General features: G+C 71.7%; 48 protein-coding genes (1 of these 48 running past the window's edge). 33 read left to right on the forward strand and 15 right to left on the reverse strand.

Annotated features, from left to right (window positions below):
* The first annotated feature begins 349 nt into the window (after positions 1–349).
* The 6 genes from DLJ58_RS13665 (at position 350) to ispG (ending at position 8,596) form a co-directional block, all read left to right on the forward strand.
* Positions 350–4,036: a CARDB domain-containing protein gene (locus tag DLJ58_RS13665; RefSeq protein ID WP_124856416.1), complete on the forward strand. Its 3,687-nt coding sequence runs from the start codon at positions 350–352 to the stop codon at positions 4,034–4,036.
* A gap of 14 nt (positions 4,037–4,050) precedes the next feature.
* Entirely contained in the window at positions 4,051–4,209 is a 159-nt protein-coding gene (locus tag DLJ58_RS34565; protein WP_279635871.1) for a DUF397 domain-containing protein, read from the forward strand.
* 38 nt (positions 4,210–4,247) lie between these two features.
* Complete coding sequence (locus DLJ58_RS13675; protein WP_124856420.1) at positions 4,248–4,706, forward strand: hypothetical protein; 459 nt, start codon at positions 4,248–4,250, stop codon at positions 4,704–4,706.
* Positions 4,707–4,952: 246 nt separating this feature from the next.
* Positions 4,953–6,164 (forward strand): 1-deoxy-D-xylulose-5-phosphate reductoisomerase, encoded by a 1,212-nt coding sequence (dxr, locus tag DLJ58_RS13680; RefSeq protein WP_124856422.1) that lies wholly within the window; start codon positions 4,953–4,955, stop codon positions 6,162–6,164.
* Positions 6,164–7,414, forward strand: coding sequence for a M50 family metallopeptidase (locus tag DLJ58_RS13685; protein WP_124856424.1), 1,251 nt, complete (start codon positions 6,164–6,166; stop codon positions 7,412–7,414). Before dxr ends, DLJ58_RS13685 begins: the two co-directional genes overlap by 1 nt.
* A gap of 9 nt (positions 7,415–7,423) precedes the next feature.
* Positions 7,424–8,596 (forward strand): flavodoxin-dependent (E)-4-hydroxy-3-methylbut-2-enyl-diphosphate synthase, encoded by a 1,173-nt coding sequence (gene ispG, locus DLJ58_RS13690; RefSeq protein ID WP_112588507.1) that lies wholly within the window; start codon positions 7,424–7,426, stop codon positions 8,594–8,596.
* A gap of 158 nt (positions 8,597–8,754) precedes the next feature.
* On the opposite strand, the gene DLJ58_RS13695 is transcribed toward ispG, so the two are convergent.
* Positions 8,755–9,342 carry a PadR family transcriptional regulator gene (locus tag DLJ58_RS13695; protein ID WP_091400331.1) on the reverse strand — a complete coding sequence of 196 codons (588 nt, stop codon included), beginning with the start codon at positions 9,340–9,342 and terminating at the stop codon, positions 8,755–8,757.
* Positions 9,343–9,454: 112 nt separating this feature from the next.
* Here DLJ58_RS13695 and DLJ58_RS13700 point away from each other — a divergent pair, with 112 nt between their 5' ends.
* Both DLJ58_RS13700 and DLJ58_RS13705 read left to right on the forward strand, forming a co-directional pair.
* Complete coding sequence (locus DLJ58_RS13700) at positions 9,455–10,708, forward strand: MFS transporter (protein WP_124856426.1); 1,254 nt, start codon at positions 9,455–9,457, stop codon at positions 10,706–10,708.
* Between the two features lie 5 nt (positions 10,709–10,713).
* On the forward strand, positions 10,714–11,553 hold the full coding sequence (locus DLJ58_RS13705) for a GNAT family N-acetyltransferase (protein WP_124856428.1): 840 nt from the start codon (positions 10,714–10,716) through the stop codon (positions 11,551–11,553).
* A gap of 203 nt (positions 11,554–11,756) precedes the next feature.
* On the opposite strand, the gene DLJ58_RS13710 is transcribed toward DLJ58_RS13705, so the two are convergent.
* Positions 11,757–12,323 (reverse strand): hypothetical protein, encoded by a 567-nt coding sequence (locus tag DLJ58_RS13710; RefSeq protein WP_124856430.1) that lies wholly within the window; start codon positions 12,321–12,323, stop codon positions 11,757–11,759.
* A 902-nt stretch (positions 12,324–13,225) separates the two neighbouring features.
* Between DLJ58_RS13710 and DLJ58_RS13715 the strand changes: the two genes are divergently transcribed.
* The gene (locus DLJ58_RS13715; RefSeq protein WP_124856432.1) at positions 13,226–16,768 is read left to right on the forward strand and encodes an ATP-binding cassette domain-containing protein; all 3,543 of its coding nucleotides are present in this window, start codon (positions 13,226–13,228) and stop codon (positions 16,766–16,768) included.
* A gap of 48 nt (positions 16,769–16,816) precedes the next feature.
* On the opposite strand, the gene DLJ58_RS13720 is transcribed toward DLJ58_RS13715, so the two are convergent.
* The 4 genes from DLJ58_RS13720 to DLJ58_RS13735 all read right to left on the reverse strand — a co-directional run bounded on the left by DLJ58_RS13720 (position 16,817) and on the right by DLJ58_RS13735 (position 21,056).
* On the reverse strand, positions 16,817–17,884 hold the full coding sequence (locus DLJ58_RS13720; protein ID WP_124856434.1) for an NADH:flavin oxidoreductase/NADH oxidase: 1,068 nt from the start codon (positions 17,882–17,884) through the stop codon (positions 16,817–16,819).
* Positions 17,885–17,953: 69 nt separating this feature from the next.
* Positions 17,954–19,246: a dicarboxylate/amino acid:cation symporter gene (locus DLJ58_RS13725; protein WP_208741079.1), complete on the reverse strand. Its 1,293-nt coding sequence runs from the start codon at positions 19,244–19,246 to the stop codon at positions 17,954–17,956.
* A gap of 168 nt (positions 19,247–19,414) precedes the next feature.
* Positions 19,415–20,098 (reverse strand): DUF998 domain-containing protein, encoded by a 684-nt coding sequence (locus DLJ58_RS13730; RefSeq protein ID WP_124856438.1) that lies wholly within the window; start codon positions 20,096–20,098, stop codon positions 19,415–19,417.
* Positions 20,091–21,056: a glutathione S-transferase family protein gene (locus DLJ58_RS13735; protein WP_124856440.1), complete on the reverse strand. Its 966-nt coding sequence runs from the start codon at positions 21,054–21,056 to the stop codon at positions 20,091–20,093. The genes DLJ58_RS13730 and DLJ58_RS13735 overlap by 8 nt, the downstream gene beginning before the upstream one ends.
* 106 nt (positions 21,057–21,162) lie before the next feature.
* On the opposite strand from DLJ58_RS13735, the gene pcaF reads away from it, so the two are divergent.
* The 11 genes from pcaF to DLJ58_RS13790 all read left to right on the forward strand — a co-directional run bounded on the left by pcaF (position 21,163) and on the right by DLJ58_RS13790 (position 36,905).
* Entirely contained in the window at positions 21,163–22,368 is a 1,206-nt protein-coding gene (gene pcaF / locus DLJ58_RS13740) for a 3-oxoadipyl-CoA thiolase (RefSeq protein WP_124856442.1), read from the forward strand.
* 110 nt (positions 22,369–22,478) lie between these two features.
* Positions 22,479–23,291: an SAM-dependent methyltransferase gene (locus DLJ58_RS13745; RefSeq protein WP_124856444.1), complete on the forward strand. Its 813-nt coding sequence runs from the start codon at positions 22,479–22,481 to the stop codon at positions 23,289–23,291.
* A gap of 4 nt (positions 23,292–23,295) precedes the next feature.
* Positions 23,296–25,485, forward strand: coding sequence for a putative bifunctional diguanylate cyclase/phosphodiesterase (locus DLJ58_RS13750; protein WP_124856446.1), 2,190 nt, complete (start codon positions 23,296–23,298; stop codon positions 25,483–25,485).
* 46 nt (positions 25,486–25,531) lie between these two features.
* Positions 25,532–26,032: a DUF456 domain-containing protein gene (locus tag DLJ58_RS13755; protein ID WP_124856448.1), complete on the forward strand. Its 501-nt coding sequence runs from the start codon at positions 25,532–25,534 to the stop codon at positions 26,030–26,032.
* Between the two features lie 353 nt (positions 26,033–26,385).
* Positions 26,386–27,972 (forward strand): amino acid permease, encoded by a 1,587-nt coding sequence (locus DLJ58_RS13760; RefSeq protein WP_124856450.1) that lies wholly within the window; start codon positions 26,386–26,388, stop codon positions 27,970–27,972.
* Between the two features lie 126 nt (positions 27,973–28,098).
* A complete protein-coding gene (locus tag DLJ58_RS13765) occupies positions 28,099–29,463 on the forward strand; it encodes a glutamine synthetase family protein (RefSeq protein ID WP_124856452.1) in 1,365 nt (454 codons plus the stop codon).
* 121 nt (positions 29,464–29,584) lie between these two features.
* Positions 29,585–30,931, forward strand: a complete 1,347-nt coding sequence (locus DLJ58_RS13770; RefSeq protein WP_386997767.1) for an aldehyde dehydrogenase family protein — start codon at positions 29,585–29,587, stop codon at positions 30,929–30,931.
* A 5-nt stretch (positions 30,932–30,936) separates the two neighbouring features.
* Positions 30,937–31,704: a 3-oxoacyl-ACP reductase gene (locus DLJ58_RS13775; RefSeq protein WP_030489498.1), complete on the forward strand. Its 768-nt coding sequence runs from the start codon at positions 30,937–30,939 to the stop codon at positions 31,702–31,704.
* A 20-nt stretch (positions 31,705–31,724) separates the two neighbouring features.
* Positions 31,725–32,456: a gamma-glutamyl-gamma-aminobutyrate hydrolase family protein gene (locus DLJ58_RS13780; protein WP_124856456.1), complete on the forward strand. Its 732-nt coding sequence runs from the start codon at positions 31,725–31,727 to the stop codon at positions 32,454–32,456.
* Positions 32,457–32,503: 47 nt separating this feature from the next.
* Entirely contained in the window at positions 32,504–33,055 is a 552-nt protein-coding gene (locus DLJ58_RS13785; RefSeq protein WP_124856458.1) for a pyridoxamine 5'-phosphate oxidase family protein, read from the forward strand.
* A 193-nt stretch (positions 33,056–33,248) separates the two neighbouring features.
* Positions 33,249–36,905, forward strand: a complete 3,657-nt coding sequence (locus DLJ58_RS13790) for a SpoIIE family protein phosphatase (RefSeq protein ID WP_124856460.1) — start codon at positions 33,249–33,251, stop codon at positions 36,903–36,905.
* 26 nt (positions 36,906–36,931) lie between these two features.
* Here the strand turns inward: DLJ58_RS13790 and DLJ58_RS13795 are convergent, their stop codons facing one another.
* Positions 36,932–37,246 carry an STAS domain-containing protein gene (locus DLJ58_RS13795; protein WP_208741077.1) on the reverse strand — a complete coding sequence of 105 codons (315 nt, stop codon included), beginning with the start codon at positions 37,244–37,246 and terminating at the stop codon, positions 36,932–36,934.
* Positions 37,247–37,341: 95 nt separating this feature from the next.
* Here DLJ58_RS13795 and map point away from each other — a divergent pair, with 95 nt between their 5' ends.
* Complete coding sequence (gene map / locus DLJ58_RS13800; RefSeq protein WP_112586528.1) at positions 37,342–38,199, forward strand: type I methionyl aminopeptidase; 858 nt, start codon at positions 37,342–37,344, stop codon at positions 38,197–38,199.
* 55 nt (positions 38,200–38,254) lie between these two features.
* On the forward strand, positions 38,255–38,968 hold the full coding sequence (locus tag DLJ58_RS13805) for a VIT1/CCC1 transporter family protein (RefSeq protein ID WP_091400358.1): 714 nt from the start codon (positions 38,255–38,257) through the stop codon (positions 38,966–38,968).
* A 6-nt stretch (positions 38,969–38,974) separates the two neighbouring features.
* On the opposite strand, the gene DLJ58_RS13810 is transcribed toward DLJ58_RS13805, so the two are convergent.
* The 7 genes from DLJ58_RS13810 to DLJ58_RS13840 form a co-directional block, all read right to left on the reverse strand.
* Positions 38,975–39,703: a nucleotidyltransferase domain-containing protein gene (locus DLJ58_RS13810; RefSeq protein WP_112601981.1), complete on the reverse strand. Its 729-nt coding sequence runs from the start codon at positions 39,701–39,703 to the stop codon at positions 38,975–38,977.
* A 151-nt stretch (positions 39,704–39,854) separates the two neighbouring features.
* Complete coding sequence (locus tag DLJ58_RS13815) at positions 39,855–40,355, reverse strand: nitroreductase/quinone reductase family protein (RefSeq protein ID WP_124856462.1); 501 nt, start codon at positions 40,353–40,355, stop codon at positions 39,855–39,857.
* Between the two features lie 74 nt (positions 40,356–40,429).
* Entirely contained in the window at positions 40,430–43,201 is a 2,772-nt protein-coding gene (locus DLJ58_RS13820; protein ID WP_244218929.1) for an FtsX-like permease family protein, read from the reverse strand.
* Positions 43,198–43,932: an ABC transporter ATP-binding protein gene (locus DLJ58_RS13825; RefSeq protein WP_225855205.1), complete on the reverse strand. Its 735-nt coding sequence runs from the start codon at positions 43,930–43,932 to the stop codon at positions 43,198–43,200. Before DLJ58_RS13825 ends, DLJ58_RS13820 begins: the two co-directional genes overlap by 4 nt.
* The gene (locus tag DLJ58_RS13830; protein WP_124856466.1) at positions 43,929–44,531 is read right to left on the reverse strand and encodes a PadR family transcriptional regulator; all 603 of its coding nucleotides are present in this window, start codon (positions 44,529–44,531) and stop codon (positions 43,929–43,931) included. The genes DLJ58_RS13825 and DLJ58_RS13830 overlap by 4 nt, the downstream gene beginning before the upstream one ends.
* Before the next feature lie 53 nt (positions 44,532–44,584).
* Entirely contained in the window at positions 44,585–45,022 is a 438-nt protein-coding gene (locus tag DLJ58_RS13835; RefSeq protein ID WP_124856468.1) for a ferritin-like domain-containing protein, read from the reverse strand.
* Complete coding sequence (locus DLJ58_RS13840; protein WP_244218930.1) at positions 45,019–45,546, reverse strand: hypothetical protein; 528 nt, start codon at positions 45,544–45,546, stop codon at positions 45,019–45,021. Before DLJ58_RS13840 ends, DLJ58_RS13835 begins: the two co-directional genes overlap by 4 nt.
* Positions 45,547–45,701: 155 nt before the next feature.
* Here DLJ58_RS13840 and rimP point away from each other — a divergent pair, with 155 nt between their 5' ends.
* The 10 genes from rimP to DLJ58_RS13890 all read left to right on the forward strand — a co-directional run bounded on the left by rimP (position 45,702) and on the right by DLJ58_RS13890 (position 55,689).
* Entirely contained in the window at positions 45,702–46,391 is a 690-nt protein-coding gene (gene rimP / locus DLJ58_RS13845) for a ribosome maturation factor RimP (protein WP_124856472.1), read from the forward strand.
* On the forward strand, positions 46,388–47,431 hold the full coding sequence (gene nusA, locus DLJ58_RS13850) for a transcription termination factor NusA (RefSeq protein ID WP_124856474.1): 1,044 nt from the start codon (positions 46,388–46,390) through the stop codon (positions 47,429–47,431). The genes rimP and nusA overlap by 4 nt, the downstream gene beginning before the upstream one ends.
* 16 nt (positions 47,432–47,447) lie before the next feature.
* Positions 47,448–47,780 (forward strand): YlxR family protein, encoded by a 333-nt coding sequence (locus DLJ58_RS13855; RefSeq protein ID WP_112624296.1) that lies wholly within the window; start codon positions 47,448–47,450, stop codon positions 47,778–47,780.
* A 93-nt stretch (positions 47,781–47,873) separates the two neighbouring features.
* Entirely contained in the window at positions 47,874–50,894 is a 3,021-nt protein-coding gene (gene infB, locus DLJ58_RS13860) for a translation initiation factor IF-2 (protein ID WP_124856476.1), read from the forward strand.
* Positions 50,895–50,985: 91 nt separating this feature from the next.
* A complete protein-coding gene (locus tag DLJ58_RS13865; RefSeq protein ID WP_091400377.1) occupies positions 50,986–51,282 on the forward strand; it encodes a DUF503 domain-containing protein in 297 nt (98 codons plus the stop codon).
* A 126-nt stretch (positions 51,283–51,408) separates the two neighbouring features.
* Positions 51,409–51,909: a 30S ribosome-binding factor RbfA gene (gene rbfA / locus DLJ58_RS13870; protein WP_112624086.1), complete on the forward strand. Its 501-nt coding sequence runs from the start codon at positions 51,409–51,411 to the stop codon at positions 51,907–51,909.
* Complete coding sequence (locus tag DLJ58_RS13875) at positions 51,906–52,955, forward strand: DHH family phosphoesterase (protein ID WP_124856478.1); 1,050 nt, start codon at positions 51,906–51,908, stop codon at positions 52,953–52,955. The genes rbfA and DLJ58_RS13875 overlap by 4 nt, the downstream gene beginning before the upstream one ends.
* A gap of 102 nt (positions 52,956–53,057) precedes the next feature.
* Positions 53,058–53,465 (forward strand): hypothetical protein, encoded by a 408-nt coding sequence (locus tag DLJ58_RS13880; RefSeq protein ID WP_124856480.1) that lies wholly within the window; start codon positions 53,058–53,060, stop codon positions 53,463–53,465.
* Positions 53,465–53,674, forward strand: coding sequence for a DUF6186 family protein (locus tag DLJ58_RS13885; protein ID WP_208741081.1), 210 nt, complete (start codon positions 53,465–53,467; stop codon positions 53,672–53,674). The genes DLJ58_RS13880 and DLJ58_RS13885 overlap by 1 nt, the downstream gene beginning before the upstream one ends.
* 692 nt (positions 53,675–54,366) lie before the next feature.
* Positions 54,367–55,689 (forward strand): MATE family efflux transporter, encoded by a 1,323-nt coding sequence (locus tag DLJ58_RS13890; RefSeq protein ID WP_124856484.1) that lies wholly within the window; start codon positions 54,367–54,369, stop codon positions 55,687–55,689.
* A 21-nt stretch (positions 55,690–55,710) separates the two neighbouring features.
* Here DLJ58_RS13890 and DLJ58_RS13895 read toward each other — a convergent pair whose 3' ends face one another.
* The gene (locus tag DLJ58_RS13895) at positions 55,711–56,721 is read right to left on the reverse strand and encodes a hypothetical protein (protein WP_124856486.1); all 1,011 of its coding nucleotides are present in this window, start codon (positions 56,719–56,721) and stop codon (positions 55,711–55,713) included.
* 108 nt (positions 56,722–56,829) lie between these two features.
* On the opposite strand from DLJ58_RS13895, the gene truB reads away from it, so the two are divergent.
* Positions 56,830–57,671: the 5' portion of a tRNA pseudouridine(55) synthase TruB gene (gene truB, locus DLJ58_RS13900; RefSeq protein ID WP_124856488.1), read on the forward strand. Its footprint extends 43 nt past the window's final position; the window shows 842 of its 885 coding nt (coding positions 1–842); the start codon lies at positions 56,830–56,832; its stop codon lies beyond the right edge, outside the window.

Raw genomic sequence — 57,671 nt, forward strand, 5'->3', positions numbered from 1 at the left:
GGCGGGGCAGTGACCCTCAAGGCAGGCAAGTCCGTCAATAGTCACGGCGGTCGAAGTGTTGACGCTCCCGTAGCACATCAGTAATCTTTGGACCAAAGTAACGCAAGATTTTGACAAAGAGATGCACGCTTCTGTGCATGCTCTCGGAAGATTCAACGGGCCTCCTGGGGAGGCCCGTTGATGGTCGTACCCGTCTGGTGTTTCCAGGACGAGCGGCGCCCTCGCGCCGCGCGTACCACCCCGTCTCTCTCGACACCGGCCCGCTCGCGTCGGCCGGCGCTGCACCGCCGCACCCCCACCCCCGTGGTCCAGCCACCGCGGCAACCGTCCCCCGACGACAAGGACAGTGATGAGACGAACGAATCTGTTCAGGATGGTGGCGGCGACGGCCGCCGCCGCGCTGATCGCGACGGCCGGGGCGACCGCCCTCACGAACCCGGCCTCCGCCCGCCCGGCCGACCCGGCCGCCGCACCGAACACCGGCTTCGCCCCGGCGGCCACCAACCTCGCCCAGGGCCGTCCCACCCAGGAGAGCGGCCACGCCGACGTCTACGACTCGTCGAAGGTCGTCGACGGCAACGCGGGCAGCTACTGGGAGAGCGTCAACAACGCGTTCCCGCAGTGGGTGCAGGTCGATCTCGGCTCGTCGCAGAGCGTCAACCAGGTCATCCTCAAGCTGCCGACCAGCGGTTGGGGGACCCGCACGCAGACGCTGAGCGTGCGGGGCAGCACCGACGGTTCGTCCTTCACCGATCTGGTCGGGTCGCAGACGTACACCTTCAACCCGGCGAGCGGCAGCACCGCAACGATCAACTTCAGCTCGACCTCCACCCGCTACGTCCGGATCACCATCACCGCCAACAGCGGCTGGCCGGCCGGGCAGCTCTCCGAGCTGGAGGTGTACGGCAGCGGCGGCACCACCCCCGACACCACCGCGCCGAGCGTCCCGGGGACGCTGTCGCACAGCACGTCGGGCAGCACGATCACGCTCAACTGGGGGGCCTCCACCGACTCCGGTGGCAGCGGGCTCGCCGGCTACAACGTCTACCGGGGCGGCAGCCTGATCGCGACGCTGGGCACCGTCCTCACCTACCAGGACACCCAACCGGCGACGGCCACCGTGTCCTACTACGTCCGGGCCCGCGACGGGGCCGGCAACCTCTCCGGCAACAGCAACACCGTCACCCGGACCGGCAGCAACCCGCCCGCCTGCACGAACGTGGCACAGGGCAAGAGCATGACGGCGAGCGGCTCCACCTTCAGCTTCACCCCGGACAAGGCGAACGACGGGCAACTCTCCACCTACTGGGAGGGCGCGGCGAGCTACCCGCAGAACCTGACCGTGGCGCTGGGCGCGAACCACTCCATCTCCGGTGTCACGGTGAAGCTCAACCCGGACCCGTCCTGGGGCACCCGTACCCAGACCATCCAGGTCCTCGGTCGCGACCAGGCGTCGTCGGCGTACACCAGTCTGGTGTCGGCGGCGGCCTACCAGTTCGCCCAGGGCAGCAACGTGGTGACCATCCCGGTCACCGCGACCACCGCGGACGTGCAGTTGCGGTTCACCGGCAACACCGGCGCCCCGTCCGGCCAGGTGGCCGAGCTTGAGGTGTGCGGCACCCCGGCGCCCAACCCGGATCTGGTCGTCAGCTCGGTGACCTGGTCGCCCACGTCGCCCAGCGAGGTCTCCCCGGTCACCCTCTCGGCCGTGGTGCAGAACATCGGTTCGGCCGCCGCCGGTGCGACCACTGTCAACTTCAGCCTGGCCGGCGCGGTCGTCGGCAACGCCTCGGTGGGCACGCTCGCCGCGGGCGCCTCGACCACCGTGTCGTTCAACGCCGGTACGCGGCCGATGGGCAGCTACGCCGTCTCGGCGGTGGTCGACCCGGCGAACACGATCGTCGAACAGAACAACGGCAACAACAGCTTCACGGCCGCATCACCGCTGGTGGTGGCGCAGGCCCCGGGCCCCGACCTCCAGGTGCTCAGCATCGCCTCGAACCCGCCGAACCCGGCCGTCGGGGCGTCCGTCACCTTCACCGTGACGGTCCGCAACCGGGGCACCACCGCGACCGGCACGACCACTGTCACCCGGCTGGTGGCGGGCAGCACCACGCTCAACACCAACACCGCCTCGATCGCCGCCGGCGCGACGGTCACCGTGGCCGTCAGCGGCACCTGGACCGCCACCAGCGGCGGCGCCACCATCACCGCCACCGCCGACGCCACCAACGTGGTCGCCGAAACCAACGAGACCAACAACGCGTTCACCCAGTCGATCGTGGTCGGTCGTGGGGCCGCCGTCCCGTACGTCTCCTACGAGGCGGAGGCCGGCCGTTACCAGGGCACGCTGCTGGAGGCCGACCCGCTGCGTACGTTCGGGCACACCAACTTCGCCAGCGAGTCCTCGGGGCGCAAGTCGGTACGGCTCAACAGCACCGGCCAGTTCGTCGAGTTCACCTCTGCCAACCAGGCCAACTCCATCGTGGTGCGTAACTCCATCCCGGACGCGCCCGGTGGCGGCGGCATCGAGGCGACCATCAGCCTCTACGTCAACGACGTCTTCTCCCGGAAGTTGACCCTGTCGTCGAAGCACAGCTGGCTCTACGGCAACACCGACGGGCCGGAGGCGCTGACCAACACCCCGCAGGCCGACGCCCGGCGGCTCTTCGACGAGTCGAACGCGCTGCTGGCGCAGTCGTACCCGGCCGGCACCCGGTTCAAGTTGCAGCGCGACTCGGGTGACACCGCCTCCTTCTACGTCATCGACATGATCGACCTGGAGCAGGTGGCGGGGCCGGCGAGCCAGCCGGCCGGTTGCACCTCGATCACCTCGTACGGCGCGGTCCCGAACGACGGGCTCGACGACACCGCCGCGATCCAGCGGGCGGTGACCGACGACCAGAACGGTGTCATCAGCTGCGTCTGGATCCCGGCCGGGCAGTGGCGGCAGGAGCAGAAGATCCTGACCGACGACCCGCTGAACCGGGGCATGCACAACCAGGTCGGCATCAGCAACGTCACCATCCGGGGCGCCGGCATGTGGCACTCGCAGCTCTACACGCTGACCGAGCCGCAGAACGTGGTGGGCGGCATCAACCACCCGCACGAGGGCAACTTCGGCTTCGACATCGACAAGAACACCCAGATCTCCGACATCGCCATCTTCGGTTCCGGCCGGATCCGGGGCGGGGACGGCAACGCCGAGGGTGGCGTCGGTCTGAACGGTCGCTTCGGCACCGGCACGAAGATCAGCAACGTCTGGATCGAGCACGCCAACGTGGGTGTCTGGGTGGGCCGCGACTACGACAACATCCCCGACCTGTGGGGGCCGGCCGACGGGCTGGAGTTCAGCGGCATGCGGATCCGCAACACGTACGCCGACGGCATCAACTTCAGCAACGGCACGCGCAACTCGCGGGTGTTCAACTCGTCGTTCCGCACCACCGGTGACGACGCGCTCGCCGTCTGGGCCAACCCGTACGTCAAGGACCGCAACGTCGACATCGCCCACGACAACCACTTCGTCAACAACACCATCCAGCTGCCCTGGCGGGCCAACGGCATTGCCATCTACGGCGGCTACGACAACTCGATCGAGAACAACCTGATCTACGACACCGCGAACTACCCGGGCATCATGCTGGCGACCGACCACGACCCGCTGCCGTTCTCCGGCACGACGCTGATCGCCAACAACGGGCTCTACCGCACCGGCGGCGCGTTCTGGAACGAGGACCAGGAGTTCGGTGCCATCACGATCTTCCCGGCCACCAGGGACATCGTCGGGGTCACCATCCGAGACACCGACATCATCGACTCCACGTACGACGGCATCCAGTTCAAGAACGGTGGCGGCAACATCCCGAACGTCGCCATCACCAACGTGCGGATCGACAAATCCGTCAACGGTGCCGGAATCCTCGCGATGAGCGGCGCGCGTGGTAACGCCAACCTGACGAACGTGACAATCACCAACTCGGCCGACGGCAACATCGTCATCCAGCCGGGCTCGCAGTTCGTCATCACTCCCTGATCGACACGGTTCAGGTGAAGTCGGGGTGTCCGCACGCTGCGGGCACCCCGACTTCCGTGCTGTCGGTCGGCGTACGCGACAGCAAGGACCGGCACGGACCCGTGCTGACCTTCACCACCACGGCCTGGACGGCCTTCGTCACGTTCACGGCGGTGAGCCGGCCCGTGCAATGATCAAGGCCGGCTCGCCGGGGGGAAGGCTGACAATCAGGATGGGTGTCGTCACGACCGGGCTCTGCCTCGCCGTACCTGCTCTGTTCGTGCTCTGGTGGTGGGGCCGACCTCTGCTCACCGGCCGATGGAAGACTCCGGGCTGGTTCGTCGCGACGGCCGGGCTGTCGATCGTCGCCACCGCTGTCACGTGGTTCCTCGGGGCGTTCGCGGGTTCCTCCATGAGCTCGGAGGAGTCCTGCCAACAGGCCGGCGTCAGCTACGACAGTGCCTACCGCGCCGCGCACTGGCGTGAGTCGTCGAGGTGGTTCCCCCTCCACGATCGATGCAACGCCACCTACGACCTGGTGCCCGCCTGGGTCAACCCGGCCCTGGTGCTGCTGCCCCTGCTGGCCGTCCTCTGCATCGGCGTAGCGGTCTGGCTGGCCGTCGTGCGGCACCGGACCACGACGAGTCCAGCGTCGGCCCGCAGATCTTGGACACTTTCCGTTCTGCCTTGACGGAAACTGTCCAAGATCTGCACGCGCGACGACCCTGCTTGATCGACACGGTTTTAAGGAAGTCGGGGTGTCCGGTTGCCACGGATGCCCCGACTTTCTTGAACCCGAGTTGATCATGGACCGCGACGGCGCGCTGGTGCCGGGCCAGCGTCGTGTTCGGTGACGGGTTGATTGGGTGACGGCTGGCGGAGGGGGAGGGCTGAGGCTCCCAGCGGGCGTGCAGCGACGGTGGGGGAGAATGGCCCCGTGACTTCCCCCCGCGATCTTGTTCTGCTCGGGTCCACAGGTTCGATCGGTACACAGGCCATCGACATCGTTCGGCGTAACCCGGACCGGTTCCGGGTGGTCGCCGTGGGCGCGGGCGGCGGCAACGTCGAGCTGCTCGCCGCGCAGGCCCTCGAACTGGGCGTCGAGGTGGTCGGAGTGGCGAAGGCCTCCGCCGCGCAGGACCTGCAACTGGCGTTCTACGCCGAGGCGAGCCGGCGTGGATGGGCCACCGGTGACTTCAAGCTTCCCAAGATCGTGGCCGGTCCGGACGCCATGACCGAGCTGGCGCAGTGGCCGTGCGACATCGTGCTCAACGGGGTGGTCGGCTCGCTGGGCCTCGCTCCTACGCTGGCCGCGCTGCGCGGTGGTCGTACTCTCGCGTTGGCCAACAAGGAGTCGCTCGTGGCCGGCGGCCCGCTGGTCAAGGCCGCGGTGACGCGGCCGGGGCAGATCGTTCCGGTCGACTCGGAGCACTCGGCGCTGGCCCAGTGTCTGCGCTCCGGTTCGCGCGGCGAGGTGCGTCGGCTGATCGTCACGGCCAGCGGCGGCCCGTTCCGGGGTCGGGGGCGCGACGAGTTGACGCAGGTCACACCCGAGCAGGCCCTCGCGCACCCGACCTGGAACATGGGGCCGGTCGTCACGATCAACTCAGCCACCATGGTCAACAAGGCCCTTGAGGTGATCGAGGCGCACGAGTTGTTCGACGTGCCCTACGCCGACATCGTCGTGATGGTGCACCCGCAGTCGGTGATCCACTCGATGGTCGAGTTCGTCGACGGGTCGACGATCGCCCAGGCCAGCCCACCGGACATGCGGCTGCCCATCGCGCTCGGCATCGGCTGGCCGGACCGGGTGCCCGAGGCCGCCACCGCCGTGGACTGGACGGCCGCGCACACCTGGGAGTTCGCGCCGCTCGACGACGCGGCGTTCCCGGCCGTCGCGCTGGCCAAGGCCGCCGGGGAGGCCGGGCGTAGTCGCCCGGCGATCTACAACGCGGCGAACGAGGAGTGCGTGGCCGCGTTCGTGGCGGGCCGGCTGCCGTTCCTCGGCATCGTCGACACCCTCGAACGCGTGTTGGAGGAGGCTCCGGACTTCGACGAACCAGGTACCGTCGAGGACGTGCTCGCGGCCGAGTCGTGGGCACGCGCGCATGCGCAGGAGATCATCGCGGGTTCGGTGGAAGGAGCTTGATGTCGTACCTGCTCGGGGTGGTCCTCTTCGCCCTGGCCATTCTCATCTCGGTGAGTCTGCACGAGGCGGGGCACCTGCTGACCGCCAAGGCGTTCGGGATGAAGGTCACCAAGTACTTCGTCGGTTTCGGCCCCACCATCTGGTCGTTCAGGCGCGGCGAAACCGAGTACGGCCTCAAGGGCATCCCCCTCGGCGGCTTCTGCAAGATCGTCGGGATGACCCCGCAGGACGACGACGTCGAGCCGGGTGACGAGTCGCGCGTGATGTGGCGCTACCCGGTCTGGAAGCGGACGATCGTGATGGCCGCCGGGTCGATCACGCACTTCGCGCTCGCCCTGGTCACGATCTGGATCCTCGCCGTCTCCGCCGGCCTGCCCAACCCCGACTTCCCGACCACCGACGCGCAGGCCCGCCAGGAGCCCGCCGTCATCCAGCTCAGCGAGTGCGTGGTGCCGGAGAACGCGGTGCGGGCGTGCACCTCCGCCGACGCGGCCAGCCCGGCCGCCCAGGCGCAGTTGAAGAACGGCGACCGGATCACCTCGATCAACGGCACCCCGGTCAACTCCTACGGCGACCTGCTCACCACGCTGCGCAGCCTCAAGCCGGGTGACACCGCGCAGATCGCGTACGTCCGCGACGGGCAGCCGGCCACCACCAGCACGGTGCTCGCACAGACCCAGCGTCCGCCGCTGGACAACCCGACCGGTGCCGCCGCCCCGGTGGCCGCGCTCGGCGTCGGGCTCGTCCCCAGCACGCCCACCCGCGTGACGTACGGTCCGGTCGGCGCCTTCGGCGCCACCGCCAACTTCACCGGCGACCTGGCCGTCGGCACCGCCCAGGCGCTCCAGCGCCTCCCGCAGAAGGTCCCCGCCCTATGGACGGCCCTCACCGGTGGTGAACGCGACATCGACACCCCGATCAGCGTGGTCGGCGCCAGCCGACTCGGCGGCGAGGCGGTCGAGAACAACGCCTGGCTGGTCTTCTTCATGCTGTTCGTGTCGCTGAACTTCTTCATCGGCGTGTTCAACCTGCTGCCGCTGCTGCCGGTGGACGGCGGCCACATCGCCATCGCCTGGTTCGAGCGGGCCCGCTCCTGGGTCTACGCCCGGATCGGCCGGACCGACCCCGGCCGGGTGGATTACCTCAAACTGATGCCCTTCACGTACGCGGTGATCCTGATCGGTGGCGCGTTCACGCTGCTGACCATCGCCGCGGACGTCGTCAACCCGATCACGCTCTTCTCAAGGTGAGTGCCTGAAGTGACCGCAATCAGTCTCGGTATGCCCGCCGTGCCGCCCCCGCCGCTCGCTCCCCGTCGGGCCAGCCGCCAGATCATGGTCGGTTCGGTTCCGGTCGGTGGTGGTGCGCCGGTCTCCGTGCAGTCGATGACCACGACCCTCACCTCCGACATCAACGCGACCCTTCAGCAGATCGCCGAGCTGACCGCGTCCGGGTGCCAGATCGTCCGGGTGGCGGTGCCGTCCCAGGACGATGTCGAGGCGCTGCCCGCGATCGCCAAGAAGTCGCAGATCCCGGTGATCGCCGACATCCACTTCCAGCCCAAGTACGTCTTCGCCGCGATCGACGCCGGCTGCGCGGCGGTCCGGGTCAACCCGGGCAACATCCGGCAGTTCGACGACAAGGTCAAGGAGATCGCTCGTGCCGCGGGGGCGGCGGGGGTGCCGATCCGGATCGGCGTCAACGCCGGGTCGCTGGACAAGCGTCTGCTGAGCAAGTACGGCAAGGCCACCGCCGAAGCGCTTGTCGAGTCGGCGCTGTGGGAGTGCTCGCTGTTCGAGGAGCACGGCTTCCGCGACATCAAGATCTCGGTCAAGCACAACGACCCGGTCGTGATGATCCGGGCGTACCGGCAGCTCGCCGAGCAGTGCGACTACCCGCTGCACCTCGGCGTCACCGAGGCCGGGCCGGCGTTCCAGGGCACCATCAAGTCGGCGGTCGCCTTCGGCGCGCTGCTGGCCGAGGGGATCGGCGACACGATCCGGGTGTCGCTGTCCGCCCCGCCGGTCGAGGAGATCAAGGTCGGCAACCAGATCCTGGAGTCCCTCGGTCTGCGTGAGCGGGGCCTGGAGATCGTCTCGTGCCCGTCCTGCGGCCGGGCCCAGGTGGACGTCTACAAGCTCGCCGAGGAGGTCACCGCCGGCCTGGAAGGGCTGCCGGTGCCGCTGCGGGTCGCCGTCATGGGCTGCGTGGTCAACGGTCCGGGCGAGGCCCGGGAAGCCGACCTCGGTGTCGCCTCCGGCAACGGCAAGGGCCAGATCTTCGTCAAGGGGCAGGTCGTCAAGACGGTGCCCGAGGCGCAGATCGTGGAGACCCTGATCGAGGAGGCGCTGCGGATCGCCGACGAGATGGGCGCCGAGCTCCCCGAGGAGCTGCGCGGGCTGGTCACCGGCCCGACCGTCACCGTGCACTGATTTTCCATGTGGAAAAGCGGCCGTTCCCCGTGCGGGGAACGGCCGCTTTTCGTTCGTGCTGATCGTGCGCTTGTGCGGTCGCCTGACGCCTTGGTGCTCGTGCGCTGTGGCGCGGCCTGGCGTTCTGGTGCGGCCTGTCGTTGTGGTGCGGCCCGGCGTCACTCGGATTCGGCGAGGATCGCGTACAGCTTGCGTCGGGTCTCGTCGAGCACCTGGGCGGCCCGCTCACGCTGGTCGTCGGTGCCGTTCATCATCACCTGGCGCAGCGCGTTCATCGCCTGTGCGCCGGAGTCACGGATGTCGTGCCAGCTGCTCACCGTGCCCTGGGCGACGTCCGCCCACGGCGGGGTCTGCGCGGCCTCGGTGGCCTCCGCCTGACCGGCCTCGGTGACTGTGAATCGCTTCCGCCCGCCACCGGACTCCTCGGTGCTGGCGACGATCACGCCCTCGTCCTCCAGTAGCTGGAGGGTGGGGTAGATCGAGCCGGGGCTCGGCCGCCACGCACCGCCGGTGCGGGAGTCGATCTCCTGGATCATCTCGTAGCCGTGCATCGGCCGCTCGGTGAGCAGGGCCAACACCGAGGCTCGGACGTTGGGGCGTCGGCCCCGACCTCGTCCGCGGCCCCGGCCGCCCCAGGGGCCGCCGTGTCCGTGCTCGTGGCCGTGCGGACCGGGCGGGACCGGCGGGAAGCCGAACCCCCGCATCCGGGCTTCGTGCATTGGGTGGTGCTGTCGGTGGAACCTCATCGTGCTCTTCCTTCCGTAGGACTATCGCTGATGCATCAACGATATATCGGCAATGCATCGCTGACAACCTTGATCTACCAAACCGTACGTACGTCTTGTTAGAGTGTCGGTCATGCGCCTGCTTCCCCCGCCGGGTCCGGCCCGGGTCCTCACCCTCGGCACTCTGGTCAAGACCGTCGGGCGGGGCCTCTGGCTCGTCGCCAGCGCGCTCTTCCTCACCCGGTCGGTCGGCCTGTCGGCCACCCAGGTGGGCATCGGGCTGACCATCTCTGCCCTGGTCGGTGTCCTGGCCAGTGCCCCGAGCGGCTACCTGGCCGACCGCGTCGGCCCACGCGGTGTGCAGGTCGGCGCGCTGTTCGTCGCCGGCACCCTGACCATCGGCCTGATCGCCGTCCGGTCGTTCCCCACGTTCGTGCTGGTGGGAGCGGCCACCGCGCTCGCCGACGCGGTCGAGCGCGGTGCCCGCGGCGCGCTGATCGCCGGAGCGATCCCAGCCGACCAGCGGGTCCGCACCCGCGCCTACCTACGAGCCACCACCAACGTCGGGATCTCCGTCGGCGCCGTCCTCGGCGGTTTCGCCATCGCCGCCGACACCCGAAGCGGCTACGTCGCGCTGATCCTGGCCTCGGCGGCGACATCACTGGCCGCAGCGGTGGTCTTCCTTCGGCTGCCCGCCGTCGCCCCGGTCGCCGCCCCGACGAACGGTCCTCGGCTGGTCGCCCTACGGGACCGCCCGTTCCTCGCCTTCACCCTGGTCGACGGGCTGATGTCGATGCACTTCAGCCTGCTCACCATCGCGCTGCCGCTGTGGATCGCCGGCCACACCCAGGCCCCCATCTGGATGATCTCCGCGTTGACGCTGGTCAACACCGTGCTCGTCGTGCTCCTTCAGGTACGCGCCGCAGGTGCCGCCGCCACCCTGCCCGGAGCCGCCCGCGCCGCCCGCCGAGCGGGCGTGGCCATCGCCCTGGCCTGCGTATTCTTCGCCGCCAGCGGCGCGCTGCCCACCGTCGGCGCGGTGGGCCTGCTCGGCCTCGGGTCACTCGCGCACGTCACCGGGGAGCTGTGGCACTCCGCAGCCGGCTGGGGGATCTCCTTCGGGCTGGCACCAGCGGACGCCCAGGGGCAGTACCAGGGGGCGTACGGCATGGGCTACGAACTGGGCAAGATGCTCGCACCGGTGGTGGTGACCACCCTCGCACTCGGCTGGGGCGTACCTGGCTGGCTCGTGCTCGGTGCCCTGTTTCTCCTGCTCGGAGCCCTGGTGCCCCCGGTCGTCCGGTGGGCCGGGCGGACCCCGCCTCGTGGAGCCGGTGCCGGCCTTGTCACTCGACCGGCGAAGCAGGGTGCTGATCTGGCAGGCTGATAGTCGTGCTGACGGTGCCGGTACGCCAACTGGGGGAATCGGAGCGCCGCGCGGTCGAGCGTCTGCTCGACCATGACCCGTTCGCGGGCGCGCAGGTCGCCGAGCGGATCGCCGCGCGCGGACTCTCCTGGTGGCGGGCCGAGGGCAGAATCCTGGGGTACGGGGCTCGCCGCAACCTCGAGTCACTCTGCTGGCTCGGCGGCAACCTGACTCCGGTGCTGGCCAATGAAGCCGCAGTTGCTGCCTTCGCCGACCTGCTCGCGGGCGAGGAGCGGCTCTGCTCCTCGATCGTCGGCCGCGCCGATGCCGTCCTCGGGCTGTGGGACCGCCTCTCCGACACGTGGGGGCCAGCGCGAGACGTCCGCCCCAATCAGCCGCTGCTGGTCACCGACACGCTGCCGCCCGTACCGGCCGATCCGGAGGTACGCCAGGTTCGCTCCGGCGAGGTCGACCGGCTCTTCCCGGCGGCGGTCGCCATGTACACCGAAGAGGTCGGCGTCTCCCCGCTTGCCGAGGACGGCGGCCGCAGCTACCGCCGGCGGGTCAACGACCTGGTCCGCACCGGTCGCGCGTACGCCCGCGTCATCGACGGCAAGGTCGTGTTCAAGGCCGAGCTGGCCGTCGTGACCAAGCGGACGGCGCAGATCCAGGGCGTCTGGGTGGCACCGGAGTGGCGAGGCAGGGGGATCGCCACCGCCGCCATGGCAGCCGTGGTCCGCGACGCGCTGCTGCGGGTCGCCCCCACCGTCAGCCTGTACGTCAACGACTTCAACCTCTCGGCCCGCCGCGTCTACGAGCGCTGCGGCTTCCAGCCGATCGGCACTTTGGCCACCGTCCTCTTCTGACCGCTGCGGTCGCTTGCCGGTGGTGCGTCCCGGCGAGATCTTGGACAGTTTCCGTTCTGCGCGAACGGAAAGTGTCCAAGATCTGCGGGTTGCGGAGCACGGAGATGCCGCTGGCCGGCACCCCGGGTAGGGGGTGCCGGCCAGCGGTCGGTGTCGTGCGGGTGGTGCTTAGGTGCGCTGGTTCTGCGATGGTGTGGTGCGGGTCAGCTGTTCCAGTACTGGCCGACGAGGTCGGTGGCCTGCTGCTCCCACTGGGCGTAGGCGTCCGGGTAGGCCGACACCTGCACGGTCTGGGCGGCGTCGGTCAGGGGCATGTCCTGCCACCCGTCGACCTGCTTGAGGCCCTTGAGGAACGCGGTGGTGGAGTAGGCGGGGTCGGTGATCTGCTCCGGCGTACCCCAACCCGAGCTCGGGCGCTGCTGGAACAGGCCCAGCGAGTCGTGGTCGTTCTTGTCGCCGAGGTGGCCGAGGTTCTCGAGCTTCGACTCCTGCAGGCTCGTCGCGATCGAGATGACCGCGGCCCGCTCCGGGAGGCCGGCCTTCTTGGTGGCGGCGATGATCGCCTTGACGTTGGCGCTCTGCTCGTCGTTGAGGGTGATGTGGGACTGCTCGCCCTGCGGCTTCGGCGCCGCCGACGGCACGGCCACCGCGACCGGCTTGGCATCCACGGCCGGGGTGGCGGCGTGGGCGGCGATCGGGCCGGCGAAGACACCACCGGCGAACGCGAGACCAGCAACAGACAGCATGCTCTTACGGAAGATCGTATTCATCAGGGGTAGCTCCTTCGGGGGTAGAACACCCGACCGCCAAAAGGGGGGGCGGCGGCAGGGTGTGAGCACCTCGTCCGGCGCTGCACAAACAAGGGGAAAGTCTTCGAGGTCGGCGTCTCGACGAGTGAGGGCTCGTGGCGCCGGGTCCCTGTGTAACGACCGGGGGGCCGGGGTCATTCCGGGGCTGGCCCATCCCGTCGGCACCCTCATCGAGGCGGTGCCTGCGGCCGTTCGTGGGGATCGTAACGACCGGGCGGAGGCCGCCATTCCCATCTACGACCAGGCCCCAGAAGGTCAGGGCGGCGGGTCGGTGGTGCTGCGATCGTCAGAATGTGTAACGACCCCGGGCCAGCCATGATTCCAGCCCACGGGTGCGCCCGACCACAACCCACATCGCCCATAGGCCGACAAACGTTTCAGGCGGCGCAGGGCTCTGGCCATGAAATCACCCCTCTCCCGAGTGATCCACTCGCGTACATGAAAGTCGGGGTGTCCCGAACGCCCGGACACCGCGATATCAAGGAAGTCGAGCTGATCAAAACCCCTGAAGCGTCGCGGATTGGACAGATCGCGTCAGATCAGTCAGAACGCCCATAGGGCTCCGCGCGGCCGCCGGTCCTGCCGCCGCTGCCCCGGGCGTGGGTGGCTCTGTCTCGGGCGTGGCCGGCCCTGGCCCGGGCGTTGCGGCTCTGCCGGCCTCTGCTGACGTTTGACCCGGAAACTGTCGGCTCGGCCCAGTCGCCACAGTCACCCTGATCGTCGCCGGGCTGCCGTGTCGCTGTGCTGCCGCCGCCACTGAACGGACTGACGGATGCCCTGCTCAGGGCCGGAAAATCGGTTGAGTTGACGGGGTTGGTGCCGGCAGGCTGAGGTCTCCGCCCCCCACGTCCCGGAGGACTTTCATGCGCCTGCTCCGTGATCTGTGGGGCACTTCGACCCGTCGTGTGACGATCGTGGCCGTCCTGATCGTGCTGGGCGCTGCGGGGCAGGCGGGTGCGTCGGCGCTGGCCGGCGCGGTGCTGGTGCATCGTTCGGCCGGCTTCTTCGCCGTACTGGCCGCGGCCCTGGTCGCCGTGGTCCTCAGCGACCTCGCGGTGAGCCTGCTGATGGCCGGCCTGACCGCGGACTGGTCCGCGGACGTGCGTCGCCGGCTCTGCCGTGTCGCTCTCGGGCAGGACCTGCCCACCTTGGAGACCACTCCGGTGGGCGAGTTGCTGGACCGGATCGACGGGGACGTCTACCAGGTGGCGTCGGCAATTCGTAACCAGGGCACCCGGCTCGCCCAGGGCCTTTGCGTCGGTCTGTTGTCGATGGTCGTTGCGGTGTTCGTGTGGTGGCCGGCCGGGGTCGCGATGCTGCTGCTCACTGTGGTGCTCGCGGTCGGCCTGCGCCGGCCCACGGCGCGGATCGGCCCGGCCCGGATGGCCGAGGAGGAGGCGTGGTCCGACCTGGCCGCCGTGATGGAGGAGGCGGTGCACGGCCAGGACGACGTACGCACCAGTCTGGCGCGGCCGTACGTGCTGCGGTTGTACGCCCGGCGGGCCTCCGCCGTGCTGTCCCGTGGCCTGGTGGTCTGGGTGCTGTCCGCCCGGGTGGCGACGGTGGCCACCGCGACGATCCGGGCGGGCATCGGCGCGGTGGTGCTCGGCGGTGCCTGGGCGTTGGCCACCGGCCGGATCGACGCCGCCCGGCTCACCGCCATCTGGCTGCTCGCCCTGGCCTTCGGGGCGACCGCGGAACACGTCAGCCGGATGGTGCCGGAGATCCAGGAAGCGCTGGGCGCGTGGGCGCGGGTGCAGTTGCTCTACAAGGCCCGGCAGGAGCCGGTCGGCGGGGCCAGCCCGAGCGAGGGTGACCTGCGCATTCGGGACCTGACATTCGGGTACGGGGAGAGTGACCGGGGGGCCGCGCTGCGCGGGCTCAGCCTCACCTTCGCGCGCGGTCGTTCGTACGCGCTGATCGGGCGGACCGGTTCGGGCAAGTCGACGCTGGCGAAGGTGCTCACCCGGGCGGTCGACGTGCCGCCGGGCACTGTCTTCCTCGGCGGCACCGACCTGTGCGACCTCGACGTCGAGCAACTGCGCCGCTGGGTGGCGTTGGTGCCGCAGCGCACCGAGATCCTGGCCGGCACGCTTGCCGAGAACGTGGCGCTCTTCGACCCGGAGTTGCTCGACGCGGCGGCTCGGGCGCTCGACGAGCTGGGCCTGGCCAGCTGGATCGCCGAGCTGCCGGACGGGTTGACGACCCGGCTGGGGGAGGGCGGGCATGTGCTCTCCGCCGGTCAGGAGCAGTTGGTGGCGTTCGCCCGGATCCTGGTCCGGGAGCCGCACGTGGTGATCCTCGACGAGGCCACCGCTCGGCTGGACCCGGTCACCGAGGCGCGGGTGCAGCGGGCCACCGAACGACTGCTGCGCGACCGGATCGGCATCGTCATCGCGCACCGACTCTCCTCCGTGCGCCGCTGTGACGAGGTGGTCGTCCTGGCCGACGGCGCGGTGGTCGAGGCCGGTCCACTGGAGACGTCGACGCGCTTCGCCGAACTCCTGGCGACCAGCCACGCCGCCGCGTACGCGACGGTGGTGCCGGCCGGTCGCACCGGCGTCGGCACGGACCTGCTGGTCGGGCCCGGCCCGGCCGACCCCTGGCCGAGCGAGCCGGCACCCGCGCGGGCCGAGCCGAATGGGCAGACCGCGCGGGCGACAGCGCCGGACGGCCCGCAGGGCGCGGTCGGGCCGGTCCGGGCCGACCCACCGCCGCTGCCGCCGGTGCCGCCGGCCCGGACGCTGCGGGAGATCTTCCGACTCTGCACCAACGATCCCCGGTACGGTGCGGCCGCGATCGTGCTGTTCCTCGGGCTCAGCCTGCTCGGGCTGGACGGCCCGGTGCTGCCCTGGCTCTGGGCGGACCTGGTCGACGGGACGGGCAACCCGTACCTGCCGGCGGTGGGGATCGTCGCCGGGTTGCTGGTCACCCTGCCGCTGCCGTTCTACACCCACGTCTGGTTCCCGCAGTGGTGGGTGCGGCAGATGCTGCGGATCGGCCTTCGCCTGGTGCACGGCCAGACCGGGCCGCGCCGGGTCAGCTCACACACCCCCGCCGAGGTGGTGGCGCAGGGCGGGGACACCGAACGGGTGGTCCAGCTCGCCGACAACGTGCTGGACCAGGCCGTCGCGCTGGTGCTCGTGGTCGCCATGACGGCGGTCACCGGCAGCGTCGTACCCGGGCTGTTCTTCCTCGGCACGATGGTCGTCTCCGGGCTGGCCGCGACGTTGTTCGGGCCGAAGCTGGAGCGTGCGGCCCGGGCGACGGTGGCGGCGCGGGCCTCCTTCGCCACGGCGCTGGTCTCCGCGCTCTCCGCGGCGCGGACGGTGAAGCTCGCCGGCGCGACCACGGCGGTGCTGCGCCACCTGGCGGGCCTGGACGTGCTGCGCAGCGACCGGCAGCGGCGGGAGATCTCGGTGCAGGTGTGGGCGCGCTCCACACCGTCGATGGCAAGTGGGCTGTTGCCGATCGGCGCATGGGCGCTCTACCTGAACGGCTCGCTCTCCGCCGGGGCGGTGCTGGTGGCCGTCTCCACCCTGGGCGCGGCCCGCTGGTTCGCCTGGACGACGGCGTCCTTGATCTCGCAACTGCCCTCGGCGCGGGTCTGGACCCGGCGCACGGCGGCGATGACCGGGGTGAGCGCGTACTCCGCGGGGGTGCCGGAGGTCGACCTGACCGCCGGGACGGCGCCCGCGCCGACCATGCCGCCCCGGCATCCGCTGCGCCGGCTGGAGCTGCGCGGCTTCGGGGTGGTGCACTCCGACGGCACGGTGGCCGTCCGGGACGTGGACCTGACCGTGCAGCGGGGGCAGTTGGTGCTGGTCGTCGGGCCGGTGGGGTCGGGCAAGTCCTCGTTGCTGCGCGGGCTGGCCGGGATCGTGCACCACACCGGCGAGCTGGCCTGGAACGGTGACCCCGTCACCGAGCCGGAGCTGTTCCTGCGTCCCAACCAGGTCGGCTACGTCGGTCAGTTGCCCCGGGTGCTCTCCGGCACGGTGGCCGACAACATCGCCCTCGGGCACCAGGTGGACGCGGCGGGGGCGGTCAGCACCGCCCAGCTCGACCATGACCTGGCCGCTGCCGGTGGTGGGCTGGGCCTGCTCATCGGGCACAAGGGCACCCGGCTCTCCGGCGGGCAGTTGCAGCGGTTGGCGCTGGCCCGGGCGCTGGCCCCGCGTACCGAACTGCTGGTCGCCGACGACGTGTCGTCGGCGCTGGACGTCACCACCGAGCTGGCGCTGTGGGAGGCGTTGCGCGGCCACGGGGTGACAGTTGTCGGCTCGACCGCGAAGCGCGCCGCGTTGGTCCGGGCCGACCACGTGGTGGTGCTGCTCGGCGGCACGGTGGCCGCTCAGGGCACCTGGCAGGACCTGGAGGGCGACTGGTCGCACCTGGCCGGCTGATCGACGGTCGGGCGGCCGCTCACGTGGTGGCCGCCCGACCGGTCGGGATCAGGAGGCGCGGGCGTACTGGGCGGGGCCGGAGTACGCGACGCCGAGCTTCGCGGCGGCCCGGCGCGGCCAGTACGGGTCGCGCAGCAACTCCCGACCCAGCAGCACCAGGTCGGCTTCGCCGCTGGCGACGATCTGCTCGGCGTGCTCGGGCTCCACGATGAGGCCCACCGCGCCGGTCGGAACGCCGGCCTCACGGCGGATCTGGGCGGCCAGCGGCACCTGGTAACCCGGGCCGAGTGGGATGCGCTGGTCCGTGCTCACCCCACCGGAGGACGCGTCGACCAGGTCGACGCCGACGCCGGCCAGTTCACCGGCGAGCACCACGCTGTCCTCGATCGTCCAGCCGCCCTCGACCCAGTCGGTGGCGGAGATCCGGGTCAGCACCGGCACGTCCTCGCCGACCGCGGCGCGCACCGCGCGGGCCACCTCCAGGGAGAGCCGCATCCGGGCGGCCCGGTCGCCGCCGTAGGAGTCGGTGCGGTGGTTGGTCAGCGGCGAGAGAAACTCGTTGAGCAGGTATCCGTGGGCGGCGTGGATCTCCACGGCTGCGAAGCCGGCGTCCAGCGCGCGTTGGGCGCCGGCCGCGAACGCCTCGACCACACCGGCGATGCCGGCCTCGTCGAGGCTGGTGGGCGTCCGGTAGTCGGCGGTGAACGGCTCCGAACCGGGGGCGACGGGCGTCCAGCCGCCCTCGGCGTCCGGCACGCCACCGCGCTCGGGTGCCCACGGCCGGTAGGTGGAGGCCTTGAAGCCTGCGTGCGCGAGCTGCACTGCCGGCACCGCGCCGTGGGCGGCGACGAACGCGGTCACCGGCCGCCAGGCGTCGACGTGCGCGCCGGACCAGAGGCCGGTGTCCTGCGGGCTGATCCGACCCTCGGGGAGTACAGCGGTCGCCTCGGTGAGCACCAGGCCGGCTCCGCCGACCGCGCGGCTGCCGAGGTGGATCAGGTGCCAGTCGGTGGGCAGGCCGTCGGGGCCGGCGGAGTACTGGCACATCGGTGCCATGGCGATCCGGTTGGGCACTGTGACCCCGCGCAGGGCCAGGGGAGTGAACAGGGAACTCATGGGGTCATCCTCTCCGACACGGCGACGGGCCCCCGGGGAGAGGGGCCCGTCGCCGTACTGGTGAATCGATCAGGCAGGAACAGGGCTGAGCTCGGGCCGGGTGTCGGCTACCGGCTCCGGGTCGGTCAGGTCACGCCGGCCGGCGGACTCGTACGCGGCGCGGTCGAGAGTGCCCTCGCGGGCGGCGACCACGGTCGGCACCAGCGCCTGCCCCGCGACGTTGGTGGCGGTGCGGATCATGTCCAGGATCGGGTCGATGGCCAGCAGCAGGCCGGCGCCGGCCAGCGGCAGGCCCAGCGTGCTGAGGGTCAGGGTGAGCATCACGATCGCGCCGGTCAGGCCGGCGGTGGCCGCCGAGCCGACCACCGAGACGAAGGCGATCAGCAGGTAGTCGCCGATGCCGAGGTCAACGCCGAACACCTGGGCCACGAAGATCGCGGCGAGGGCCGGGTAGATGGCGGCGCAACCGTCCATCTTCGTGGTGGCGCCGAAGGGCACCGCGAACGAGGCGTACTCGCGGGGCACGCCGAGTCGCTCGACGGAGCGCTGGGTCACCGGCATGGTGCCGACCGAGGAGCGGGACACGAAGCCCAGCTCGATCGCCGGCCAGGCGCCGGCGAAGAAGCGCAGCGGGTTGAGACGGCCGGCCAGGATCAGCACCAGCGGGTAGACCACGAACAGCACGATGGCGCAGCCGACGTAGACGGCGGTGGTGAACTTCGCGAGGGGGGCCAGCAGGTCCCAGCCGTACGAGGCGACGGCGTTGCCGATCAGGCCGAGGGTGCCGATCGGGGCGAGCCGGATGACCCACCAGAGCGCCTTCTGGACGATCTCCAGCAGGGAGCGGTTCAGCGCCACGAACGGCTCGGCGGGCTCGCCGACCAGCAGGGCCGCGGCACCCACGACGACGGCGAGGAAGACGATCTGGAGGACGTTGCCCTCGACGAACGCGCCGACCGGGTTGGTGGGCACGATGCCGGTGAGGAAGTCGGTCCACGAGCCGGTGTTCTTCGGCGGGGCCGCACCACCCAGGTCGAGGGTCACGCCCCTGCCCGGGTTGGTGAGCAGGCCGAGGCCGATGCCGATGCTCACCGCGATCAGGGCGGTGATGCCGAACCACATCAGGGTCTTGACGGCGAGCCGGGCGGCGTTGGCGACGCCACGCAGGCTGACCACGCTGACGACGATGGCGGTGAAGACCAGCGGCGGCACGGCCAGCTTGAGCAGTTGGACGAAGAGGCTACCGACGGTGTGCAGGGTGCTGGTCAGCCAGCTCAGGTCGTTGCTGCGGGCAAGGAAGCCCAGCGCGACGCCGAGTACGAGGCCGAGCAGGATCTGCACGGAGAAGGGAATTTTGCGCAGGCTGAAGGGCATGAGGATGTATCCAATTGTCCGGTCCGATCGGGGCAGGCCTGGGAACGCGGCTAGCCCGGACAGATGCCACTGGCCTGCAGTCGGAGATCGACATACAGGCGGACAGTGAGGCCCCAGACATTGGTCATCGCTGGCCGACGATACGCCGATTCCCGCTCATCGGAAGGACCGGACGCCGTGAGGCTCCTTACAGAGGGCCAGCGCGGTGGCGGTGCCCAGGCCCCACAGCACCGCGAGGGCCAGGATCAGCCGTTCCAGCACCCCCACCACCGGGCCTCGACCGAGCACGAGCATCGCCAGCCCCACCGTGGCACAGAGAGGCAGGGCCAGCGCGGCGGCGAAGCCGGCCAGCCGACGCACCGTCCGGCCGGCCGGCCCGGAGACGGCCAGCGTGATCATGGCGAAGACCACCGCCGCGGTCGCCGCGATGCTCGCGCCGCCGTGCACCAGGTCGGCCGTCGTCGCGCGCTCGAACGGCGGCAACGGGCAGCCGCCGGAGCAGGTCACCGCCCCCGACACGGCAGTGAACACCGCCCCGGTGGCGAGCAGCGCCGGGGCCGCCGCCCACACCCCCGGGGGCAGCGCCGCGCCGATCAGCAGTAACGCGCCGGCAAGGGCCAGGATCCCGATCCGGTACGTAGCGGCGTGGGCGCTGCCGGCGATGCCCGCCTCGCTGACGTACCCGGTGAACCCTGGACCGGGACCGGCGACCACGGCGAGCGTCACCGCCACCGCACCGGCCAGGGTGCAGCCGGCCGCCGCGGACCCGGCGACCCGACGGGCGACCTCGCCGCGGGCCCTCGGCACGGTCGGGGCGGCCGGCCGACCCGGCTCAGCCACGCCCGTGCGGCGTGCTCCAGCCGGACTCGTCCGGCCCGAGTGGCACGATGCCGCTGGGATTGATCTCCCGGTGCGTGCCGTAGTAGTGCCGCTTGATGTGGTCGAAGTCCACCGTCTCGCCGAAACCCGGCGTCTGGAACAGGTCCCGGGCGTACGCCCAGAGCACCGGCATCTCGGTCAGCTTGTTGCGGTTGCACTTGAAGTGCCCGTGGTACGCGGCGTCGAAGCGGACCAGCGTGGTGAACAGCCGCACGTCCGCCTCGGTGATCGCGTCGCCCATCAGGTAGCGCTGCCCGGACAGCCGCTCGGAGAGCGCGTCCAGCCGGGTGAAGAGCGTCCGGAAGGCCTCGTCGTACGCCTGCTGGGAGGTGGCGAACCCGCACCGGTAGACGCCGTTGTTCACGTCGGTGTGGATCTCGGCCATCAGCGCGTCCATCTCGGGGCGCAGCTCTACCGGGTACAGGTCCGGCGCCCCCGCACGGTGCAGCGACCGCCACTCGGTGGAGAAGTCGAGGGTGAGCTGCGGATAGTCGTTGGTGACCACCCGGCCGGTCAGGGTGTCGACGAGCGCCGGCACCGTCACCCGGCCGGTGTAGTCCGGGTCGGTGGCCAGGTACGCCTCGGACAGGAAGCTCACGCCGAGGACCGGGTCGAAGCCGTCCGGGTCGAGGGCGAACGCCCAGCCCCGCTCGTCCCTGATCGGGTCGACGGTGCCCAGCGACATCGCGTCGTCCAGCCCGAGCAGGCCACGCACGATCCTCGCCCGGTGCGCCCACGGGCAGGCCCGGCACCAGATCAGCCGGTAACGGCCGGCCTCCAGCGGCCAGCGGTCCTGCTCGTCCGGGCCGCCGCCGGGTGGCGAGGTGGAGTCGGCGGTGACCCGACCGGTGAACCGGTTCGGCTGGCGGACGAACGCTCCGCCGCCGCTGGTCTCTGCGCTGAACTGGGCCCGGGCCATGCCGTCAACCTATCCGCTGCCGACGCGGATATCCTGGCGGCCGGCAGCCCCCGTGACCCGGTGGGCGTGCCCCACCCCCGCCGTCTGCACCCCCTAAGGACTCGCGATGACCGTGGCATACCTGGTGGCCGGTGTCCGTACCCCGATCGGCCGGTACGCGGGCGCGCTGGCCGGCGTCCGCCCCGACGACCTGGCCGCGCACGTGATCCGGGAACTGGTCGCCCGGCACCCGTCGGTGGACTGGGCGCGAGTCGACGACGTCGTGCTCGGCTGCGCCAACCAGGCCGGCGAGGACAACCGCAACGTGGCCCGGATGGCGGCGCTGCTGGCCGGCCTGCCCGAGGAGGTGCCGGGCAGCACTGTCAACCGGCTCTGCGGCTCGGGCCTGGACGCGCTCGCCACCGCCGCCCGGTCCATCGTCGCCGGGGACGCGGAGCTGGTGATCGCCGGCGGGGTGGAGAGCATGAGCCGTGCGCCGTTCGTCATGCCGAAGGCGACGTCGGCGTACTCCCGCTCGGCCGAGGTGTACGACACCACTCTGGGCTGGCGGTTGGTGAACCCGTTGATGCGTGACGGGTGGGGGGTCGACTCGATGCCGGAGACGGCGGAGAACGTGGCCGCCGAGTACGGCGTGAGCCGGGCCGAGCAGGACGCCTTCGCGTACCGATCGCAGCAGCGTGCGGCCAAGGCGCAGGCCGACGGCCGGTTCGCCGAGGAGATCGTGGCGGTGTCCGTGCCGGCCGGCCGTCGGGAGACCCGGCTGGTCGAGGTCGACGAGCACCCCCGGGAGACCTCGCTTGCGAAGCTGGCCGCGCTGCCCACCCCGTTCCGCGACGGCGGCACGGTGACCGCGGGCAACTCCTCGGGCGTCAACGACGGCGCGGTCGCGTTGCTGGTGGCCAGCGAGGCGGCGGTCGCCCGGTACGGCCTGACCCCGCTGGCCCGGATCGTCGGCGCGGCGGCGGCCGGTGTGCCGCCCCGGATCATGGGCATCGGCCCGGTGCCGGCCACCCGCAAGCTGCTCGACCGCGTCGGCGTCGAGGTGGGCGCTGTGGACGTGGTGGAGTTGAACGAGGCGTTCGCCGCGCAGTCCGTGGCGGTGTTGCGGGAGTTGGGGCTGCCCGTGGACGCCGACCACGTCAACCCGAACGGTGGCGCCATCGCGCTGGGGCACCCGCTCGGCGCCAGTGGTGCGCGGCTGGCGTTGACCGCCGCCCTGGAGCTACGCCGTCGCGGCGGCCGCCGGGCTCTGGCCACCATGTGCATCGGCGTTGGTCAAGGCATCTCGCTGTTGCTGGAGTCAGCGGCCTAGAGTGGTCCACACCACACGACCCGCGGGTCGACCGGTGCCCACGCGTGCCCGCTGCGCGCCCCGACGCCGGTGCCGTCCCGCGCCGCGGCGATGAACTGGGGAGCACGCTGATGCCGGACGGACTGCCGACCGAGATCGATCTGACCAGGCCGAGCGCGGCCCGGGTGTACGACTACTTCCTGGGTGGAGCGCACAACTTCGAGATCGACAGGCAGTTGGCGGAGCAGATCGCCAGCATGACCCCGAATCTCGCCGCCACCATGCGCTCCGGCCGGGAGTTCCTGCGCCGGGCCGTCCGGGTGCTGCTCGACGCCGGCATCGACCAGTTCCTCGACATCGGCTCCGGAATTCCCACAGTGGGTAACGTGCACGAGGTGGCGCAGGGGGTGAACCCCAAGGCCCGCGTCGTGTACGTCGACATCGACCCGGTGGCGGTCGCGCACAGCCGGGAGTTGCTGGCCGGCAACGAGCTGACCGGAGTCATCCACGCCGACCTGCGTGAGCCGGAGCGGATCCTCACCGAGACCCGACAGCTCGGGCTGATCGACTTCAGTCGCCCGATGGGCATCCTGCTGGCCGGGGTGGTGCACTTCGTCCCGGACGCCGACCAGCCCGAGGCGATCCTGGCCACCCTGCGGGCCGCCGCCGCGCCGGGCAGCTTCCTGGTCGTCTCCCACTCCACCTTCGAGGACCAGCCGCAGGAGATGCTGGACGCCCAGCGCCTCTCCGCCCGCACCGCCACCGAGATCACCCTGCGCTCCCGCGCTCAGGTCACCAGCTTCTTCGGCGACTGGACCGTGCTGGAACCGGGCGTGGTGCACATGCCGCTCTGGCGCCCGGACTCACCGTCCGATGTGGACGGGCACCCGGAGCGTTTCGGCGCCTTCGGGGGCGTCGCCCGGTACGACCAGCCCGCCGGCTGATCTCGTGGCCGCCGTCCCGGACCCCGCCGGGGTTGATTCCGGCCGGGACCCCGCCGGGGTCGATTCCGGTCGGGCGGACGCCCAGGGGTACGCCGCCGACTGGGCCCGCGCCGTGCGCCGACTCGGTTTCGTGCCGCTCAGCGTGGCCGAGACCGAGCGGCTGCTGCTGGCGCACACGATCCGGCTGGCCCAGGCGGTACGGTCGGAGCCGTTCAGCGCCGAAGCGGCCGAGGATGTCGGGCGGGCCCTGGTTGAGGCGCACCTCACCGAGCCGCAGGCCCTGGAGTGGACGCTGCACGCGCTCGGTGCGACCTTCGGGCGTCGGGTGCTGTCCGACGGTGACCGGCTGGCCGACCTCGCCGACCGGATCGCGGCGGTGCAGGGCGGGCTGGCCGCCGGGTTCGCCCGGGCGCTGCGCGACCGCACCTTCAGCCAGCAGGAGCGGATCGCCCGGTCCGCCTGGCAGGCGCGCGACGAGGTCGAGCAGGCGCTGCGCGAGAGCGAGGCACGGTTCCGGGCGGTGTTCACCGGCGCCGCGATCGGGATCGGGATCGCCGGCGTGGACGGTCGGATCATCGACGTCAACCAGGCGTTCGCCGACATGCTCGGCTACTCGATCGAGGAGCTGCGCGAGACCAACGTGGCAGGGCTGGTCCACGCCGACGACGCGGCCGGGATGTGGGAGCTCTACCAGGAGATGATCGAGGGGAAGCACGACGCGGCCCGGGTGGAGAAGCGTTACTACCGCAAGGACGGCACGACGGTCTGGACGGACCTGGCCGTCTCGTTGATCCGACACGAGGGTCGACCCCGATTCACCGTCGCGATGATCGAGGACATCACCGAGCGGTACGAACTCCAGCAGCGGCTGCGCTTCCAGGCGCTGCACGACCCGCTGACCGGGCTGCCCAACCGGACGCTGTTCTTCGAGACGTTGGGCCGGGTGCTCGACACCGCGGACGCCGGGCAGCGCGTCGGGGTGTGCTTCCTCGACCTGGACGGCTTCAAGGCGATCAACGACAGTCTCGGTCACGACCTCGGTGACCGGCTGCTCGTGATGATCGGCCGGCGGCTGGCCGCGTGCGTGGCCGACCACGGCCACCTGGTCGCCCGGATGGGCGGCGACGAGTTCGTGATCCTCGTCGACGGGGGCGACGACACCGACGACCCGGTCTCCGTGGCGGAAGCGGCGCTGGCCGCCGTCGCGGCCCCGGTCCACGTCGGTGAGCACCAGTTGGCCGTCTCGGCCAGTGTGGGCATCGTGCAGTGCCCGGCCTCGGAGACCACCGCGTCGGAGCTGATGAAGGCCGCGGACACCACGCTCTACTGGGCCAAGGCGGCGGGCCGGGGCCGGTGGGCGGTCTACGACCCTGAACGCGGTGCCCGGGACATCGCCCGCTCGGCGCTGGTCGCCGGGCTGCCCGCCGCGCTGGAGCGGGGCGAGTTCGTGCTGCACTACCAACCGATCGTGTCGCTGCTGGAGGGCACCATGCTCGCGGTGGAGGCGCTGGTCCGTTGGGAGCATCCTGAGCTGGGCCTGATCGGGCCGGACCGGTTCATCGGCCTGGCCGAGGAGACCGGCCTGATCGTCCGGCTCGGCGAGTGGGTGCTGCGGCGGGCCTGCGAGGACGCCGAACGGTGGTGGCGGGAGTTCCCCGACGCCAGGCTGGTGGTCAGCGTCAACCTGGCCGCCCGGCAGGCCGACGAACCGGCCATCGTGGACACCGTCGCCGACGCGTTGCAGACCAGCGGGTTGCCCGCGGAGCTGCTCCAACTGGAGCTGACCGAGAGCGCCGTGATGGGCAGTGCCGGTGAACCCCTGCGCAGCCTGCACCGGCTCGCCGCGCTCGGCGTCCGGCTGGCCGTGGACGACTTCGGCACCGGGTACTCCAACCTGGCGTACCTGCGCCGGTTGCCGATCCACTGCCTGAAGCTCGCCGGTCCGTTCGTCGAGGGCATCCGCGCGGACGGGACCGACGTGGCGGCCGACCATCGCGACGAACGGATCGTCGACGCGTTGGTCCGGTTGGCGCACGCCCTGGAGTTGTGGGTCACGGCCGAGGCGGTGGAGACGGGCGTGCAGGCGGAACGGCTGCGGGCGCTGCGCTGCGACACCGGGCAGGGCCGATACTTCGGTGCGCCAGCCCCGGCCGACGTGATCACCGCCCGGCTGCGGCCCGGAGCGTTGGCGTGAGTGGGGGACCGCTCCGGTCCGAAGGGTGGCGACGGAGGATGGCGGCGTGGACCTGACGGACTCGCAGACGGCGGTGACCGTGGTGGCCGGGCTGGCCATCCTGGCCGGGTTGGCCGGCGTGGTGGTGCCCGGTCTGCCGGCGCTGCCGCTGTGCTGGGGCGGCGTGCTGCTCTGGGCGGTCTTCGGCGGCGCCGGCCTGGGTGGCTGGGCGGTGTTCGCCGCCGCCACAGTGGTCGCCGGGGGTGGCGTCGTGATCAAGTACGCGTGGCCGGGGCGGAACCTGAAGCGCACCGGTGTGCCGACGTCCACGCTGCTCGCCGGCGGGGTGCTCGGCATCATCGGGTTCTTCGTGGTGCCGGTCGTCGGTCTGGTGCTCGGCTTCGTCGCCGGGGTGTGGGCGGCCGAACGGCTCCGGCTGGGCAGTAACCAGCTCGCGTGGCCCTCCACCGTGCAGGCCCTGAAGGCCGCCGGCCTGTCGATGCTGGTGGAGTTCCTGGCCTGCCTCCTGGTAGCGGCCCTCTGGGTAGCCGGCCTCCTCCTGACCTGACCCACGCCCTTCTCGCATTGATCAAGAGCTTTCGGTCAGGCACGGCCGGAAATCTGACGCAAACCTCTTGATCACGAGGGGGAGTGGGGCGCGGGGCACTTTTCGGGTACGGCGGAGTGGCCGTACGTGAGAGAGAGGCGTGCCCCGCGCCACCGGGTCGGGCGGTCCGAGCGCCCGGGGTGGGCCCTTGTCGGGCCTGGTCACTGGTCCAGGATGCCGGCCGGGGCGGCCGGTCGGCAACGCAATTAGCCCTACGGCGGTGAGAATCCCACCCGACTACGTATTGACCGCCTTGATCCGCCGGGTCGACACTTTGCCCACTCGCACGCGGAACCACCTCAGGGAGGTGTGCAGTGGCCACGACGCCCGTGCCGACCGCCGAGCAACCTTTGGACGACGACGCCCGACGGCTCGCCGAACTCGGCTACAAACAGGAGTTGCGCCGTAAGTGGAGTGGCTTCTCCAACTTCGCCATCTCCTTCTCGATCATCTCGATCCTGGCCGGCTGTTTCACCACCTTCGGTCAGGCGTGGAACAACGGCGGGCCGGTCGCCATCTCCTGGGGCTGGCCGCTGATCTCGCTGTTCATCCTGATCATCGGCTTCTGCATGGCGGAGCTGGTGTCGGCGTACCCGACCGCGGGTGGGATCTACTGGTGGGCGGCCACCATGGGCCGCCCGGTGCACGGCTGGTTCACCGGCTGGCTGAACCTGATCGGTCTGGTGGCGGTCACCGCCTCGGTGGACTACGGCTGTGCGACGTTCCTCAACCTCACCCTGTCGGCGCTCTTCGACGGCTGGGCCGGGACGTTGCGTCAGGCGTTCGTCCTCTTCGTGATCATCCTGGTGCTGCACGGGCTGATCAACATCTTCGGGCACCGGATCATCGACGTACTCCAGAACGTGTCGGTCTGGTGGCACGTGGCCGGCGCGGCCGTCGTGGTCGCCATCCTGGTCTTCGTACCCGACAACCACCAGAGCTTCCAGTTCGTGTTCACCGAGCGGTTCAACAACTCCGGCTTCGGCGACGGGGACATCGGCGGGCTGACGTTCTGGTTCTACGTGCTGCCGCTGGGCTTCCTGCTGACCCAGTACACGATCACCGGCTTCGACGCCTGCGCGCACGTCTCCGAGGAGACCCGGGGTGCCTCCCAGGCTGCGGCCCGCGGACTCTGGCAGTCGATCTTCTACTCGGCGGTCGGCGGCTGGATCCTGCTGCTGGCGTTTCTCTTCGCGGCCACCGACGTCGAGGCGGTCAACGCCGCGGGCGGCTTCTCCGGCGCCATCTTCGAGTCCGCGCTGACCCCGGTCTTCTTCAAGATCGTCATCATCATCTCGACCATCGGCCAGTTCTTCTGCGGCATGAGCTGCGTGACCTCGATGAGCCGGATGGCGTACGCGTTCAGCCGGGACCGTGCCGTACCCGGATGGCGGCTCTGGTCGAGGGTCGACCGCAACGGCACCCCGGTCAACGCGATCATCGGCGCCACCCTGGCCGGCCTGGTGCTGACCCTGCCGGCGCTGTACGAGAGCTCCGCCGGTATCCCGATCGCCTTCTACGCAGTGGTCTCCGTCGCGGTGCTCGGGCTCTACCTGTCGTTCCTCATTCCGATCGCGCTCCGACTGCGGATGGGCGACCGGTTCGTCCCGGGGCCGTGGACGCTGGGGCGCAAGTACAAGCTGCTCGGCTGGATCGCGGTGATCGAGATCGCGATCATCGCCGTCTACTTCGTGCTGCCGATCGTGCCCGCCGGAGTGCCCGGCAACGACGAGTTCACCTGGTCGGCGGTGAACTACGCGCCGCTCGCCGTCGGCGGGGTGCTACTGCTGGTCGCCGTCTGGTGGTACGCCTCGGCCCGCAAGTGGTTCACCGGCCCGGTTCGTACCGTCGAGGAACCCGCGGTGGCAGCCGACCCGGCGCGGGCCGACGGCCCGGTCTGATCGACACCCGGCGGGACGGGCGGTGCGGCCGTCCCGCCGGCCGTCGGTCGGGTTTGCCGCACGTGCCGCCGGGGGCATTGACGGTGATCCGGTTTGCCAGTAGACCTTGGTGATGGAGGCCCGCGAATGAGGAAAGCTCCGCTCACGCTGGAACAACTGCGGGTCGCCGTCGCCGAGGGTGAGATCGACACCGTGGTGCTGGCCCTCGTCGACATGCAGGGCCGGTTGCAGGGCAAGCGGTTCCACGCGCCCTTCTTCCTCGACCAGGTGGTGGAGGGCGGCAGCGAGGGCTGCAACTACCTGCTCGCCGTGGACGTCGACATGAACACCGTCGACGGGTACGCGATGTCGAGCTGGGAACGCGGCTACGGCGACTTCGCGATGGTGCCGGACTTCGCCACGTTGCGCCGGGTGCCCTGGCAGCCCGGCTCCGCCCTGCTGCTGGCCGACCTGACCTGGCTCGACGGCTCGGGTGACGTGGTCGCCTCGCCCCGGCAGATCCTGCGCCGGCAGCTGGACCGGCTGGCCGAGCACGGGCTGACCGCGTACGCCGGCACCGAGTTGGAGTTCGTGCTGTTCCGCGACTCGTACGAGGACGCCTGGCAGCGTGGCTACCGCGACCTCACCCCGGCCAACCAGTACAACGTCGACTACTCGCTGCTCGGCACCGCCCGGGTTGAGCCGCTGCTGCGCCGCATCCGCGTCGAGATGGCCGGCGCCGGGCTCACCCCGGAGAGCGCCAAGGGCGAGTGCAACCTCGGGCAACACGAGATCGCCTTCCGGTACGACGAGGCGGTGGCCTGCGCTGACCACCACGTCATCTACAAGAACGGCGCCAAGGAGATCGCCGCCCAGGAGGGGATGGCGATCACCTTCATGGCCAAGCCGAACGAGCGGGAGGGCAACTCCTGCCACATCCACTTCTCACTGCGGGACCAGTCCGGCTCGTCGGCGATGCTCGGCGACGGACCGGCGCACCTGTCGCAGACCGGGCAGCGGGTGCTCGCCGGGCTGCTGGCCACCATGCGCGAGTTCAGCCTGCTCTTCGCCCCGAACATCAACTCCTACAAGCGCTACCAGCCGGGATCGTTCGCCCCGACCGCGCTGCGCTGGGGTGTCGACAACCGCACCTGCGCGCTGCGGGTGGTCGGGCACGGGCAGGGCATGCGCGTGGAGAACCGTGTGCCCGGCGCTGACGTCAACCCGTACCTGGCGATCGCCGGGCTGGTCGCCGGGGCGCTGCACGGCATCGACGGCGAGCTGGAGCTGGGTGCGGAGTGCACCGGCAACGCGTACGACGACCCGGAGGCCGAACGCGTCCCCGGCACGTTGCGCGACGCTCTCGCCCTGTGGGAGGAGTCGACGGTGGCCCGGGAGGCGTTCGGCGCCGAGGTGGTGGCCCACTACGCAAACCAGGCGAGGGTCGAGCTGGCCGCCTTCGACGCCGCTGTGACGGACTGGGAGCTCAAGCGTGGCTTCGAACGCCTCTGACCACGTGCCTCCCGCCCTGGCTCCCGCGATCTTGCATTTTCTGTCGGTGGTTCGTGGCGATTCACGGCTCTTGTCGGAGCAGTAACTGCAAGATCGCGCAAGGGGTGAGGGTGTGACGGTTCTGGTGGACCCGGCGCGTGGGGTCGGGTTTCGGGAGGTTGCTGCGGCCTCTGTGGACGAGGTTGACGCGGCCATCGCGCGGGCGGCAGCCGCATTCGAGACCTGGCGTCAGGTGGGGGCGGGGGACCGGGCCCGGCTGCTGCGGCGGTTCGCCGCCGTGGTCGACGCGCATCTGGACGAATTGGCAGTGCTGGAGGTGCGCAACTCCGGGCACACCGTCGGCAACGCCCGGTGGGAGGCGGGCAACGTCCGCGACGTCCTGGACTACTACGCCGGCGCGCCCGAGCGCTTGACCGGGCGGCAGATCCCGGTGCCCGGCGGGTTGGACGTCACCTTCCACGAGCCACTCGGTGTGGTCGGCGTGATCGTGCCCTGGAACTTCCCGATGCCGATCGCCGCCTGGGGGTTCGCCCCGGCGCTCGCCGCCGGCAACACCGTGGTGCTCAAGCCCGCCGAGTTGACCCCGCTCACCGCACTGCGCCTGGCCGAGTTGGCCCGCGAGGCCGGCCTGCCCGACGGCGTCTTCACCGTCATCCCGGGCGAAGGCTCGGTGGTGGGGGAGCGGTTCGTCACCCACCCGGCGGTCCGCAAGATCTGCTTCACCGGCTCCACCGAGGTCGGCACCCGGATCATGGCCGGCTGCGCCGCCCAGGTGAAGCGACTCACCCTGGAGTTGGGCGGCAAGAGCGCGAACATCGTGTTCGCCGACGCCGACCTGGAACGCGCCGCCGCGACCGCGCCGGGCGCGGTCTTCGACAACGCCGGCCAGGACTGCTGCGCACGGTCGCGGATCCTGGTCCAGCGTTCGGTGTACGACCGGTTCCTGGAACTGCTCGAACCGGCGGTACGCGCGGTGCGGGTGGAGGACCCGTCCCGCGACACCGCCGAGATGGGCCCGCTGATCTCCGCCGCCCAACGGGACCGGGTAGCCGGTTACCTCGCCGGGGCGACTGTAGCTTTCACCGGCTCCTGCCCCGACGGCCCCGGGTTCTGGCACGCGCCGACCGTGCTGCTGGCCGACTCGCCGGCCGACCGGCACTGGCGGGAGGAGATCTTCGGCCCGGTGGTCTCGGTGCTGCCGTTCGACGACGAGGCGGACGCGGTCCGGCTCGCCAACGACACCGAGTACGGCCTCTCCGGCTCGATCTGGACCCGGGACGTGGGTCGGGCCCTGCGCCTGGCCCGCGCCGTCGACTCGGGCAACCTCAGCGTCAACTCGCACTCCTCGGTGCGCTACTGGACCCCGTTCGGCGGGATGAAGCGCTCCGGGCTCGGCCGCGAGCTGGGCCCGGACGCGTTGCACTCCTTCACGGACGTCAAGAACGTGTTCATCGCGACGGAGGAGTGACGCCAGTGCAGGGTCGGTTGCAGGACCGGGTGGCAGTGGTCACCGGAGCGGGCAGTGGCATCGGGCTGGCCACCGTGCGGCGGTTCGCCGCCGAGGGGGCCCGGGTGGTGTGCGTGGACATCGACGCGGCGGCCGGTACGAAGGCCGCCGAGGAGTGCGGCGGAGAGTTCGTGGCCACCGACGTGGCCGACGAGTCGGCGGTCCGCGACCTGTTCGACGGGGTGGCCGACCGGCACGGCCGGGTCGACATCGCGTTCAACAACGCCGGCATCTCACCGCCGGACGACGACTCCATCCTGGACACCGGCCTGGACGCGTGGGAGCGGGTGTTGCGGGTCAACACCACGAGCGTCTACCTGTGCTGCAAGTACGCCATTCCGCACATGCGTCGACAGGGCAAGGGCTCGATCATCAACACGGCCTCGTTCGTGGCGTTGATGGGTGCGGCCACGTCGCAGATCGCGTACACCGCGAGCAAGGGCGGGGTGCTGGCGATGACCCGGGAGTTGGGTGTGCAGTTCGCCCGTGAGGGCATCCGGGTCAACGCCCTCTGTCCGGGCCCGGTGGCCACCCCGTTGCTGCTGGAACTCTTCGCCGCCGACCCGGAGCGGGCCGCCCGTCGCCTGGTGCACGTGCCGATGGGACGCTTCGGGCAGCCGGAGGAGATCGCCGCCGCTGTGGCGTTCCTGGCCAGCGACGACGCCTCGTTCATGACCGCCGCGCAGTTCGTGGTCGACGGCGGCATCACGGGCGCCTACGTCACGCCGCTGTGAGCGCGACGAGTGAGCCGGGTTTGCGAGACCCGCAGTCGCGAACCCGGCCAGCCCGGAGCCGGCGGCCGCTGATCGGGGTCAGCGCGTACGTCGAACCCGCCGACTGGGCGGTCTGGCGGGGTGTGCGGGCGGTGCTGGTGCCCGAGGCGTACTCGCGGGCGGTGGCGGCCGCGGGTGGCCGGGCGGTGGTGCTGCCACCGGACGACGTGGACGCGGACGTGGTGGCCGTCCTCGACGGGTTGCTGTTGGCCGGTGGCGCGGACGTCGGCCCGGGGCGGTACGGCCAGTCGCCCGAACCTCGTACCGAGGATCGGCCGGACCGGGACGCCGGCGAGTTGACAGTGTTGGCCGCCGCGCTCGCCGCCGAGGTGCCGGTGCTGGGCGTGTGTCGGGGGATGCAGTTGCTCGCGGTCGCGTACGGCGGCACGCTGCACCAGCACCTGCCCGATGTGGTGGGTCACGAGGCGCACCGCCCGGCGCCGGGCGTGTACGGGGCGCACGCGGTGCGGTTCGCGCCGGGGAGCCTGGCCGCCTCGGTGCTGGCCGGGGTCGACCAGGTCAACTCGTACCACCATCAGGCGGTCGCCGATCCTGGCCGGCTCACGGTGACCGGTTGGGCGGGGGACGGCGTGGTCGAGGCGGTGGAGGACCCGGCCCTGCCGTTCGTGCTCGGAGTGCAGTGGCATCCGGAGAACGAGTCGGATCCCCGCCCGATCACTGCGTTGGTGCAGGCCGCCGGCCGGCGGGTGTGACTGAGATCGCCCCCGCCCGTCGATGGCACCGGTGGGAGGATCGGCACATGGGCAAGGTTTATCCGGAAATCGACGGCCGACTGCGTGACTTCATCGTGGCGCAGCCGCTCTTCTTCGTGGCGACCGCCCCGTCGGGGGTCGAGGGGCATGTCAACGTGTCTCCGAAGGGCATGCGGGGCACGTTCGTGATCCTCGGCCCGCACCGGGTGGCCTACCTCGACTATCACGGCAGTGGGGCGGAGACCATCGCCCACCTGCGGGACAACGGCCGGATCACGCTGATGTTCTGTGCCTTCGACGGTCCGCCGAAGATCGTCCGGTTGCACGGTCGGGGCAGCAGCGTCGCGGTCACCGAGGACGCCTTCGCCGATCGGCTCGCCGAGTTTCCCTCGCCGCCGGACGTGCACGCCGTCCGGGCGGTCATCACCGTCGAGGTGGAGCGGGTCAGTGACTCCTGCGGATACGCGGTGCCCTTGATGGACTTCCGGGCCGAACGTGATCTGTTACTCGTCTCACACTCTCGCCGCAGCGCCGATGATCTGGTCGCCTACCGGGTCACCAGGAACGCGGCAAGCATCGACGGTCTGCCGGTCTTCTGACTCGTCAGAGCGTTCCGGCCGCCGCTGTTCGACGCCGCCGTTCACCCGCGCTGTCCGGTGCCCGACTACCCAGGCTTCCGTAAACAGCGTCCGTCGCTCGTGATGCGTTACGTTCCTGGTCCGCTGGGGTACAAGTCGGAGCACGGCGGGTGAAGATCAACGGTCGAGGGGTACGGCCGGAGCGGGAGGCTGCATGAGCTCGGCCCAGGGGGGCGCGGACATCGGGCATCCCGCCCTGTCCGGTCACGAGACCCCGCCGATGCTGGCGGCCGCGTTCGCGGCCGGCGGCGAGATGGGCGAGCGGTTGGCCTCCTTCGACTGGTCCTCCGGGCCGCTGGGTGAGCCAGGTCAGTGGCCCCCGACGCTCTCCAACGCGGTCGGCATGATGCTCGCCTCCAGCGCGCCGATCGTCATGTTCTGGGGCGACGAGCAGTTGGCCTTCTACAACGACGCCTACCGGCCGACCATCGGCGGCAAACACCCGGACGTGATCGGCCAACCGGCCCGCGCGAACTGGGCGGAGACCTGGTCGGTGCTCGGCCCGCTGCTCGACAGCGTCCGGAGCACCGGCCGCTCCTACCGGGGCGAGGACCATCCCTTTCTGCTGGACCGTTACGGCTTCGTCGAGCAGACCTACTTCAACGTTTCGTACGACCCGATCCGGGGAGACGACGGCTCGGTCAGTGGCGTCTACTGCATCGTCAGCGAGACCACCGGGCGGGTGCTCGGCGAGCGTCGACTGCGAGCGCTGTCCGAGCTGGGTGCCGAGCTGACCGATATCGGCAGCGCCACGGAACTGGGTCGGACCGCCGCCGGGGTGCTCGGCCGGCACCGGGCGGACGTGCCGTTCGCCCTGATCTATCTGGCTGACGACAACGACCAGCTCACCCTGGCCGGCTGCACCGGCACCACCCCGCCCGCCGTCGATGTCACCGCGCAGTTGGTGGCCCGGCTGACCCCCGACGGCGCGCCCGCCACGATCGAGGTGGCCGCTCTGCTCGACGCGTCGCCTGTCGACGCCGCCGACCAGGCCCTCGTGCTGCCGCTCACGGCGACCAACCAGACGGTCGGCGCGCTGGTCGTCGGCGTGGCCCGTCAGCTGCCGCTCAGCGACGACTACCGCGACTTCCTCGGCCTGGTCGCCGCCCAGATCTCCCGGGCGGTCGGCACCCAGCGGGCGTACGAGCAGGAACGGGCCCGCGCCGCCGAGTTGGCCGCGCTGGACCGGGCGAAGACCAACTTCTTCGCCAACGTCAGCCACGAGTTCCGCACCCCGCTGACCCTGGTGCTCGGCCCGCTGGAGGACATGCTGGCCGACCCGGAGCTGCCCGCCACCGAAACCGACCGGCTCACCATGATGCACCGCAACGCGCTGCGCCTGCTCAAGCTGGTCAACACAGTGCTGGACTTCTCCCGACTGGAGTCCGGTCGGCTCGCCGCCCGCTACCAGCCCACCGACCTCGCCGGTTACACCGCCCGGCTGGCCAGCACCTTCCGCTCGGCCACCGACCGGGCCGGGTTGCGACTGGTGGTGGACTGTCCGCCGCTGCCGACGCCGGTCTTCGTCGACCGGGACATGTGGGAGAAGATCGTCCTCAACCTGGTGTCGAACGCGGTCAAGTTCACGTTCGACGGCGAGATCCGGGTGCGGATCCGGGCCGTCGAGGGCGCGGCCCGGCTGGAGGTGACCGACACCGGCGTCGGCATCGTGGCGGACGAACTGCCGCACGTCTTCGAACGGTTCCACCGGGTGCCCGGCGTGCGGGCACGCACCCACGAAGGCACCGGCATCGGCCTCGCGCTGGTCCGGGAACTGGTCGAGATGCACGGCGGTGAGGTCGGGTTGACCAGCACTGTCGACGTGGGCAGCACCTTCACGGTGACCGTTCCGTTCGGCTCGGCGCACCTGCCGGCGGACCGGGTGGCGGCGTTCGACCCGCTGCCCGTGGGTGAGCCCGAGCAGGCCCGGCTCTTCGTGGCGGAGACCGCGCTGTGGGCCGGTGTCGCGTCGGCACCCGAGCTCGACCGGCAGCCGGCGAAGGGCACCTCGGCTGGCCGGATCCTGGTCGTCGACGACAACGCCGACCTGCAGGAACACGTCAGTCGGCTGCTCTCCCCGACCTGGGACGTGGTCACCGCGAACGACGGGCTGGATGCCCTGCCGCTGGCCCGCGAGGGCGGGTTCGACCTGGTGCTCACCGACGTGATGATGCCCCGGCTGGACGGGTTCGGGCTGGTGAGCGCGCTGCGCGCGGACCCGCGTACCCGGCATGTCCCGATCGTGCTGCTCTCCGCCCGCGCCGGCTCCGCGGAGGCCGTCGCCGGTCTCGCCGTCGGCGCCGACGACTACCTCACCAAGCCGTTCTCCGCCCAGGAGCTGATCGCCCGGGTCCGGGCCAACGTCGAGCTGGGCCAGCTGCGCGGGCAGATCATCCGCCGGCTCCGGGCGCTGGCCGACGCGGCGGTGGCGGTGAACACCGCCCGATCCACCGCCGATGTGGTCCAGGTCGCCGCCCGGCACGCGTTGAGCCTCGCCCAGGCGGCTCGGGTGGTGGTCACCGCCGCCGAGGCGCGCTTCGAGGCGGACGGCGGCGGCACCGCCGCCGCCGACCCGTCCTTCGTGACCGAGCTGACCGGCACGACCGGCAAGCAGCTCGGTGAGCTGCAGGTCTGGCGGGCAGCCGGCGACGAGGCGCAGGCCGACGACGCCGCGTTGACCCAGCTGGCCCGGCTCGTCGGAGTGCGACTGGAGAACGCCCAGCTCTACGAAGCCGAACACCGCATCGCCACCACCCTGCAGCACAGCCTGCTGCCCCGGTCGCTGCCTCAACTGCCCGGCGCGGTGGTGGCCAGCCGTTACCTGCCCGGCAGCGCCGACGTCGAGGTCGGCGGCGACTGGTACGACGCGATCGCGCTGAACGACGAGCTGGTGCTGGTCATCGGCGACGTGGTCGGTAAGGGAGTCCGGGCCGCCGCGGCGATGGGGCAGCTGCGCAACGCGCTGCGGGCGTACGTGCTGGAGGGCTTCGATCCGGGTGAGTCGCTGACCCGGCTCAACCGGCTGGTCGGCTCCACCGAGGGCCGCTCCTTCGCGACGGTGGTCTGCCTGCTGTTCAACCCCCGCACGGGTCGACTGCGGTACGCGAGCGCCGGTCACCCGTCCCCACTGTTGATCACCGGAGGTGACGTGGCGTTCCTGCACGACCGGGCGCTCGGTCCACCGGTCGGCGCCCTCCCCAACACCACGTACGAGTCGGTCGAGGGCGAGTTGCCGGCCGGCACTCGACTGCTGCTCTACACCGACGGGCTGATCGAGGACCGTCAGCTCGGCATCGATGCCTCACTGGCCCAGCTGCGCATCGACGCGGCCAGCCCGAGTGAGCACGTGGTGGACCTGATCGACGCGGTCGTGGAGCGGGTCACCGGACGGCCGCGCCGCGACGACGTGGCGGTTCTCGCCCTGGAGGCGACGGAGCTGAACCGCTTCGCGCTGCGGCTACCGGCGGACCCGACCCGGCTCAGCATGCTCCGAAAGCGGCTGGAGGACTTCCTGGTCGCGCACTCCGTCGGCGAGACCGACCTGTTCGACCTGACCGTTGCCGTCTCCGAGGCCGCCGCCAACGCCATCGAGCACCCGGTCCACCCCGCCGAGACCATGATCAGCGTGGAGGTGGCCATCGAGGATCGGACGGTGACGGCCACGGTGCGCGACAGCGGGCAGTGGCGGGAGTCGACCGGCTCCGGCTTCCGGGGCCGCGGCCTGGACCTGATCAGAGCGCTGGGCGAACTGTCGGTACGGCGTACCGCTGAAGGCACCGAGGTGACGCTGCGCCGGCAGTTGCAGGACTGACCGCGCGCCCGGCGGCGGCGGGGTGCCTAGGCCGGGTCGAGCCAGCTCTGCTCGCCGAGGCCGGAGATCTCCAGCACCCGACGGACCTGCCGGGACGGGCGAACGGTGAGCCGGCCCGGAAACTCCTGGGCGAGCCGGACCAGGGCGTGGATGGCGGCCGAGTCGAAGAAGGTGACCGCACTCAGGTCGAGAGTGATCTGCCCGGCGGGCTCGCGCAGCGCCGTCTGGAGCATCGTGTCCGCGGTCGCCATGTCGACCTCGCCGGCCACCACGACGTGGAGGTGGTCACCGTCGATCTCGGCGCTGGCGGAGAAGACGGGCGGTGCTCCCCCTTGATCCACGCTGACACCATGGCACAGCCACCCTGGCAGGGCAACAACCTCCGCCGGGCGGCCGTGGCGCGGGTCACCAGCGGCCCCGGCGATAGGCTTGCGGCATGACCGTCCGTCCGCCGCTGACACCAGGCACGCTCTCCCCGATGCGACCGGTGCCACCCCAGATCGCCCGACCCGAGTACGTGGGCAAGGCGCGTCCGCGCGAGTGGCGTGGCTCGCACGTGCAGACGCCGGAAACCATCGAGAAGATGCGGCTCGCCAGCCGGCTCGCCGCCCAGGCGACCCAACTCGCCGGCGAGCACTGCAAGCCCGGCGTGACCACCGACGAGATCGACAAGGTGGTGCACGAGTTCCTCTGCGACCACGGCGCGTACCCGTCGACGCTGGGCTACAAGGGCTTCCCGAAGTCCTGCTGCACCAGCCTCAACGAGGTCATCTGCCATGGCATCCCGGACACCACGGTCCTGACCGACGGCGACATCATCAACGTCGACGTGACCGCGTACATCGGTGGGGTGCACGGTGACACCGACGCCACCTTCTGCGTCGGCGAGGTCAGTGAAGAGGCCCGGCTGCTGGTCGAGCGGACCCATGAGGCGATGATGCGCGGCATCCGCGCCGTCGCCCCTGGGCGCCAGATCAACGTGGTGGGCCGCGTCATCGAGTCGTACGCCAAGCGGTTCGGCTACGGCGTGGTCCGCGACTTCACCGGCCACGGCATCGGCGAAGCCTTCCACAGCGGCCTCTACGTGCCGCACTACGACAGCCCGCGCCCCACGGACATCATGGAGCCCGGCATGACGTTCACCATCGAGCCGATGATCACCCTCGGCACCTACCAGTACGACATGTGGGACGACGGATGGACAGTGGTCACCAAGGACCGGAAGTGGACGGCGCAGTTCGAGCACACCATCGTGGTGACCGACGACGGCCACGAGATTCTGACCCTGCCGTGAGCGCGAGGAACGCAGCGCAGCGGAGTCCCGCAGTCGCGAACGAAGGGCAGGCGCCGTGACCGACACCCCAGCGGCGCTGCGCGAGGCGCACCACGCGGACGTCTCCGGCGGCTGGCTGCGCCCCGCCGTCTTCGGCGCGATGGACGGCCTGGTCACCAACATCGCCCTGATCGCCGGCGTCGGCGGCGGCGGGGTGTCGCCCCGCAGCATCGTGCTCACCGGCAGTGCCGGCCTCGTCGCCGGTGCGATCTCCATGGGCCTCGGCGAATACACCAGCGTGCGCTCCGCCAACGAGCAGGTCGCCGCCGAGGTGGCCAAGGAGCGACGGGAACTGGAACGGCACCCCGAGGCGGAGGCCCGGGAGCTGGCCGACGCGTGGGTGGCCCGGGGCCTGCCCCGGGACCTCGCCACCCAGGTCGCCGAGGCGGTGCGGCGCGACCCGGAGGAGGCGCTGCGGGTGCACGTCCGCGAGGAGCTGGGCGTAGACCCCGACGACCAGCCCAGCCCGTGGGCCGCGGCGATCTCGTCGTTCCTGTTCTTCTCGATCGGCGCGCTGGTCCCGCTGCTGCCGTACCTGCTCGGCGCCACCGAACTGTGGCTGGCGCTCGCCGTCGGCGGGCTCGGGCTGTTCGCCGCCGGTGCCGTGGTGGCCCGCTTCACCCACCGTCCCTGGTGGACCAGTGGGCTGCGCCAGTTGCTGCTGGGCGCCGCGGCGGCCGGCGCCACCTACCTGATCGGCTCGCTGATCGGCGTACCGGGCGGGCTGTGACGCGCCTCAGGTGCTGAGCAGCTCGTCGATCGTGCCGTCGACCGCACGACCACGGGCGGCCAACTCCTCGGCCTGCCGGGCCAGCACCACACCCACCTCGGTCATGTCCGCGCCGGCCAACCCGGTACGCCGCACCGCGTCCCCCGGGTCACGGAAGTAGGTGCGACTCAGCAGACCGTTCACCGTGGCCGCCGCCAGCCGGGCCTCACCGAGCATCAGCAGAGCCTGATCGGTCTCGTACCACTCGGCGAGCCGGGCCGCCCGGGAGTGCGCCGCGCTGCCCCGGTACCACGCCTGGCGGGCCGCGGTGCTGAACTCGGCCGGCCGGGCCCGAGCCAGCCGGCCGAGGTGCTCGTCGCGCAGCGTCCGCAACCAGCCCGTCGGATCGTGCAACGCCTGCGTGGTGACGTACCGGTCGGCGGTCAGCGGCCAGAGCGGGGAGAGCACCCGGGCCTGGGCCAGATAGTCCTCGGCGGCGGCCACCGTCAGATCGACGAGCACCCCGTCCACCCGCCGGGTCGCCGGCGGCGGGCCCGTCCCGGGTCGATAGGTGACCACCAGCATTCCCGCCTCGCGGTCCCCGCCGCCGTCGTCGTCCCCGTGCGCCAGAGGCCCGTGCACCGCGATCGCGAGCGCATCGGCCGGGAACCGCCGTCGGACCGCCTCGGCGACCCGCTCCGCGACCGTCCACCGTCGATCGTCGACGCCCCGGTCGACACCGGCCAGCTCACTCACCGGACCAGCTCTGTTCGCGGCTGCGGGGCTCGCAACCCCGGCTCACGCCTCGCGCTCACGGGACCGCCTTTGTTCGCGGCTGCGGGGCTCGCAACCCCGGCTCACGCCTCGCGCTCACGGGACCACCTCGCTCTGGCTACCGAGCGTCAGCCTAGCCAGCCGACGGCGGAGCTTCGGGCGCGCCGCGCCCGGTCGGGGCCAGCCGGAAGATGTGGATCTCCCGGCCACCGGCCCGCTGCACATACGTGTGGTACGCGGGCCACGCGGTGACCAGCAGCTGCCACAACCGGTCCCGTTCGGCGCCGGAGGCCCGCTCGGCCCGCACCGCGACCCGCCGGCCCTTCACGTCCACCTCGGCGGCGGGATCGGCGAGCAGGTTCATCGCCCAGCCGGGGTGGTGGGTCTGCCCCCAGTTGGAGCCGATCACCACGTACGCGTCGCCGTCGGGCACGTAGAGCAGCGGATTGCTCCGGGGCTTGCCGGAGCGGCGGCCCGTCGTGGTGATCACCAGGGAGGGGAGCAGGCCGAGCGCGACCACCCGGCCCCGGGTGAGTCGACCGACCATCCGATCGGCCGGAACCAGCAAGCGCGCGGTGGCGCCGAACCAGCGACGATGACCGACTCGACGGACGACATTCCTGAGCACTGACACGCCGACCAGTCTGCCGGCTGCCCGGCCCCGGCGGCACCCCCGCGCGGTCCCCTTTCGGTCGCCCGGCGGATCGGTCAGTCCAGGCGCCGCTCGATCGGCAGTCGGGACCGGGTGAACAGGCCCGCCCCGAGCATCGCCACCACCGGCACCAGCACCAGGACCCCGAGCGCGGGCCACGGCATCAGAAAGGGGTACGGATCGGATGCCGGCCAGGCACTGGCGTACTGCCGATTCACCGATACCAGCACGATCGCGGCGGTGCCGAGGCCGGCCACGATGCCGAGCACCGAACCGATACCGGCGATGACCCCGGCCTGGCAGATCGCCAGCAGCCGGCGTACCGCTGGGGCCGCGCCGACGGCCGCGAGGGTGGTCAGCTCGGCGCGTCCCTCGGCGGCGGCGAGCGCGGTGGCGATTCCGGCCGCCCCGACGGTGATCAGTCCGGCCGCTGCCGCGAGCAGCAGGAGCAACGGTGAGACGTCGCGGGGGGCGCCGCCGTTCTCCACGCTCAGCGCGAGCGTCCCGAATGGCCGCAGGACGGCGGCGAACCGTGCCTGTTGCTCCTCGTCGGGCGGGGTCGTGGTGCCGATCACCCAGCCGGTCTGAGACCAGCTCAGGCCGAGTTGCCGGGCGGCGGCGGTCGACAGCAGCAGACGGGACGGGCCCGTCGCCCGGGGGAGCGCGTACCCCGGAAGATCGTGGACGGTGATCGGCCGGTCCGGCCCGGCCTCCACCTCGCTGATCCGGACGGTCACCAGGCCGTCGTGCAGGTAGCGCGGGTCGGTCACCACCACGCCGCCGGCGCGCAGCACCGCCGTGGCGGCGGTCGTCGCCGGGTCCACGCCGGTGAGCAGGGGGAGTGCGGTCCCGTCGTCGACTCCGGGCTCCACGTAGCCGCCGAAGTAGTCCGCCTCGCGGATCTCGCAGCGGGGATCGGCGCGGGCCTGCTGGCGCTGCGCCGCGGGAAGTTGAACCCCGGGCTGCCAGGGGCAGGCCCGGGTCGGCGGGAGCACCGGTGCGATGTCGCAGTAGCCGGTGCGCCCCGCCCCGCAGCGCGGTGTCTGCACCGGGGCGACCGCGCCTACCCCGAGTTGATTTCGGGCCGCGTCGGTGATCTGGGCCAGCGTGGGCTGCCCGGCCGGTCCGACCGGGTTGACCATCACGTGGCCGGTCGGCAGCGCCGGCCGGTAGGCGCGCTCGTCGCGGGCGTCGTCGCTGGCCAGGTATCCGCCGAGGGCGACGCTGCTGGCGACGGCGGCCATCACGGCGCAGATGGCCGGTGCCGCGGCGGCCCGGTTGCGGCTGGCATCGCGCAGCGCGATCCGTGGTGCCAGCGGCAACACCCGGCCGAGGCGGGCGAGCACCCCGAGCAGCGTGGGCGTGCAGCAGACCAGGCCCAACTCGCCGAGGATCAGCCCGGTGAGAACCACCGCCGGGGAAGTCCGGGTGGCCCCGAACGCCGCCAGCCCCGCCCCGCCGACCACCAGTGCCAGTCCGAGAGCCAACCACCGGCCCGGGGATTTCGCCGGGGTGCGTCGTCCGGCGAGCCCGGCGCTGACGTCCTGCCGGGCGGCGGTCCAGGCCGGTGCCAGCGCGGCGAGCACCCCGGCCAGCACCGCGACGCCACCGAGCAGGACCAGCGCGCTCGGCCAGCAGCGGTAGCCGCCGAAACGGGCGCTGAAGACGTACTGCTCCATCAGCGGGCGACCGGCGAACGCCGCGGCGACGCCGACCAGCAGGCCGGCGGCGGCCCCCAGCACACCCAACACCACACCGTCGGCCAGCACGACCCGGCGAAGCTGGGCGGCGTCCCCGCCCGCCACCGCGACCAGCGCCAGATCCCGTCGACGGCGACGGACTCCAACGGCGAAGGCCGGCCCGACCAGCAGGACGACCTCCAGCAGCCCGAGGCCGGCGATCAGGACGCCGGTGCTCAGGTCGTTCGGGTTGTCCCCCATGATCGACCCGAGCCGTGTCCGGTCCGCTCCGGTGGCCGAGCCGAGGTGCCGCGCGGTGACCACCACCCCACGGTCGTTGAGCCGGGACACCAGCGCCGCGTCGACGGTGCCCGGCACGTCCGCCAGCCAGACGCTGTCCGGCTCCGGGCCGGTCGATGGCGCGGCCCCCGGGTGCAGCGCCACCACCGGTCCGAGGTCGTCGGGAAACTCGACCACCCCCACCACGGTGTACGCCCTGCTTCCGTCGGCGGCGGCCACGGCGTGGCCCAGGCGCAGATCCAGGCGACGCAGCGCCACCGGACTGACCGCGACCTCACCGGCCTGCTGCGGTGCCCGGCCGGCCCGGAACCGCACCAGCCCGCGGGCCAACGGGTCGGTGAGGTCCAGCACCCGAGCGTTCACCACCTCGTCGCGGTGCGGGCCGCGCAGGGTCAGCGGGACGCGCGGACGCACCTCGGTGACCCGGCTGCCCGGCCCGAGCAGCGCCGTCAGCTGGACCGCGGTGACCTTTGCGGGGAGTTCGCCGTCGCGGGTGTACCAACCCTCACCCCACTCGTCCTGCCCCACCGGGCCGTTGGAGATCCACTGCAGCTGCGCGTCGGCCACCCCGAGCCGACGGTCGAGGCGTTCCTGTGGGGTCAGCTCGGCCATGTCGTAGCTCGCCGCCAGGAAAGCCAGCGCCGCGACCGGCATGGCGATCATCGCGAGCACCAGGGCGGTCCGCCGCCGGGCCCGGCGTGACTCCCGCCGGGCGATCCGCAGGGCCGCCCGCCAGGAGCCGGTCAGCTCGGCCAACCGCCGTCGGCCGACCGGGGCGGGCGGCGCGGCCGGCCGCTGCGTCGCGGTGTCGGCCCGACCGGGGGCCCGCGTCGGACGGCGAATGGTCACCGGTCGCTGCCGGACAGCAACTGCTCGACGCTGCCCAGCGGTGCCGTCGTGTCGACCAGCACTCCGTCGCGGAGGAACACCACCCGGTCGGCCCAGCCGGCGTGCCGCGCCTCGTGGGTCACCAGCACTCCGGCGGCCCCCGCGTCGATCCGGCGGCGCAGCAGGTGCAGCACCGCCTCACCGGTCTGGGAGTCCAACGCCCCGGTGGGCTCGTCGGCGAGGACCAGCCGGCGTTCGCCCACCAGCGCGCGGGCGATCGCCACCCGCTGCTGCTGCCCGCCGGAGAGCTGGTCCGGGAAACGGTCACCCAACGCGGGCAGGCCCACCTCGGTGAGCGCGGCCATGGCCAGTGCGCGGGCCCGACGTCCGCTGGTCCCGTCGAGTTCCAACGGGAGCGCCACGTTCTCCAGCGCGCTCAGACTGCCCAGCAGGTTGAGCTGCTGGAAGATGTAGCCGATCCGACGGCGGCGCAGTTGGGCCAGCCCGCGGCGGTCCAGGGCCCCCAGCGGTTGCCCCTCGACCCGGACCTCGCCGCCGGTCGGACGGTCCAACCCACCGGCGAGAGCCAGCAGGGTCGATTTGCCGGAGCCGGACGGCCCCATCACGGCGACCAATTCGCCGGGCCGGACGACCAGGCTGACGCCGCGCAGCGCGTGCACCGCCGCCGGCCCGGCGCCGTGGGTGCGGTGGACGGCGCGTAGCTCCAGCACCGCGTCGTCCGATCCGCTCACCGTCTTGCCTCCTCGCCGGTCCATCGAGCCGCGTCTCGCGCGTCGGCGTCATCGGGTCGGGGAGCGGGAGGCGCCGGGCCGCTGGGTTGGTGCCGGACCAGACTGGTCTCGCAGTGGTCCAGCCAGCGCACCTCGGCCTCGGCCTGGAACACCATCGAGTCCAGCACGAGGCGCCAGGGAAGGTCCTCCGGCCGGTTGGTGCCGTACTTCAACCGGGTCAACTCCTGAAGGGCCCGCATCGTCGCGCTGCGTTGGGCCTGCACCACCGACCGGACGTCGACCCCGGGGGTGGTCAGCGCCAGTGCCAGCTTGATCGCCAGCTCGTCGCGGGGGCGGTCGGTACGGCTGATCGGGGTGGCGAACCACAGCGCCAGGTCCGCCCGGCCGGCGTCGGTGATCTCGTACGGGCGCTGCCCGGCCTCGCTCTCCGGCAGCGGGCGCACCAGACCGTCCCGTTCCAGCCGGGACAGCGTGGTGTAGACCTGCCCGATGTTCAGTGGCCAGGTCGAGCCGGTCGACTCCTCGAACGCGGCGCGCAGCTGGTAGCCGTACATCTGGCCGCGTTCGAGCAGGGCGAGCAACCCGTGACGGATGGACATGGCAACGGAGTATGCATACCTGGTATGCGCACCGCAACCGGAGTGGACCGGGTTCAGGTGGGTCGACCGGGAAACGGGACAGTCAGTGGGGTCTGCCCGGCCGTCTTCCGCCACCGGGTGGCCCGCACGGCGTACTCGACAAGGGCGGCCAGCGCCTGGTCCCGGTCGGCGCCGGTGGTGGACGCCAGGGCGGCTCGCCAGTGCGCGGCTGTGCGCTCCTCCACCTCTGCGGCGAGCCGCAGGGCGCTGGCCCGGTCGGTGACCGGGAACGGCAGGGCGTACCCGGCGCGGTCCGGCGGGACGACGCCGCCGGCCGTGGTGAGCTGCACCACCAGCGCGTCGCGCCGGCGTCGATGCGCGGCCTCCGCCTGGCGTGCCGCGTCCCGCGCCGCTCCGCTGAGCCGGACACCGATCCGTCCGTAGGCGTAGATGGCCGCGTACTCGGCGGACAGGGCGGCGGCGAGTGCCTCTCCGGCGGACGGCTGCCTCACTTCAGTGCCTCCTGGTGAGTTGCCCGGGCGGCGACGATCGACCCGAGCAGTGCCGCCCGCTCCGCGGGCGCCGCGGCGCAGGCGGCGGTGGCGGACTGCTGGGCGGTCTTCTCCAGCGCCCGTAGGGCGGCGCGCGCGCCGTTCGGATCGGCGGCCGGGGCGGTGGTCGGTGCGGCGGAGGCCGCCGACGGCACTGTCACGCCGATCACCCGGGCCAGCTCGGTGGCGTGCGCGGTGTGCGTCTCGGCGATCGGGTTGAGCCGGTCGGCGAGCTCGGGATGGGCGGTCGCGCTCGCCCGGTACGCGGCGGCCAGCGCGAGTGACTCGTCCACCATCGGCCGCAGCGGATCGGGCGGTGGGGCTGGTTGATCGTCGCGGTCGAAAAGATCACAGCCGGTCAGCGGCGTCACGGCGCCGCCGAGCACCAGCAGCGCCCCGGCACTCAGGAGCTTTCGCCGGGAATGTCCGGATGCTTGGTCGCGCTGCGTCGTTCTGCCGATCCCCACCGGCCAAGTCAACACCATCCGTGCCGGTCCGGGGGTCACCGGCGTCGGTGCGCCGCCCGGTCCGCCGCCGGGCAGGCGCGTTACGCTCTGCGCAACCACCGGCGTGTCCACTCCGGTGGCGTGCCGGCATGGCGGGACGACCGGTCCCCGTCGACCAGGGAGAGGGTGCGGAGATGACGCAGCGTGGCCGTGCCACCAGGCCGACGGGTCGACCCCGCGGTGCTGCGGGCCCGCGCGGCGGTGACCTCGCCGCCCGGCGGGACCGACTGCGGGCCGTGATCGAGCCGGTGGTCAACGACGCCGGCTACGACCTGGAGGACCTGTCGGTTTCCCGGGCCGGCCGCCGGCACGTGGTGCGGGTGATGGTGGACACCGACGGCGGGATCGACCTGGACGCCGTCGCTGACGTCTCCCGCGCGGTCTCGGCCGCACTGGACGCCGCGGAGGAAACCGGTGGCGACATCGTCGCCGGCGAGTACCAGCTGGAAGTCAGCTCGCCCGGCGTCGACCGGCCACTTACCCTGCCCCGCCACTGGCGGCGCAACGTGGGTCGACTGGTCAAGGTCACCGCCCGGGGCGCGGCCGCGCTGCCGGGCCAGCGGGGCGAGCAGCCCGCCGGTGACCGTCAGCTGACCGGCCGGGTGGTCGCGGCCGACGACGAGGGCGTGCACCTGGAGACCGACGACGGCCGCGCCGCCTGGGCGTACGCCCAGCTGGGCCCGGGCCGCGTGCAGGTCGAGTTCACCCGGCTCGCCGAGCTGGGTGAGCCGGACGACGAAGTCGACGACGCGGACGATTCCGACGAGATCGACGATTCAGACGACATCGACGACGAAGATGATGTGGAGGACGAGGAGAGGTGAACATCGACCTCGCGGCGCTGCGCGCACTCGAGCGCGAGCGGGAGATCCCGTTCGACACGATTCTCGCGGCGATCGAGACCGCGTTGCTGACCGCCTACCGGCACACCGACGGGGCCGAACCGCACGCCCGGGTGGAGATCGACCGCAGATCGGGCGCCGCCCTGGTGTACGCGCAGGAGATGGATGCCGACGGCAGCCTGGTGCGGGAGTGGGACGACACCCCGCACGACTTCGGCCGGATCGCCGCCATGACCGCCAAGCAGGTGATCCTCCAGCGGTTGCGGGAGGCCACCGACGAGGTGCACTTCGGCGAGTACGTCGGCCGCGAGGGTGACCTGGTCACCGGCGTGGTGCAGGCGCACGAGACGCGTACCGAGAAGGGCATCGTCAGCGTCGACCTGGGCAAGCTGGAGGGCGTGCTGCCGCAGTCCGAGCAGGTGCCCGGCGAGCGGTACGCGCACGGCGAGCGGGTCCGCTGCGTCGTGGTGCACGTGGCCAAGGGCATGCGCGGGCCGCAGATCACCCTGTCCCGGTCGCACCCGGCTCTGGTCAAGAAGCTCTTCGCCCTGGAGGTGCCGGAGATCGCCGACGGCACCGTCGAGATCGGCGCGATCGCCCGTGAGGCGGGCCATCGCACGAAGATCGCCGTCCGCTCCACAGTGCCCGGGGTGAACGCCAAGGGCGCCTGCATCGGCCCGATGGGTCAGCGGGTGCGTGCCGTGATGAGCGAACTGCACGGTGAGAAGATCGACATCATCGACTGGTCGGACGACCCGGGCACCTTCGTCGGCAACGCGTTGTCGCCGGCCAAGGCGCTGCGGGTCGAGGTGGTCGACCTGGCCAACCGGGCCGCCCGGGTGACCGTTCCCGATTTCCAGCTCTCGCTGGCGATCGGTCGGGAGGGGCAGAATGCCCGACTCGCGGCCCGATTGACCGGTTGGCGGATCGACATTCGGTCCGATGCGGAGCAGGCGGCGCCGGCCGCGCGTGGGGTAACTGATCACGTGCGGGAGCCGGGCGGCGCGATCTCGGGGAGCTAGGGGTAGACTTCCTCCAGTGGTACGACGCGCGCAGCCGGAGCGCACCTGTGTGGGTTGCCGGCAACGTGCGCCGGCCAGCGAATTGCTGCGGATCGTCGCGGTCAGGGACGAGGCTGGTCACAGTCTCCGGCCTGATCCGCGCCGCAGGCTGCCGGGTCGGGGAGCGAACATGCACCCGGATCCGGCCTGCTTCGCGCTGGCGGTGCGGCGCCGCGCCTTCGGGCGTGCGCTGCGCAGCACCGAGGTCCTCGACCACGGTGCGCTGGCGGAGCACGTCGATGCGCCAACCACTACGTCCGGTCAGCCCGACCGGGCGAGGGTCGCTAGCAGGGTAGGACGACCGACATGAGCACACGATGAAGTCCCTGAAATGACCAGGCTTCAAGTGCACGAGTGAGGTCGCTGCGGGTGCTGCCCGCACGACCTCGGAGTGAGGAGTGCAGTGGCAGGCAAGGCCCGCGTACACGAGCTTGCAAAAGAGCTCGGGGTCGAGAGTAAGACCGTTCTCGCCAAGCTGAAGGAAATGGGCGAGTTCGTGAAGTCCGCGTCCAGCACCGTCGAGGCGCCCGTCGCCCGGCGGCTGCGTAACGCATTCGTCGCGTCCGCCGGAGCCCCGGCTCCGGCCGCCCCGTCGGCGCCCGCGTCGACGCCGGCTTCGAACCCGACCCCGACTCCAACCCCGACCCCGGGCGCGCCCCGGGTCTCGGCCAGGCCGATGCCGCCTCGGCGGCCGGCCGCGCCGGCACCCGGTCCGAAGCCCAAGGGGCCGGTTCCCGGTGCCCCGCAGACGGCGACCCCGGTCGCCAAGCCGGCGAGTGCCCACGACATCGAGGTGGCGGCCGCGGAGGCGCGTGCCGCCGCGCTGAAGGCTGAGCAGGAGGCCGCGGTCAAGGCCGCACAGGCCGCCCGCCAGCAGCAGCGGGACAACCCCGTTCGCCGGGAGCCTCCGGCAGACGGCGGTAACCGGCCCGGTCCTCGGCCGGGTCCCGCGGCGATGCCGCCCCGTCCCGGTTCGCCGGCAGCTCGTCCGAGCACGCCGGCTCCCGGTCCGGGTGCCCGGCCGGGCGGTCGTCCGCCGGCGCGCGGTGCCGGTAACAACCCGTTCGGCATCCAGGGTGGCCAGCAGCAGCGGCCCCCGGCCGCCGGTGCGGGTGGCTCTCGGCCCAACAGCCCGGCGGGTATGCCGCCGCGGCCGAGCCCGAACTCCATGCCGCCGCGGCCCAGCCCGGCGTCCATGCCGAGCCAGCGTCCGGCTGCCGGTCGCCCCGGTCCCGGTGGCGCCGGTCGTCCCGGTGGCGGCGCAGGTCGTCCCGGTGGCGGTGGCGGCGGTTTCCGTGGCGGTCCCGGCGGTGGCGCCGGTGGCGGTGGCGGCGGTTACCGCGGCGGCCCTGGTGGCGGCGCGGGTGCCGGCGGTGGCGGTGGCTACCGTGGCGGTCCCGGCGGCGGTGCGGGTGCTCCCGGTGGCGGTTTCCGTCCGGGTGGTCCGGCCGGTGGCGGCGGTCGTCCGGGTGCGGGCGGTCGTGGCCGTGGCGGCGGCGCCGCGGGTGCCTTCGGGCGTCCGGGTGGTCGGCCGACGCGCGGTCGCAAGTCCAAGAAGCAGCGCAGACAGGAGTTCGACAACCTGTCGGCTCCGACCATGAGCTCGGGTGCTCCCCGGGGTCAGGGTCAGATCGTCCGGCTCTCCCGTGGCGCCTCGCTGTCCGACTTCGCGGACAAGATCAACGCCAACCCGGGTTCGCTGGTCCAGGAGATGTTCAACCTGGGCGAGATGGTGACCGCGACCCAGTCGTGTTCTGACGACACCCTGCACCTGCTGGGTGAGCACCTGGGCTTCGACATCCAGATCGTCAGCCCGGAGGACGAGGACCGCGAGCTGCTCGCGCAGTTCAACATCGACCTCGACGCGGAGGTGGCCGAGGAGCGTCTGGTCAGCCGTGCGCCGGTGGTGACCGTCATGGGTCACGTCGACCACGGTAAGACCAAGCTGCTCGACGCCATCCGTAAGGCGAACGTCGTGGCCGGTGAGGCGGGTGGCATCACCCAGCACATCGGTGCCTACCAGGTCCACGTCCCGCACGAGGGCGAGGACCGGGCGGTCACCTTCATCGACACCCCGGGTCACGAGGCGTTCACCGCCATGCGTGCTCGTGGCGCCCAGGTCACGGACATCGTGATCCTGGTCGTCGCGGCCGACGACGGTGTGATGCCGCAGACCATCGAGGCGTTGAACCACGCCAAGGCGGCCGATGTGCCGATCGTGGTCGCGGTCAACAAGGTCGACAAGCCGGACGCCAACCCGGACAAGGTCCGCCAGCAGCTGACCGAGTACGGCCTGGTCGCCGAGGAGTACGGCGGCGAGACCATGTTCGTCAACGTGGCAGCCAAGCCGGGCATCGGCATCGAGGAGCTGCTCGAGGCCGTCCTGCTGACCGCCGACGCGTCGCTGGAGCTGACCGCTCCGATCGACGGGCCGGCGCAGGGTGTGGCCATCGAGGCGCACCTGGACAAGGGCCGCGGTGCGGTGGCGACGGTGCTGGTGCAGAAGGGCACCCTGCGGGCGGGCGACTCGATCGTCGCCGGTGGGGCGCACGGCCGGGTCCGGGCCATGCTCGACGAGAACGGCAACCAGCTCTCCGAGGCTGGGCCGGCGCGTCCGGTCATGGTGCTGGGTCTGACCGCGCCGCCCGGCGCGGGAGACACGTTCCTGGCCGCGGCGGACGACCGCACGGTGCGGCAGATCGCCGAGCAGCGGCAGGCACGGCGGCGGGCGGCGTCCTTCGCCAACTCCCGTGGTCGGGCCACCCTCGAGACGCTCATGGAGCAGCTCAAGGAGGGCGAGAAGACCTCGCTCAACCTCATCCTCAAGGGCGATGTCTCCGGTTCGGTGGAGGCCCTGGAGGACGCGCTGTTCAACCTCGACATCCCCGAGGAGGTCCAGCTCAAGGTCCTCGACCGGGGCGTCGGCGCGATCACCGAGAGCAACGTCATGCTCGCGAGTGCCTCGTCCGAGCCGGTCACGATCATCGGCTTCAACGTGCGGGCCTCGAACAAGGTCCGTGAGATGGCCGACCGCGAGGGCGTGGAGATCCGGTACTACACCGTCATCTACCAGGCCATCGAGGAGATCGAGGCAGCGCTCAAGGGCCTGCTCAAGCCGGAGTACGAGGAGGCCGAGCTGGGCAGCGCGGAGATCCGCGATGTCTTCCGCTCGTCCAAGATCGGCAACATCTCCGGTTGCATCGTCCGGTCGGGCATCATCCGACGCAACGCGAAGGCTCGCCTGCTTCGGGACGGGGCGGTCGTGGCGGACAACCTCACGATCACCTCGCTCAAGCGGTTCAAGGACGACGCCACCGAGGTCCGCGAGGGCTTCGAGTGCGGTCTGACCCTGGGTGGTTACAACAACGTCCAGGTCGGCGACGTCATCGAGACCTTCGAGATGCGGGAGAAGGTTCGCTCCTGATCCGGCAGTGACACGCTGATCAAGGGGTTTACGCCGACTCGGCGTAAACCCCTTGATCATGCGGGGCGGGTTGGCGGTATCGTCCGGGGCGATGTTCACCGGAACCGCGGTCTTCGACCTGCTGCTGCCGGGCGACTCACGGTCGCTCAAGGCCAAGAGATCATATGTACGGCCGATCGTGGCGGCGCTGCGCCGCTTCGAGGTGTCGGCCGCCGAGGTGGGTGCGCTCGACCTGCATGGTCGAGCGCAGCTGGCGGTGGCCGTGGTGGCCGCCGAGACGGCGCACGTCCGCGAGGTGCTCGACTCCTGTGAGCGCCTGGTGGCCAATCGCCCCGAGGTCGAGTTGCTGTCGGTTCGACGCCGGCTCTACGGCGTGGACGACGACTGACCATGGTGCCGGCTGTGCCGGGCGACCGGAGCGGCCCCGAAGGTAGTGTTCGAGATGTTGGCCGGTCGGCCGGCGGCCTGCGGGCCGCCGGTTCGGCCGGAAGCAGGACGCCGTGGAGGTGGCGAGATGTCTGATCCGGCCAAGGTACGCCGGCACGCGGAACGGGTGCGTGAGCTGGTCGCGTCGGTGGTGCGGAGCCAGATCAAGGACCCGCGGCTCGGGATGATCACCATCACTGATGCCCGGATTACCGCTGACCTGCGTGACGCGACGGTCTTCTACACGGTGCTCGGTGACTCGGTGGCCCAGGCGGACACCGCGGCGGCGCTGGAGAGCGCCAAGGGGCTGCTGCGCAGCACCGTCGGCAAGGCCCTCGGGCTGCGCCACTCGCCAACCCTCACGTTCGTCCTCGACGACGTGCAGGACCAGGTCAAGCACATCGACGACCTGCTCGCCGCCGCCCGCAACGCCGACGCCGAGGTGCAGCGGCTCGCCGCCCAGGCGAAGTACGCGGGCGAGGCCCAGCCGTACCGGGTGGACGACGAGACCGATGAGGCCGACGAGACGGACGAGGCCGACGAGGCCACCGACGTCAAGGAGACCCCGCGGGGTGGGGAAACGCGGTGACCAGCACCGCCAGCGCCCCGTTCGCCGGGGCAGCAGGGCTCGGCCCCGCCGAGGCGGACTGGGCCGCGGCCGAGGCGTTGGTGCGGGCTCTCCCGCAGACCGCCCGGGTGCTCCTGATCTGCCACATCAATCCGGACGGCGACGCGTTGGGCAGCATGCTCGGCTTCGGTCTGGGCCTGCGGCAGTTCGGCGTACACGACGTGCAGGCGACCTTTCCCGGGCCGCCGGAGCTGCCGGAACCGTTCCGGGGGCTGCCCGGGCTGGACCTGCTGGTCCCGGCGGACGCCGCCGACCCGGTGCCCGATCTGGTGATCTGCTTCGACGCGGCGAGCGAGTCACGTCTCGGCGAGTTGGCCGGGCGGTTGTCGTCGGCAGGTGCGGCGCTGGTGCTCGACCACCACGCCTCCAACCCCGGTTTCGGCACTGTCAACCTGGTCGACCCGGGTGCGGCGGCCACGTCGGTCGTGGCCGAACAACTGTTGGCCCGGCTCGGGGTGGTGGTGGATCCGGCCATCGCCGAGTGCCTCTACGTGGCGCTGACCACTGACACCGGCTCGTTCCGGTTCGAGGCCACCACTCCGGAGGTGCATCAGATGGCCGCCCGATTGCTGGCGACCGGCATCTCGCCGGGTGACATCTCCCGGCGGGTCTTCGACACCCGGCCCTTCGGCGCGGTCCGCCTCTTCGGTGAGGTGCTCGGCCGGGCTCGACTGGAGCCGGCCGCCGCCGGAGGTCGGGGTCTGGTCTGGACCTTCGCCACCCTCGATGACCTGGCCCGGCACGACCAGCGGCCGTACGTGCTGGAGGCTCTGATCGACTCCGTGCGCTGCACCGCCGAGGCGGATGTGAGCTGTGTGGTGAAGCAGACCAGGCCCGCCGAGTGGGCGGTGTCGATGCGTAGCAAGGGCGCGGTGGATGTCAGCCGGGTCGCGGTAGCGCTGGGCGGTGGTGGGCACACGTTCGCGGCCGGGTTCACCGGTCGGGGCACTGTCGAGCAGGTGGTCGAGTCGATCCGCGGTCAGCTGGACGCGGCGCTGATCGGCTGACGCGCCCTTCGGTCGCCATCGTTCCGGCGGTCCGGAAGATCAGGGTCAGCTCCGGGGAGTGTTGGTCTTCCCGCGTTCCGTGATACCGGGAAGAATTGCGGGATGGAGCAGCCGCACGACCTCACCGTGGAGGCCCCCCGCGCCTGGGACCGGCCCGCCGTCTCCGTTCCCGTCCTCGTCTGTCTGTCGCTCGTCGGTGGCCGGTTCGCTTCCTTCTCCACCGAGGCGAATCTGTTCACCCTCGGGACGGGCGGGGTGCTGATCTGGCTCGGTCTGAGCAACCGGGTGCCCCGTCGGCCGGCGCCGCGCCGGCTGGGCCCGGGGGCGGCCTGGTGGGCGGTGCCGGTGGTGGTCTTCGGGGTCTTCGAGGGCGTGACCTTCGTGCTGGCTGCCGGCGACGACTTCCCCACCTTCTCCCGGTTGGCCGATCCTCTCCTGGAGGATCAACTGACCCGGTCGGCGGTCTGGTTCGCCTGGTTGTCCGCCTTCTGGGGGCTGGTGCGGCGATGATGCGCGCGCTCGCGATCGGCGGCTTCCTCGCCGCGCTGATCCTCTTCGCGGTGGTCGAGTGGATGGCCCGGCGGGAGGGGTCACGGATCCCCACCCTGGGCGAGGTCTGTGCCTACGTGATGCGCTACGAGGTCGGTCCGGTGCCGGTGGGCCGGATCGGTCTGTTCGGGTTCTGGTGGTGGCTGGGCTGGCACTTCCTGGCTCGCTGAGCTGGGCTGCCGACCGTCCAAATGGCGGGAACCGTAAGCAGTATGTGGACCTGAACGATAACTTGGGAGAAGGCCGGTGCCGCGTAGCGGTGCAGGTCATGGGCGGTGGTGCCACACCCCGTGCCGCCTCCCTCCAGGGTCGGATCGACCCGGGCTCACGCTGCCCAGTCGGCTGCTCCGGTAACCCCGGACCGCCGTGGGGCCTCAGCAGGACCGCCCGTGAGGGCCGCCGCGTGCCGGCGGCTCACGCCCTGGGAAGAGGAGCGCCACCATGCCGAACAAGCCCAAGCCGGAGACCACCACCGACGACGCCCGCGAGCAGGCCCGCCGCGCGCTGCAGACGTCGATGGACACCCGTCAATGATCCGACCCCTCCGACGGTGATCCCTCAGATCGGTGCGGTCGGGAGGTTCGGCCAGTTCCTGGTTCGCCTTTGGAGCTGAATCGTCTGCGACATCACGACATCGTCTGCGACATCACGACATCGTCTGCGACATCACGACGTGATTCGTCTACGACATCAGCTCCAAAGCGTCCGACCCGACAAGCCGACGCCCCGACTGCCCGCCGGCAGGTGCTGCACGGGGGCCTGGGACGAGCCGGAGGGGCCACCCGTCGACGGGCGCCACCGGCGAAGGTAAGTAGTCGGTGGGATTGCGATCCTTACCGCAGCCGTGCCAGGATCGGCGGCGATGAACCACGCCACCCCCGCTCACCGACCCGCCTCGCCCCGGCGGATCGCCGCGCTCGCGCTGCCGGCCCTCGTGGTGCTCGCCGCCGAGCCGCTCTACGTGCTGGTCGACACCGCGGTGGTCGGTCACCTCGGCCGGGTGCCGCTCGCCGCGCTCGCGGTCGGCGGCACTGTCATGACGCTCACCGCCTGGGTGGGCACCGTGGTCGCCTACGGCACCACCGGCCGCGCGGCCCGCCGCTTCGGCGCGGGTGACCGGGCCGCCGCGGTCGCCGAGGGCGTCCAGTCGTCCTGGTTGGCGTTCGGTGTCGGTCTGCTGATCGCGGTCGGCATGCAGGTCGGCGGTGGCGCGCTCGCGCGTACCCTCGTCGGTGGTGGTGGCGAGGTCGCCGACGCCGCCGCCCAGTGGTTGCGGATCGCGGCCCTCGGCGCTCCCGGCCTGCTCCTCGCCGCCGCCGGCAACGGCTGGCTGCGCGGCGTGCAGGACACTCGCCGTCCCCTGTTCTTCGTGCTCGGCCCCAACCTGCTCTCCGCGCTGCTCTGCCCGCTGCTGGTCTACCCCGGCGGGCTGGGTCTGGTCGGTTCGGCCGTGGCGAACGTCGTCGCGCAGACGCTCTGCGGGGTGCTCTTCGCCGCCGCCCTGGTCGGCGAGCGGGTGTCGCTGCGACCCCAACCCCGCGTGATCCGCCAACAACTGGTGCTCAGCCGCGACCTGCTGATCCGTGGGCTGGCGTTCCAGGCGAGCTTCCTGTCCGCGACCGCCGTCGCCGCCCGCTTCGGCGCCGCCGCCGTCGGCGCCCACCAGATCGCCCTGCAACTCTGGTTCTTCACCGCGCTGGTGCTCGACGCCCTCGCCATCGCCGCGCAGTCCCTGGTCGGTGCCGCGCTCGGCGCCGGCGACGATTCGGGTGCACGGGCGCTCGCCCGGCGGGTCGGGCTGCTCGGCGGCGTCTGCGGCGTGGGCTTCGCGCTGCTCGTCGCCGCCGGCGCGGACGTGGTGCCGTCGTGGTTCAGCTCCGACCAAGGGGTACGCGAGCAGGCCATGGTGGCCTGGCCGTGGTTCGTCGTCATGCTGCCGCTGGCCGGGGTGGTGTTCGCCCTCGACGGGGTGCTGATCGGCGCCGGCGACGTGCGTTACCTGCGCAACCTCACCATCGTGGCGGCGCTCGGTGGCTTCCTCCCGGCCATCTGGCTGGCGTACGCGCTCAACCTCGGGCTGGGCGGCATCTGGGCCGGGCTCACAGTGTTCGTGGTGATCCGGCTGGTCGCCCTACTGCTGCGACTGCGCAACGGCAGGTGGGCGGTGACCGGCGCGGTCCGCTGACCGGTCGCCGGAGCCCGCCGGTCAGCAGCGCGTGGTGGTCGGCGCGGGCGCGTCGAGGTCGAAGATGGTGCCCGGGTCGCCCGCGGGTATCCGGTCCTGGTGCACGTCGGCCACCCAGAACTGCTCCTGCACCCAGCCCTCACGGAGTTGGGCGCAGTCCGCGTTCCAGGTCACGGCCTCCGCCGAGCTGACCCAGAGGCCCCGGGCGGAGGTCGGCACGTCGTCCGGGTGCGGCACCTGCCACACAACCTGGTCGCGTAGCGCCACCACTGTCGCGCCGGCGGGCGCCCGCAGGTCCACGTCGAACGGGTACGCCCAGACGAACTCCGTGGAGACCTCCAGCAGTCGGACGCCGTTCTGCATGGTGGCCCGGTAACTGACCCGGCCGTCGGCGCGGACGCCGAACTCCCACTCCGACGGTGACGCCATCCTCGTGGCGTACCGCAAGAAGCTGCCGTTGGTGAAGTCTCCCCGGAGCCGTTCGCGAGCGTCCGGGGCGAGCAGCGCGAGGAACGGCTCCGGATCCCCGGAGAACATCGAGATGTCGACCCGGCTCTCGATCAGTGCCTTGCGCACCGACTCCAGCGCGGTCCGCACCTGGGCCGCGGTGAACGGCCCGGTGCTCTTGGCCGCAGGCATCCGCACGGCCTCCTCGGCTGGCGCGAAGGAGGCCGCCGGCGACCCGGCGAACAGATCCCGTGCTTCGCCGACCCTGCTCACCGGCGGGGTCGGGGTCGGTGTGGGGCTCGCCGAGGCGGACGTACGGACACCATCGGCGACCCGACCGACCAACACCACCCCGCCGACGACCATCAGCAGTGCCATCACCAGCCCGAGGCCGAGCAGCAGGGCCCCGTTGTGCCGGGCCGAGAAGAAACGGACCCGGTCCCACCCGGTGGGCTGGTGCTCGGTCTGCGATGACCGTAGCCAATCCGGTAGCTGCACCGGGTTGACCTGCGCCACCGCGGCGGGCGGCGGTGGCGGGTCGACCGGGTCCGTCGGTGTGGGCTCGCTCGACGACGTGCTGTCCATGGTTCCCCCGTCAGTTTTCGCCGCTGGTGGCCGGCGCGAGCAGATAGTAGGCGCCGGTCACCAGGGCGGCCCCGAGGGCGGCGGCCACATCTGGCAGGCTTGGCCGACGTGAGCACCGATGGTCTGATCGTGGTCGACAAGCCCGGCGGCATGACGTCGCACGACGTGGTGGCGCGCATCCGCCGACTGGCGAAGACCCGGCGGGTCGGGCACGGCGGCACCCTCGACCCGATGGCGACCGGCGTGCTGGTGATCGGCGTCGGACGGGCCACCCGGCTGCTGACCTACGTGATCGGCGCGGGCAAGAGCTATGCCGGCACCATCCGGCTCGGCCAGACCACAGTCACCGACGACGCCGAGGGCGACGTCACCGCCACCGTGCCGGCCGGGCAGGTCACCGACGACGCGATCCGGTCGGTGCTGGCCGGGCTGAGCGGCGAGGTCGACCAGGTGCCGAGCGCGGTCAGCGCCATCAAGATCGACGGGCAGCGGGCGTACAAGCGGGTGCGCGACGGGGAGAGCGTCGAGCTGCCGGCGCGGCGGGTCACCATCTCCCGGTTGGAGGTGCTGGCGATCCGCCGCACCGAGCCGGACGTGGTCGACGTGGACGTGGACGTGACCTGCTCCTCCGGCACGTACATCCGGGCCATCGCCCGGGACGCCGGCCTGGCGCTCGGCGTCGGCGGGCACCTCACGGCGCTGCGGCGTACCGCGGTGGGTGGCTTCACCCTCGCCGAGGCGGCGACGCTCGACGAGTTGGAGCAGCGCGCCCCGGACGTGGTGAACCTGCCACTGGACGCGGCGGCCGACCGGTTCTTCGCGCGCCGGGTGGCCACGCCGGACGAGGCCCGGGTGCTCGCCCACGGGGGGCCACTGGACCCGGCTGGCCTCACCGGGCCGTACGCCGTCTTCGGGCCGGCCGGCGGCCTGATCGCTATCGTCAGCGAGCG

This window comes from Micromonospora arida (assembly GCF_003857035.1).
Taxonomy (GTDB): Bacteria; Actinomycetota; Actinomycetes; order Mycobacteriales; family Micromonosporaceae; genus Micromonospora; species Micromonospora arida.

Coding starts and splice junctions, on each gene's coding strand:
- DLJ58_RS13830 (WP_124856466.1), bottom strand. CDS start 44,531: ATGTCCATCCGTCACGGGTTGCTCGCCCTGCTCGAACGCGGCCAGATG.
- DLJ58_RS13765 (WP_124856452.1), top strand. CDS start 28,099: ATGAGGAAAGCTCCGCTCACGCTGGAACAACTGCGGGTCGCCGTCGCC.
- rimP (WP_124856472.1), top strand. CDS start 45,702: ATGACGCAGCGTGGCCGTGCCACCAGGCCGACGGGTCGACCCCGCGGT.
- DLJ58_RS13895 (WP_124856486.1), bottom strand. CDS start 56,721: ATGGACAGCACGTCGTCGAGCGAGCCCACACCGACGGACCCGGTCGAC.
- DLJ58_RS13745 (WP_124856444.1), top strand. CDS start 22,479: ATGCCGGACGGACTGCCGACCGAGATCGATCTGACCAGGCCGAGCGCG.
- DLJ58_RS13715 (WP_124856432.1), top strand. CDS start 13,226: ATGCGCCTGCTCCGTGATCTGTGGGGCACTTCGACCCGTCGTGTGACG.
- DLJ58_RS13885 (WP_208741081.1), top strand. CDS start 53,465: ATGCGCGCGCTCGCGATCGGCGGCTTCCTCGCCGCGCTGATCCTCTTC.
- DLJ58_RS13665 (WP_124856416.1), top strand. CDS start 350: ATGAGACGAACGAATCTGTTCAGGATGGTGGCGGCGACGGCCGCCGCC.
- DLJ58_RS13685 (WP_124856424.1), top strand. CDS start 6,164: ATGTCGTACCTGCTCGGGGTGGTCCTCTTCGCCCTGGCCATTCTCATC.
- DLJ58_RS13865 (WP_091400377.1), top strand. CDS start 50,986: ATGTTCACCGGAACCGCGGTCTTCGACCTGCTGCTGCCGGGCGACTCA.
- map (WP_112586528.1), top strand. CDS start 37,342: ATGACCGTCCGTCCGCCGCTGACACCAGGCACGCTCTCCCCGATGCGA.
- DLJ58_RS13720 (WP_124856434.1), bottom strand. CDS start 17,884: ATGAGTTCCCTGTTCACTCCCCTGGCCCTGCGCGGGGTCACAGTGCCC.
- DLJ58_RS13710 (WP_124856430.1), bottom strand. CDS start 12,323: ATGAATACGATCTTCCGTAAGAGCATGCTGTCTGTTGCTGGTCTCGCG.
- DLJ58_RS13840 (WP_244218930.1), bottom strand. CDS start 45,546: ATGGTGTTGACTTGGCCGGTGGGGATCGGCAGAACGACGCAGCGCGAC.
- DLJ58_RS13735 (WP_124856440.1), bottom strand. CDS start 21,056: ATGGCCCGGGCCCAGTTCAGCGCAGAGACCAGCGGCGGCGGAGCGTTC.
- DLJ58_RS13700 (WP_124856426.1), top strand. CDS start 9,455: ATGCGCCTGCTTCCCCCGCCGGGTCCGGCCCGGGTCCTCACCCTCGGC.
- DLJ58_RS13890 (WP_124856484.1), top strand. CDS start 54,367: ATGAACCACGCCACCCCCGCTCACCGACCCGCCTCGCCCCGGCGGATC.
- DLJ58_RS13880 (WP_124856480.1), top strand. CDS start 53,058: ATGGAGCAGCCGCACGACCTCACCGTGGAGGCCCCCCGCGCCTGGGAC.
- DLJ58_RS13675 (WP_124856420.1), top strand. CDS start 4,248: ATGGGTGTCGTCACGACCGGGCTCTGCCTCGCCGTACCTGCTCTGTTC.
- DLJ58_RS13695 (WP_091400331.1), bottom strand. CDS start 9,342: ATGAGGTTCCACCGACAGCACCACCCAATGCACGAAGCCCGGATGCGG.
- pcaF (WP_124856442.1), top strand. CDS start 21,163: ATGACCGTGGCATACCTGGTGGCCGGTGTCCGTACCCCGATCGGCCGG.
- rbfA (WP_112624086.1), top strand. CDS start 51,409: ATGTCTGATCCGGCCAAGGTACGCCGGCACGCGGAACGGGTGCGTGAG.
- DLJ58_RS13790 (WP_124856460.1), top strand. CDS start 33,249: ATGAGCTCGGCCCAGGGGGGCGCGGACATCGGGCATCCCGCCCTGTCC.
- DLJ58_RS13785 (WP_124856458.1), top strand. CDS start 32,504: ATGGGCAAGGTTTATCCGGAAATCGACGGCCGACTGCGTGACTTCATC.